Source organism: Erwinia sorbitola, from assembly GCF_009738185.1.
GTDB classification, from domain to species: Bacteria; Pseudomonadota; Gammaproteobacteria; order Enterobacterales; family Enterobacteriaceae; genus Erwinia; species Erwinia sorbitola.
Map to the genome: position 1 here is coordinate 2,971,992 of NZ_CP046509.1, position 57,671 is coordinate 3,029,662.

Annotated in this window: 46 protein-coding genes (2 of these 46 cut by a window edge); 17 read left to right on the top strand and 29 right to left on the bottom strand. The window is 52.4% G+C overall.

All coding sequences use genetic code 11. From position 1 onward, the window contains the following. Positions 1-230, top strand: partial view of an SOS-induced cell division inhibitor SulA gene (gene sulA, locus GN242_RS13390; protein ID WP_154752512.1) — the final stretch only. The gene continues 277 nt to the left of window position 1, outside the view; the window shows 230 of its 507 coding nt (coding positions 278-507); its start codon lies off the left edge, out of view; the stop codon is at positions 228-230. A gap of 346 nt (positions 231-576) precedes the next feature. After that, entirely contained in the window at positions 577-1,647 is a 1,071-nt protein-coding gene (gene ompA, locus GN242_RS13395) for a porin OmpA (protein WP_154751903.1), read from the top strand. A gap of 90 nt (positions 1,648-1,737) precedes the next feature. Here ompA and matP read toward each other — a convergent pair whose 3' ends face one another. Continuing rightward, on the bottom strand, positions 1,738-2,193 hold the full coding sequence (gene matP, locus GN242_RS13400) for a macrodomain Ter protein MatP (protein ID WP_154751904.1): 456 nt from the start codon (positions 2,191-2,193) through the stop codon (positions 1,738-1,740). 112 nt (positions 2,194-2,305) lie between these two features. On the opposite strand from matP, the gene GN242_RS13405 reads away from it, so the two are divergent. Further along, positions 2,306-4,132 (top strand): AAA family ATPase, encoded by a 1,827-nt coding sequence (locus GN242_RS13405; RefSeq protein WP_154752513.1) that lies wholly within the window; start codon positions 2,306-2,308, stop codon positions 4,130-4,132. A gap of 68 nt (positions 4,133-4,200) precedes the next feature. Further along, a complete protein-coding gene (gene fabA, locus GN242_RS13410; protein ID WP_154751905.1) occupies positions 4,201-4,719 on the top strand; it encodes a bifunctional 3-hydroxydecanoyl-ACP dehydratase/trans-2-decenoyl-ACP isomerase in 519 nt (172 codons plus the stop codon). Positions 4,720-4,999: 280 nt separating this feature from the next. On the opposite strand, the gene rmf is transcribed toward fabA, so the two are convergent. The 6 genes from rmf to rlmKL all read right to left on the bottom strand — a co-directional run bounded on the left by rmf (position 5,000) and on the right by rlmKL (position 12,980). After that, positions 5,000-5,167 carry a ribosome modulation factor gene (gene rmf, locus GN242_RS13415; RefSeq protein WP_154751906.1) on the bottom strand — a complete coding sequence of 56 codons (168 nt, stop codon included), beginning with the start codon at positions 5,165-5,167 and terminating at the stop codon, positions 5,000-5,002. A 278-nt stretch (positions 5,168-5,445) separates the two neighbouring features. Next, positions 5,446-6,006 carry a membrane integrity-associated transporter subunit PqiC gene (pqiC, locus tag GN242_RS13420; protein WP_154751907.1) on the bottom strand — a complete coding sequence of 187 codons (561 nt, stop codon included), beginning with the start codon at positions 6,004-6,006 and terminating at the stop codon, positions 5,446-5,448. Beyond that, positions 6,006-7,646 (bottom strand): intermembrane transport protein PqiB, encoded by a 1,641-nt coding sequence (pqiB, locus tag GN242_RS13425; protein WP_156287653.1) that lies wholly within the window; start codon positions 7,644-7,646, stop codon positions 6,006-6,008. Before pqiB ends, pqiC begins: the two co-directional genes overlap by 1 nt. Beyond that, positions 7,633-8,907, bottom strand: coding sequence for a membrane integrity-associated transporter subunit PqiA (gene pqiA, locus GN242_RS13430; protein ID WP_154751908.1), 1,275 nt, complete (start codon positions 8,905-8,907; stop codon positions 7,633-7,635). The genes pqiB and pqiA overlap by 14 nt, the downstream gene beginning before the upstream one ends. A 32-nt stretch (positions 8,908-8,939) precedes the next feature. Beyond that, entirely contained in the window at positions 8,940-10,856 is a 1,917-nt protein-coding gene (locus tag GN242_RS13435) for an ABC transporter ATP-binding protein (protein ID WP_154751909.1), read from the bottom strand. A gap of 6 nt (positions 10,857-10,862) precedes the next feature. Next, positions 10,863-12,980 carry a bifunctional 23S rRNA (guanine(2069)-N(7))-methyltransferase RlmK/23S rRNA (guanine(2445)-N(2))-methyltransferase RlmL gene (gene rlmKL / locus GN242_RS13440; protein WP_156288278.1) on the bottom strand — a complete coding sequence of 706 codons (2,118 nt, stop codon included), beginning with the start codon at positions 12,978-12,980 and terminating at the stop codon, positions 10,863-10,865. Positions 12,981-13,236: 256 nt separating this feature from the next. Between rlmKL and GN242_RS13445 the strand changes: the two genes are divergently transcribed. Next, positions 13,237-14,346 (top strand): YcbX family protein, encoded by a 1,110-nt coding sequence (locus GN242_RS13445; RefSeq protein ID WP_154751910.1) that lies wholly within the window; start codon positions 13,237-13,239, stop codon positions 14,344-14,346. A 16-nt stretch (positions 14,347-14,362) separates the two neighbouring features. Here the strand turns inward: GN242_RS13445 and GN242_RS13450 are convergent, their stop codons facing one another. Both GN242_RS13450 and pyrD read right to left on the bottom strand, forming a co-directional pair. Continuing rightward, positions 14,363-14,908: a cell division protein ZapC gene (locus GN242_RS13450; RefSeq protein WP_154751911.1), complete on the bottom strand. Its 546-nt coding sequence runs from the start codon at positions 14,906-14,908 to the stop codon at positions 14,363-14,365. A gap of 183 nt (positions 14,909-15,091) precedes the next feature. After that, entirely contained in the window at positions 15,092-16,102 is a 1,011-nt protein-coding gene (pyrD, locus tag GN242_RS13455; protein WP_154751912.1) for a quinone-dependent dihydroorotate dehydrogenase, read from the bottom strand. A gap of 369 nt (positions 16,103-16,471) precedes the next feature. On the opposite strand from pyrD, the gene ssuE reads away from it, so the two are divergent. Genes ssuE through ssuB form a run of 5 tightly spaced genes read left to right on the top strand, consistent with a single transcriptional unit; the run spans position 16,472 to position 20,744 of the window. Then, positions 16,472-17,023, top strand: coding sequence for an NADPH-dependent FMN reductase (ssuE, locus tag GN242_RS13460; RefSeq protein ID WP_154751913.1), 552 nt, complete (start codon positions 16,472-16,474; stop codon positions 17,021-17,023). A 14-nt stretch (positions 17,024-17,037) separates the two neighbouring features. After that, positions 17,038-17,997 carry a sulfonate ABC transporter substrate-binding protein gene (locus tag GN242_RS13465; protein ID WP_156287654.1) on the top strand — a complete coding sequence of 320 codons (960 nt, stop codon included), beginning with the start codon at positions 17,038-17,040 and terminating at the stop codon, positions 17,995-17,997. Positions 17,998-18,012: 15 nt separating this feature from the next. Then, positions 18,013-19,158 carry an FMNH2-dependent alkanesulfonate monooxygenase gene (ssuD, locus tag GN242_RS13470; RefSeq protein ID WP_154751915.1) on the top strand — a complete coding sequence of 382 codons (1,146 nt, stop codon included), beginning with the start codon at positions 18,013-18,015 and terminating at the stop codon, positions 19,156-19,158. A gap of 9 nt (positions 19,159-19,167) precedes the next feature. Beyond that, on the top strand, positions 19,168-19,959 hold the full coding sequence (ssuC, locus tag GN242_RS13475) for an aliphatic sulfonate ABC transporter permease SsuC (protein WP_154751916.1): 792 nt from the start codon (positions 19,168-19,170) through the stop codon (positions 19,957-19,959). Continuing rightward, a complete protein-coding gene (ssuB, locus tag GN242_RS13480; RefSeq protein WP_154751917.1) occupies positions 19,956-20,744 on the top strand; it encodes an aliphatic sulfonates ABC transporter ATP-binding protein in 789 nt (262 codons plus the stop codon). The genes ssuC and ssuB overlap by 4 nt, the downstream gene beginning before the upstream one ends. A 57-nt stretch (positions 20,745-20,801) precedes the next feature. Here ssuB and pepN read toward each other — a convergent pair whose 3' ends face one another. Further along, positions 20,802-23,417, bottom strand: a complete 2,616-nt coding sequence (pepN, locus tag GN242_RS13485; RefSeq protein WP_154751918.1) for an aminopeptidase N — start codon at positions 23,415-23,417, stop codon at positions 20,802-20,804. A gap of 265 nt (positions 23,418-23,682) precedes the next feature. Between pepN and pncB the strand changes: the two genes are divergently transcribed. The 4 genes from pncB (at position 23,683) to GN242_RS13505 (ending at position 29,232) form a co-directional block, all read left to right on the top strand. Beyond that, the gene (pncB, locus tag GN242_RS13490; protein ID WP_154751919.1) at positions 23,683-24,888 is read left to right on the top strand and encodes a nicotinate phosphoribosyltransferase; all 1,206 of its coding nucleotides are present in this window, start codon (positions 23,683-23,685) and stop codon (positions 24,886-24,888) included. Positions 24,889-25,048: 160 nt separating this feature from the next. Then, the gene (asnS, locus tag GN242_RS13495; protein ID WP_154751920.1) at positions 25,049-26,449 is read left to right on the top strand and encodes an asparagine--tRNA ligase; all 1,401 of its coding nucleotides are present in this window, start codon (positions 25,049-25,051) and stop codon (positions 26,447-26,449) included. 300 nt (positions 26,450-26,749) lie between these two features. Continuing rightward, on the top strand, positions 26,750-27,853 hold the full coding sequence (gene ompC / locus GN242_RS13500; protein ID WP_305038619.1) for a porin OmpC: 1,104 nt from the start codon (positions 26,750-26,752) through the stop codon (positions 27,851-27,853). A 188-nt stretch (positions 27,854-28,041) separates the two neighbouring features. Next, positions 28,042-29,232, top strand: a complete 1,191-nt coding sequence (locus GN242_RS13505; protein ID WP_156287655.1) for an amino acid aminotransferase — start codon at positions 28,042-28,044, stop codon at positions 29,230-29,232. A gap of 89 nt (positions 29,233-29,321) precedes the next feature. Here the strand turns inward: GN242_RS13505 and GN242_RS13510 are convergent, their stop codons facing one another. From GN242_RS13510 to cmoM, 7 genes are all read right to left on the bottom strand, one after another. After that, positions 29,322-29,951, bottom strand: coding sequence for an MBL fold metallo-hydrolase (locus tag GN242_RS13510; protein ID WP_154751922.1), 630 nt, complete (start codon positions 29,949-29,951; stop codon positions 29,322-29,324). 42 nt (positions 29,952-29,993) lie between these two features. Continuing rightward, positions 29,994-30,542 carry a peptidoglycan L,D-endopeptidase MepK gene (gene mepK, locus GN242_RS13515; protein ID WP_154751923.1) on the bottom strand — a complete coding sequence of 183 codons (549 nt, stop codon included), beginning with the start codon at positions 30,540-30,542 and terminating at the stop codon, positions 29,994-29,996. A 187-nt stretch (positions 30,543-30,729) separates the two neighbouring features. Continuing rightward, positions 30,730-32,583, bottom strand: a complete 1,854-nt coding sequence (ldtD, locus tag GN242_RS13520) for a L,D-transpeptidase (RefSeq protein WP_156287656.1) — start codon at positions 32,581-32,583, stop codon at positions 30,730-30,732. Between the two features lie 175 nt (positions 32,584-32,758). Next, positions 32,759-37,207, bottom strand: coding sequence for a chromosome partition protein MukB (mukB, locus tag GN242_RS13525; protein ID WP_154751925.1), 4,449 nt, complete (start codon positions 37,205-37,207; stop codon positions 32,759-32,761). Continuing rightward, positions 37,208-37,933, bottom strand: a complete 726-nt coding sequence (mukE, locus tag GN242_RS13530) for a chromosome partition protein MukE (RefSeq protein WP_156287657.1) — start codon at positions 37,931-37,933, stop codon at positions 37,208-37,210. Beyond that, positions 37,914-39,236, bottom strand: a complete 1,323-nt coding sequence (gene mukF / locus GN242_RS13535) for a chromosome partition protein MukF (protein WP_154751927.1) — start codon at positions 39,234-39,236, stop codon at positions 37,914-37,916. The genes mukE and mukF overlap by 20 nt, the downstream gene beginning before the upstream one ends. Next, entirely contained in the window at positions 39,229-40,017 is a 789-nt protein-coding gene (gene cmoM, locus GN242_RS13540; RefSeq protein ID WP_154751928.1) for a tRNA uridine 5-oxyacetic acid(34) methyltransferase CmoM, read from the bottom strand. The genes mukF and cmoM overlap by 8 nt, the downstream gene beginning before the upstream one ends. A gap of 231 nt (positions 40,018-40,248) precedes the next feature. Here cmoM and elyC point away from each other — a divergent pair, with 231 nt between their 5' ends. Continuing rightward, on the top strand, positions 40,249-41,040 hold the full coding sequence (gene elyC / locus GN242_RS13545) for an envelope biogenesis factor ElyC (RefSeq protein ID WP_154752517.1): 792 nt from the start codon (positions 40,249-40,251) through the stop codon (positions 41,038-41,040). Here the strand turns inward: elyC and GN242_RS13550 are convergent. The 12 genes from GN242_RS13550 to serC form a co-directional block, all read right to left on the bottom strand. Continuing rightward, positions 41,017-41,910 (bottom strand): YcbJ family phosphotransferase, encoded by an 894-nt coding sequence (locus tag GN242_RS13550; protein ID WP_154751929.1) that lies wholly within the window; start codon positions 41,908-41,910, stop codon positions 41,017-41,019. The genes elyC and GN242_RS13550 overlap by 24 nt on opposite strands. A 117-nt stretch (positions 41,911-42,027) precedes the next feature. Continuing rightward, positions 42,028-42,774, bottom strand: a complete 747-nt coding sequence (kdsB, locus tag GN242_RS13555; protein WP_154751930.1) for a 3-deoxy-manno-octulosonate cytidylyltransferase — start codon at positions 42,772-42,774, stop codon at positions 42,028-42,030. After that, positions 42,771-42,953 (bottom strand): Trm112 family protein, encoded by a 183-nt coding sequence (locus tag GN242_RS13560; protein WP_154751931.1) that lies wholly within the window; start codon positions 42,951-42,953, stop codon positions 42,771-42,773. Before GN242_RS13560 ends, kdsB begins: the two co-directional genes overlap by 4 nt. Before the next feature lie 96 nt (positions 42,954-43,049). Further along, positions 43,050-44,258: a winged helix-turn-helix domain-containing protein gene (locus GN242_RS13565; RefSeq protein ID WP_154751932.1), complete on the bottom strand. Its 1,209-nt coding sequence runs from the start codon at positions 44,256-44,258 to the stop codon at positions 43,050-43,052. A gap of 62 nt (positions 44,259-44,320) precedes the next feature. Then, a complete protein-coding gene (gene lpxK, locus GN242_RS13570; RefSeq protein WP_156287658.1) occupies positions 44,321-45,301 on the bottom strand; it encodes a tetraacyldisaccharide 4'-kinase in 981 nt (326 codons plus the stop codon). Continuing rightward, positions 45,298-47,046 carry a lipid A ABC transporter ATP-binding protein/permease MsbA gene (gene msbA / locus GN242_RS13575; RefSeq protein WP_154751934.1) on the bottom strand — a complete coding sequence of 583 codons (1,749 nt, stop codon included), beginning with the start codon at positions 47,044-47,046 and terminating at the stop codon, positions 45,298-45,300. Before msbA ends, lpxK begins: the two co-directional genes overlap by 4 nt. 35 nt (positions 47,047-47,081) lie before the next feature. Beyond that, entirely contained in the window at positions 47,082-49,346 is a 2,265-nt protein-coding gene (locus GN242_RS13580) for a ComEC family protein (protein ID WP_156287659.1), read from the bottom strand. 217 nt (positions 49,347-49,563) lie between these two features. Then, a complete protein-coding gene (gene ihfB / locus GN242_RS13585; protein ID WP_154751936.1) occupies positions 49,564-49,851 on the bottom strand; it encodes an integration host factor subunit beta in 288 nt (95 codons plus the stop codon). Between the two features lie 80 nt (positions 49,852-49,931). Then, positions 49,932-51,605 (bottom strand): 30S ribosomal protein S1, encoded by a 1,674-nt coding sequence (rpsA, locus tag GN242_RS13590; RefSeq protein WP_154751937.1) that lies wholly within the window; start codon positions 51,603-51,605, stop codon positions 49,932-49,934. A gap of 153 nt (positions 51,606-51,758) precedes the next feature. Then, positions 51,759-52,442: a (d)CMP kinase gene (cmk, locus tag GN242_RS13595; protein ID WP_154751938.1), complete on the bottom strand. Its 684-nt coding sequence runs from the start codon at positions 52,440-52,442 to the stop codon at positions 51,759-51,761. A 147-nt stretch (positions 52,443-52,589) separates the two neighbouring features. Beyond that, positions 52,590-53,876 carry a 3-phosphoshikimate 1-carboxyvinyltransferase gene (gene aroA, locus GN242_RS13600; protein WP_154751939.1) on the bottom strand — a complete coding sequence of 429 codons (1,287 nt, stop codon included), beginning with the start codon at positions 53,874-53,876 and terminating at the stop codon, positions 52,590-52,592. A gap of 89 nt (positions 53,877-53,965) precedes the next feature. Next, the gene (gene serC / locus GN242_RS13605; protein ID WP_154751940.1) at positions 53,966-55,051 is read right to left on the bottom strand and encodes a 3-phosphoserine/phosphohydroxythreonine transaminase; all 1,086 of its coding nucleotides are present in this window, start codon (positions 55,049-55,051) and stop codon (positions 53,966-53,968) included. A 310-nt stretch (positions 55,052-55,361) separates the two neighbouring features. On the opposite strand from serC, the gene ycaO reads away from it, so the two are divergent. Both ycaO and focA read left to right on the top strand, forming a co-directional pair. After that, positions 55,362-57,119 carry a 30S ribosomal protein S12 methylthiotransferase accessory factor YcaO gene (gene ycaO, locus GN242_RS13610; protein WP_156287660.1) on the top strand — a complete coding sequence of 586 codons (1,758 nt, stop codon included), beginning with the start codon at positions 55,362-55,364 and terminating at the stop codon, positions 57,117-57,119. Positions 57,120-57,487: 368 nt separating this feature from the next. Beyond that, positions 57,488-57,671 carry the 5' end (the start) of a formate transporter FocA gene (gene focA, locus GN242_RS13615; protein WP_156287661.1) on the top strand. Its footprint extends 677 nt past the window's final position, so 184 of the gene's 861 nt are visible here — the first part of the coding sequence; it begins with the start codon at positions 57,488-57,490; its stop codon lies off the right edge, out of view.

The following is a 57,671-nucleotide window of genomic DNA, read 5'->3' on the forward strand; positions in this document are numbered from 1 at the left end:
CTGGTGCCATCAACACCGTCGAGGCAATGATCAAGGCATTACAGACAGGGAACTATAGTGTGGTTTTAGGCTGGCTTGCAGAAGATATATCGGAAGTGGATCGTCGCCGTTTGCAAGAAGCTGCAAGTTCTGGCCAGGCTTTAGGGTTAATAATGCGTTCAGAAAATAGCATTTTTCCCTCAGGGAGACCTCTGAACGGTCTAAGAATTCACTCATCTTTGTATCATTAAGTAAAAATGAGAATTTTCTCAAATTTTTTCCCTGCCTGCCCTGTCTTAACCGTATGATTATGTTATGACGGGGCGTAGCAATGGTTTAGCGGAGATCTCTGACCTGTTTTTAAGCAAAGAATTCACCCTTAAATGTTAATAAATGTGTATGAAACGCTGTTTTTTTGCGTGCCGTCCTCACATCATACTTGTAAGTTTGCTGGTACGTTGTAGACTTTAGCTCGCCAGGGTGCTCAATAACCTCCTTTTGGAAGAGTCATAATCGAGCTTTTTAACCCGGCGAAGGATTAAACCAAAGAGCTACTTTAAAGCTCATTGCCTATTTGGATGATAACGAGGCGCAAAAATGAAAAAGACAGCTATCGCAATTGCAGTGGCACTGGCTGGCTTCGCTACCGTAGCGCAGGCCGCACCTAAAGATGACACCTGGTATACCGGTGCTAAACTGGGCTGGTCTCAGTACCATGACAAAGGTTACTACGGTAACGGTTACCAAGATAACGATGGTCCAACTCATGAAAGCCAGCTCGGTGCTGGTGCATTTGGTGGCTATCAGGCAAACCAGTACCTGGGCTTCGAGCTGGGTTATGACTGGTTAGGCCGCATGCCTAACAAAGGCAACAACGTCAACGGCGCTTTCAAAGCACAGGGCGTTCAGCTGGCAGCTAAATTAAGCTACCCAGTAGCTGACGATCTGGACGTTTACACCCGTCTGGGTGGTATGGTATGGCGTGCAGACTCTACCCAGCAGAATGCTAACGGTAACCGTATCAGCGACCATGATACTGGCGTTTCTCCGTTGGCTGCTGTTGGTGTTGAATACGCAGTGACCAAAAACTGGGCAACCCGTCTGGACTACCAGTGGGTTAACAACATCGGTGACGCAGGTACCGTTGGTGCGCGTCCTGATAACTCAATGCTGAGTGTTGGCGTTTCCTACCGTTTCGGTCAGGATGATGCAGTAGCACCAGTTGTTGCTCCAGCTCCAGCTCCAGCTCCAGTTGTTGAAACCAAGCGTTTCACCCTGAAGTCTGACGTTCTGTTTACCTTCAACAAAGCCACTCTGAAACCAGAAGGTCAGCAGGCTCTGGATCAGCTGTACTCCCAGCTGAGTAATCTGGATCCTAAAGATGGCTCTGTTGTAGTGCTGGGTTACACCGACCGTATCGGTTCCGAGCAGTATAACCAGAAACTGTCTGAAAAACGCGCTCAGTCTGTTGTAGACTACCTCGTTTCTAAAGGCATCCCTTCTAACAAGATCTCTGCACGTGGCGAGGGTAAATCTAACCCTGTTACCGGCAGCACCTGTGACAGCGTGAAAGGCCGTAATGCCCTGATCGACTGCCTGGCGCCAGACCGTCGCGTAGAAATCGAAGTTAAAGGCATCAAAGACGTTGTAACTCAGCCACAGGCTTAAGTTATCTCGTTAAAAAAAACCCCGCTCCGGCGGGGTTTTTTATTGGCAGACAATCTTCAAGTCAGAATAAATGAAAAAGGTTTATCGGTTTTATTCAGGCTTGCCCAGAATTGCTTTAAGATCCTGCTTCAACGATGACATCTGACTTGCGTACTGCTCTTTACGCTCTGCATCTTCAATCAACTGCACTATCGTTTCAGACAATGTGCTATTTCGGCGCTGGGCAAGACCCGCCAGACGCTGCCAGACCAAATATTCCAGGTCAATAGACTTCTTACGCGTATGCTGATGTTCAGCATTAAAATGACGTTTGCGGCGCGCACGGATAGTCTGCTTCATGCGGTTTTCAAGCGCCGGGTTAATATGCTGGCTGATCCACTTCAATACCTCCACCGGTCGGTTCTCAATCACCAGTAGCTCATCGACGGCTGCCTGCGCTGCACTTGACTCGATATAACGCGTGATCAATTCACCTTCACGATGCTTCTTGACCAGGTATTTCCATTTCCATCCGCTTTCAAGATTTTCCAGTTGCTGATATTTCATCGGAATCTCATGCTGACCACATAACGAATTAAGAATAACAGCTTTTTTTCATCAGGCTGCAAAGAAAACAGGGACATCAGGGTCAATGTTAACGCAAGCAGCGCGAATACGCATGTCTGCTGTGCTTAACAGGCTGAAATATTGTATAATGCCACTTTTATTCATTCAGAAAAATACGATAACTTTGACCAACAACCGATTAGAGTGGCGCGCCTTACAGCCCGATACAGAACGCTTCCAGCATCTCCTCTCGCAGGCCTTTACTGCCGATACAGAGTGCTTTGCATCCGTGCAGGCACGCCTGTTTAATGGCCTGAGCCTGCTTATGCAAACCCCGGCCAAAATACCGCTAATGCTGGTCAAGAGCCCTGAGAGTGCTGAATATCTTGCTCTATTACAGGATATTCTCTCATCTCTTATCGATGATGATAATCCGACCTTATACGGCGGTCATTATGACATAAGCGATGACGCTATAAGCTGGCGTCCGGCGCAAGCCGCAGCTGATAACTTCGCCAGTGAAGGCGGTGTACATCAGGCTGAATGGATTGAAGCCGAACAGCTTTTCGGCTGTGTCCGCATTCACCAGTCGAAAATTACACTCTCTCCTGGTCTGGTACATCGTGCAAATGGCGGAGTATTGGTACTGTCCATGCGCGCACTGATGGCGCAGCCGCTGCTGTGGCTGCGACTGAAACAGATCATGGTGAACCAGCGTTTTGACTGGTATTCCCAGGACGAAAGCCGTCCTCTGCCGTTATCGATCCCGTCTATGCCAATGCAGTTCCGCCTGGTGCTTATTGGTGAGCGTGATGTGCTGGCTGATTTTCAGGAGATGGAGCCAGAACTGGCATCAATGTCACTGTACAGTGAGTTCGAAGATAATATCCAACTGGTGGATGACGAAGAGTTCAGCAATTGGTTGCAGTGGGTACAAAATGTGTCGCACAGTCTCGGCTACCCTTCCCCTGCGCCTGATTTCTGGCCGGTCTTAATCCGCGAAGCCGCACGCTACACCGGCGATCAGGATACGCTTCCGCTTGATCCACAATGGCTTGGTCGCCAGCTCCAGGAGGCTGCTCTTTATAGTGAGGATAATCAGCTTACTGCTGCGAACCTTCAGGACGCTCTCAGTACGCGTGAGTGGCGTGAAGGTTTCCTCCCTGAGCGTATTCGCGATGAGATTCTGCTTGATCAGATATTAATCGAAACTGAAGGCGAAATGATCGGTCAGATTAATGCCCTGTCAGTTATGGAGTTCCCGGGCCATCCGCGCGCATTTGGTGAACCTTCACGTATCAGCTGTGTGGTTCATGTAGGTGATGGTGAATTTACCGATGTTGAGCGCAAAGCTGAACTGGGCGGTAATATTCATGCGAAAGGCATGATGATCATGCAGGCATGGCTGATAGCAGAACTGGAACTGGAGCAACAGCTGCCATTTTCTGCCTCAGTCGTATTCGAACAGTCCTACTCCGAAGTGGATGGGGATAGTGCTTCGCTGGCTGAACTTTGTGCACTGATCAGTGCGCTCGCCTTACAGCCAATCAACCAGCAGCTGGCAGTAACTGGCTCCGTCGATCAGTTTGGTCGAGTGCAACCAGTGGGCGGACTGAACGAAAAAATCGAAGGCTTTTTCCATATATGTAATCAACGCACGTTAAGTGGTACTCAGGGCGTGATCATTCCTGCGGCCAATGTGCGGCACTTGTCGCTGCAACAGGAAGTTGTCGATGCTGTTCGTGAAGGTAAATTCCATTTATGGGCCATCTCTAATGTTGATGAGGCCCTGCCGCTGCTGACTGGCGTGGAGTGGGATAAAGAAACAGGCTCATGTCTGCTTCGTACAATTCAGGAACGCATCGCACAAATGATGCATCCGGATCCACGCCACCGTCCGTGGCCGCTGCGCTGGCTGAACTGGTTCACACCAGGCTGATCGGACTTGTCCGGCGTACACGTGTAAGCTAAACTCCCTGCTTCATTAAAACAAGGCTTATAGAAAATATGGTAGATAAACGCGAATCCTATACTAAAGAAGACCTGATTGCCTCTGGTCGCGGTGAATTGTTTGGCGCTGAAGGCCCGCCATTGCCAGCTGGCAATATGCTGATGATGGACCGCGTAGTTAAAATGACCGAAGATGGCGGTAACTACGGCAAGGGCTTCGTGGAAGCTGAACTGGATATCAATCCAGACCTGTGGTTCTTCGGCTGTCATTTTATTGGTGACCCGGTTATGCCTGGCTGCCTCGGCCTTGATGCGATGTGGCAGCTGGTTGGTTTCTACCTCGGCTGGTTAGGCGCTGAAGGTAAAGGTCGTGCGCTGGGCGTTGGCGAGGTGAAATTCACCGGCCAGGTTCTGCCAACGGCAAAAAAAGTGTCTTACCGTATTCATTTCAAACGCGTTATCAACCGTAAACTGGTGATGGGCGTGGCAGATGGCGAAGTGCTGGTCGATGGTCACGTGATCTATACTGCGACTGACCTGAAAGTGGGCCTGTTCAAAGACACCACTGCGTTCTAAATATCAGAGTTAAATTCGTATCTGATATCTGGAAATAATTCGGGCTGTACCTGGGTGGGTGACTAAGAGCAGCCAACGCAGGTACAGTGTGAATATGACGTTTGGTTAGCCTAAATAATTCGGACTGTAACAAGGCGGCAAATGAAGGAATCCCGATGAGCTTACTGGAGTAAGTGATTCGGGTGACTGAGAGCAGCCAACGCAGGTACAGCGTGAATTATGACGGCTAAAATGAAAACCTCCGCGTATGGCGGAGGCTCTTCCCTTTTCTTACAGGCTGTTACGCGGTAACCGACCTGTCCTCCATGGCTTGTCGCCAACCTCCCAACCAGTGTGATCGGGCATCCAGCATTTGATACGGACACATCTCTTTTGAGCGTCCTGTTATGCCTGCCTGATAACCTCGTGATTGTGCCCGATCAAGGCGATCTCGTTTCTGTCTCTTCATGCCGCGTTTCCCTCATTTTAGTCTGGTGGAATCTGGTGGAAAGATACAGTGGTTACGTTTCACGCAACCACTCATAAGTTCTACCGCGACTTACTGCAAAGATCAACGCGCAAATTTCACGCCAATGTCATATCTTTGCCTCAGAATTGCGATAAATAATCGCTAAAAACACATTGAAAACGCTTACTATCTTATTGATAAGCAATAAAAAAGCCTTCGACGATGCAAAAAATGAACTCTGCAACAATCAAAGGCTTAGAGGTTTAGTTAATTTTTACTTATTGTTCGCGGATTATCGCATTAGCGACCTGCCCTGCAACCTGCTGCCAACCTTTAGCCAAGGTTCTTACTAAACCATCGTATCCATCTTCACCCTGCGGCAACGCCAGAGTAAACGGCTGCTTCTGCAATTGCCCGTTATGCTCCAGTATCCACTCACCGCTGATGACGGCATGCCCGTCATAGCGGCCATGGAAACCCGTGACGGTAACATTCAGCGTGTCATGCTGCTGCCCCAAAGGAGTTGATGAGATTAGCGCACCTGGTAAAGCGTTACTGAGGTTGGTGACCAGCGTTTGCTGCAATTGCTGATCCAGCGGGCTGGCCCACTGATTATTTGCAGCAATCACAAACTGTACATCATTACTCTGATATACCACGCCATTACCGGCGAGGTAATCTGGCACCGAAACTCTCTCCACCCATACCGGAGTGGTAACTGTTTTGCCGATCACAGCGGATGTACTGCCCGCTGTGGGCAGCTGGTAATAGGCAGTTTTAGGGCTGCTGCTACAGGCACTCAGTGCCAACGCAAGGGCCACGGGAATCCATTTCATCATTATTTCGCCCTCTTCGGCTGTGGGTCCTGACCTGGTTTGGCTTCAAATACCAGCGCATTACTCTTGGTGTTGAGTGTTTTCAACACAGGCTGCAACTCACGCAATACCTGGTCAAGACGCTGCATATCACCAACCATCTTGTTGTACGCCGGTGAACCAGGCTGGAAGCCCTTCATGCTACGGTTAAGCTCACGCAGCGTATTCTGCATATCCGCTGGCAGCTCTTTCATCGACTGACTGGAGGTAATCTGGTTGAGATTATCCAGTGTTTTCTGCATTTCACGCAGCGTACGCTGGCTCTCTTTCAACGTTCCGGTCGCTTCATTCAGCAGTGGATTCAACGGCAGACTATTAATCTTATCCAGCGACTCCATCAGTTTCTGCTGAATTTGCGCCAGGCCACCGCTCACCGTTGGGATCAGCTCATAATCGGCAAAGGTTTTCGGTCCACTCACCGGTTTGGCGTTGTTATAGAAGTCGAGGTCGACATATAACGATCCGGTCAGCAGGTTGGCTGATTTCAGTGAGGCGCGTAGTCCATGAGTGATACCATCTTTCAGATGCTGCTCGAAGTTGAAATCACTACCCAACTGCTTCTGGAAGCGATCGGGTTCAATGCGGATAAGTACCGGAATGCGATAATCGTTATTCAGACGCTGGGCAATGCCCGGCATGGTAAATGGCACTTCTGCCACGGTACCCAGACGAATACCACGGAATTCCACCGGAGCTCCTTTCTGCAAACCGCGAATCGAGTCGTTGAAGAACAGCAGGAAGTCTTTATGCACGCTGTACAGCGAATCCTGAATGCTGCGCTGATCGTTAAACAGTCGATACTCAGCTTTATTTTCTGCGGGCTGACCTCTCTCCCATCCTTCTGGCACATCGAAACTGACACCGCCGCTGAACAGCGTCGTCAACGATCCCATCTCCACCCGCATACCCGAGGCAGACATATCTACGGCAATTCCGCTATCTTTCCAGAAACGGACATTATCGGTTACAAGGCGGTCATATGGGGCGGCAATAAATAACTGATAGGTCATCATGCGTTTATCAGCATCAAAGGCGCCGGTTTCCACAGATCCTACCCGATAACCGCGGAACAGCACCGGGTCGCCAGCATTAAGCTGACCGGATTTCTCGCTGTCGAGGGTAATACGTATGCCTTTTGCATCCAGCGGTGCCAGCGGCGGTGCATCAAGCAGCTCATACTGCGCTGCCTTTTCACCTTTACCGCCCGGCTGAAGCTCAATATAAGCCCCTGACAGCAGCGTTCCCAGACCAGTGATCCCTTCACGACCAATGGCTGGTTTCACCACCCAGAAGGCGCTGTCCTCACGCAGCAATTTCTCCATGCCGGAATTAAGCCGCGCTTTGATTTCCACATGATGCAGGTCGTCAGTCAGCACGGCGCTTTCCACCACGCCAACATTTACACTGCGGCTTTTAATCATCGTTTTACCGCCTTCAATTCCTTCGGCGTTGGTGGTGATCAGCGTCACCATCGGTCCCTGATGGCTGAAGTGGTAAAACAAAATCCATGCACCGATCAGGACGGTTACGATGGGAATGATCCACACCGGCGACCATCGCTTGATCTTATCTACTGTGGCTATGCCGTGGTTATTGTCCGTCACTTGCAGGCTCCTTAGTATTCTTTTCTTGTATCCGGTCCCATGTGAGACGGGGATCAAACGTCATGGCGGCAAACATCGTCAGAATTACCACCAACGCAAATAGCACCGCGCCGCTGGCAGGGTAAATACTCATTAGCTGCCCCATTCGCACCAGCGCCGATAGCACGGCGATAACGAAGACATCAATCATTGACCAGCGCCCGACAAATTCCACAACTTCATAGATCCTGTGCATTTTGTCACTGTCATCCCGGTTGCTGTCACGCTCGTTGGCATGCCAGCACAGCCAGCCGATGGCCAGCATTTTCAATGAGGGCACCATAATACTGGCGATAAAGATCACCAGTGCGACCGGATAGGATCCGTCGCTCCACAACAGGATCACCCCGGCCATAATGGTTGAGGTGATTTTGTTACCCAGTGCCTCAGTGACCATAATAGGCATCAGATTGGCCGGGATATAGATCAGTATTGATGTCACTAATAATGCCAGCGTCCATTGCAGGCTATGTTTACGCCGGGCATGCCCGTGAACTCCGCAACGCGGACATTCCAGAGTATCCACCGGGAGTACTGCGGTGCAACAACGGCATGAGCGCAGTCCCTGACTCAAACCGCTTATACCGGGCACAGGTGTATGCGGGATCGCTGGCAACGGGGAGATCCCCTGCCACAACGAGCGGCGATCGATGCACTGGAAAGCTCTGAGATGCAGCAGGCAAAACAGACACCAGGGAACAAAACTGGTGCCGAGTCCTATTTCTCCGTAGGCCATCAGTTTAACGAAGCTCACCAGTACGCCTGCGAGGAAGATCTCCGCCATGCCCCAGGTCTTCAACTGAAACAGGACGCGAGCCATCACAATTTTAAGCCGCTGCGGCAGTGGAATGTTGTTCACCAGCAGCAGGATCATCAGCATGCTAAGGGCCGGAACAGCCTGAACAAACAGCAAAAACAGCGTCGCCAGGCTGCTGTAGTCATCGGAAATCATCACCTGAGGAATTTTCGTCAGGGAGATCTCGCTGCTAAGACCAGCAACCCGCATATTGATGAATGGGAATAAATTAGCCAGCAGCAGCATAAAGAGCGCTGCCAGCGCATAAGCAGTTGGCCGCTTCTGCGGCTCAACCCAGTTCGACTGAAGTGTAGTATGACAACGTGGGCAGCTTGCCTTGCTGCCCGGCCGGATTTCTGGCAACTGTGTCATCAGATCACACTGTGGACAAAGCATCCATTGATGCGCGTGGTGCGACGAACACATACCTGATCCTCGGTGATTTCAGAACAGCTCTATCAGGCGCCGTTGCTTAACGACTCCAGATATTCCCAACGCTCGAAAGCGACTTCCAGTTCCTGTTCAGCCTGAGCTAATGAGTCCAGTACAGGCTGGGTGACATCGTGGGGCTGGTTGAAGAAGTTAGCATCAGCAACCTGTGCCTGTATTGCTTCCAGGCGGGCTTCCAGCTCTTCCATCTTCTTCGGCAACTGTTCCAGTTCACGCTGCAAATTGTAGCTTAACTTAGCAGCTGGCTTCCTTGCTGCTTCATTTTTTGTGTTTTCCTGACGCGCTGGCGTAGTGTTACCACCTTTAGCTGCTGCCCGGTTCTCTTTCCATGCACGACGCTGCGACTGCGCATCATGATAACCACCGACGAAAGCACCGATATCGCCGTTACCTTCAAAGATCCAACATTCCGTCACGGTATTATCAACGAATTGACGATCGTGGCTTACCAGCAGTACGGTACCCTGATAACCGTCAATCAACTCTTCCAGCAGCTCAAGCGTTTCCACATCAAGGTCGTTGGTTGGTTCATCAAGGATCAGCAGGTTGCTTGGCTTCAGGAACAGACGAGCCAACAGCAGGCGGTTACGCTCACCACCGGACAAAGCACGTACCGGCGTCATCGCCCGTTTCGGATGGAACAGGAACTCTTGCAGGTAGCCCAGCACGTGACGAGGCTTCCCGTTAACCATCACTTCCTGTTTGCCTTCGGCAAGGTTATCCATCACCGTACGGTCGGGATCCAGCTCGGCGCGATGCTGGTCAAAATAAGCCACTTCCAGCTTAGTACCGATATGTACGCTACCGCTATCGGGTTTGAGCTGATCGAGCATCAGTTTCAGCATCGTGGTTTTACCACAGCCGTTAGGGCCGATCAGCGCGATTTTGTCACCGCGCTGTACCTGACGCGAGAAGTCACGTACCAGCGGCCTGCCAGCAATGGCGTAGCTGACATTTTCCAGCTCGAAGACAATCTTGCCTGAACGGGTGGCTTCTTCCACCTGCATGTTGGCTTTGCCCATCACTTCACGGCGTTCTGAACGTTCACGACGCAGCGCTTTGAGCGCACGAACTCGCCCTTCATTACGCGTACGGCGCGCTTTAATGCCCTGACGGATCCAGACCTCTTCCTGCGCAAGTTTGCGGTCGAATTCAGCGTTCTGCATCTCTTCAACGCGCAGTGCTTCTTCTTTGCTTTCAAGGTAAAGGTCGTAATCGCCCGGCCATGAAACCAGCTTACCACGGTCGAGATCAACAATACGGGTGGCCATATTGCGAATGAAGGAACGGTCATGGGAAATAAAGATAATGCTGCCCTGGAACGTTTTCAGGAACGTTTCCAGCCAGTCAATAGTTTCAATATCCAGGTGGTTGGTTGGCTCATCAAGCATCAGCACTTTAGGATTGCTGACCAGCGCTCGTCCGAGCGCAGCTTTACGCAGCCAGCCGCCCGAGAGAGATGAAAGCTGTGCGTCACCGTCCAGACCAATCTGCTTCAGCACGTCGTGAATACGGCTTTCCAGCTGCCACAGGTTTTGGTGGTCAAGAATACCCTGCAAGCGCGCCATCTCGTTGAGATTTCTGTCGCTCGGATCTTCCATCACCTTGTGCGAAATGGCGTGATAGGCTTTCAGATGCTCGGCCTGCTCTTCCACACCTTCGGCTACGAAATCATACACCGAACCCTGCACATTACGCGGCGGATCCTGCTGGAGGCGAGCCACCACCAGATCCTGCTCATAAATAATGCGTCCGTCATCCAGCGGCTGTTCGCGGTTGATAATCTTCATCAGGGTGGATTTACCCGCCCCGTTACGGCCAACCAGACAGACACGCTCGTTTTCTTCGATGTGAAGTTCAGTGTTATCCAACAGCGGCGCATCGCTGAATGAGAGGTAAGCGCCATGAATACTGATTAGTGACATAAAAACTTATTCCTTACCGGCGTGAGTGATCAGCCAGCAGTTGTGAATTTGACGATTACGGGCGAAATCCTGCGACTGTGTTTTCGCGGTAATTTCAGTAGCAGCCAGGCCCAGAGTTTCCAGACCGGCGAAATCCATTTTGAAACCGCGTTTATTGTTCGAGAACATCACGGTGCCGCCTTTACGCAGCAGACGTTTCAGATCTTTCATCAGGTCAAGATGATCGCGCTGTACGTCAAAGCTCTCTTCCATACGTTTGGAGTTAGAGAACGTCGGTGGATCGATAAAGATCAGATCAAATTGCTCATCCGCATCCCGCAGCCAGCTCAGACAGTCGGCCTGCATTAAACGGTGCTGGCGGCCGGAAAGACCGTTGAGACGCATATTGCGCTCTGCCCACTCAAGATAGGTACGTGACATATCGATGGTGGTGGTGCTGCGTGCGCCGCCCAGACCCGCATGTACACTGGCGCTTCCGGTGTAGGCAAACAGATTCAGGAAGTCTTTACCCTTACTCATCTGCCCCAGCATTTTACGGGCGATGCGGTGGTCGAGGAACAGACCGGTATCGAGATAATCCGTCAGGTTAACCCACAATCTGGCATTAAACTCGCCAACTTCAAAGAAATCGCCCTTTTCGCCAAGTTTCTGATACTGATTTTTCCCTTTCTGTTTTTCGCGGGTTTTCAGCACCAGTCGGTTAGCGGGCAGATCCAGCACGCTCAGGGTGGCGGCGATCACATCAAACAGGCGCTGGCGCGCTTTGGCTGGCTCGATAGTCTTCGGTGCCGCATACTCCTGCACCACCACCCAGTCGCCGTAACGATCGACCGCCACATTGTAATCAGGCAGATCGGCATCATAAACGCGATAACATTCTATCCCTTCCTGACGCGCCCATTTATCCAGTTTCTTGATGTTTTTGCGCAGGCGGTTGGCATAGTCTTCTGCCAGCTGCCCCGCTACCGCGCCGGTTGGGTTTTCAGCCAGCTGGTAGTTTTTCTGTACACAGTCCAGCGGGCCGTTTTTCGCTTTAAACTGGCGATCGGCACGCAATTGCAGGCAGCTCAACAGCTCCGGAGAGGCGCTGAACAGCGATAGATTCCAACCGCCAAAATGCGTTTTCATAATACGGCCCAGCTGGCCGTGCAGCGCAATCAGCGCCGGTTCGCTATCGAGACGCTCACCGTATGGCGGGTTACTCAGCACCGTACCGGTTACGCCCTGTGCCAGCGGGTTAGTCAGCTTCAGCACATCCTGAGTGGTGAACTCGATAAGGTCGGTCAGACCGGCGTTACGGGCGTTGGCTCGTGCACGGTCAATAACACGGGAGTCATTATCGTAACCGTAAAAGCGCGAGGTGGTTTCCGTCAGACCCTGACGGGCACGTTCATGCGCTTCACGCGTCACATCGCTCCACAGCGACTGGTTAAACTGGCTCCAGCCGGTAAAGCCCCAGTGCTTACGTTGCAGTCCTGGCGCACGATCGCTGGCGATCATGGCTGCTTCAATCAGTAGCGTACCGGAACCACACATTGGATCGACCAGCGGCGTCCCCACCTGCCAGCCGGAACGCAGCACGATGGCCGCAGCCAGGTTCTCTTTTAACGGCGCCTGACCAGTCTGCTGGCGATAGCCGCGCTGATGCAGGCCGTCTCCGCTCAGATCCAGCGCAATACTGGCAGTATCTTTATTCAGCCAGACGTTTACGCGAATATCGGCCTGATCGCGATCCACGTTCGGACGCGGCAGATTTTTTCGCGTAAAGCTGTCAACGATGGCATCTTTCACTTTCAGTGCGCCGTACTGGCTGTTACGGATGACTTCATTCAGTCCGCTAAAATGCACGACAAAAGTTTTATCACTGCCAAACATCGCTGGCCAGTCAATCGCCTGCACCCCGAGATAGAGATCGAGGTCGCTATAGACGCCGCACTCGGTTAATGGCAGCAGAATACGTGAAGCCAGGCGGCTCCACATCAGACTCTGATACATCAGACGATCATCGCCCTGGAAATGTACGCCGCCCTGGACAACCTGGCAGCCTTCGGCCCCCAGCGCTTCCAGCTCACTTTTTAACAGCTCTTCGAGCCCACGCGCCGTACTGGCAAACAGAGAATTCATAACGTCACTTATCTTCATCAGAAATTGCTGCGCATTATACCTGAATTCACTGGAGTTGCAGCAAGCCAGCAATCCGGCACTTATCAGGCGATCGGTTTACGGCTGAATTTCGGCGTGAAAAATTGACTAAAGCGAAGATGATTTCACTGGATAAAGCGTATGGCTAATCAACGCGGCATGTCATAAAGTTAGCGTTTATTGCTACAACCCCCTGTAAACAACAGGGACGTGTAGTGCGGCGCAATGGAGCATCGCCATGATCACTCTGTCTCGTTTATTTGTTCATCCGGTTAAATCAATGCGTGGTATGCAGGTTTCTCATGCGCAGGCGCTGACCAGCGGCCTGGCATTTGACCGTATTTTTATGCTGACCGAACCCGATGGTACTTTTATTACCGCGCGGCAGTATCCAGAAATGGTGCTGTTTACTCCGGCACTGATTGTTGATGGTCTGCATCTCAGCGCGCCGGATGGCAGCAGCGCCACTGTGCGTTTTGCAGATTTTCTGACGTCCCCTGCACCAACCGAAGTCTGGGGCAGCCAGTTTACGGCGTTAATCGCCCCGGAGGCTATTAATCAGTGGTTGAGCAGCTTTTTCCCGCGTCAGGTTCAGCTGCGCTGGGTCGGGCCGGAGATGACCCGCCGGGTAAAACGCCTGGATCAGGTGCCGCTGGGTTTTGCCGATGGCTATCCATTTCTGCTGGTTAACGAGGCCTCGCTGCGCGATCTGCAACAGCGCTGCCCCGCCGGTGTGAAGATGGAGCAGTTTCGCCCTAATCTGGTGGTGAGCGGTGCCAGCGCATGGGCAGAAGATAGCTGGGCATCACTGCGTATTGGAGAGATTATCTTCGATGTACCCAAGCCCTGTAGCCGCTGCGTATTAACTACCATCAGTACTCAGCATGGGCGTAAACATCCGCGCGGGGAGCCGCTGAATACTCTGCAAGGATTCCGCAGTGCGCTGGATGGCAGCGGCGATATCGACTTTGGTCTTAATCTGGTGGCGCGCAGCAGCGGCGTCATACGCGCAGGGGATCGGCTGGAAGTACTAACCACTGGTACTCCACGCGCTTATGGTGCCGGACAGGTGACAGAAACGCTGGATATTGCCAAGGATGCAACCCGTGAGGTGGTAATTAACTGGCAAGGCCAGCAGTTTAACGGTAACAATCAGCAGGTATTGCTGGAACAGCTGGAACTCCAGGGGATTAAAGTGCCCTATTCATGCCGTTCAGGTATTTGCGGAAGCTGTAAAGTCACGCTGGTCAGTGGCGACGTGAAGGGGATGAAGAAAGGCGCGGTACGTCAGGATGGCACTGTATTAAGTTGCAGCTGTATTCCGGCAGGCGATCTGGTTCTGCGCTAGCAGCCTGCGCGGTGGCTTACACCGCGCGTGCGAAACGAATACCATCGGCACTGGCCATTGGCAGCAGGCGGTCATGCATAATTTTCACCGCATCGCCTAGCACCATTCCACGGCCTGCTACGGTTAACTGCGGCTGCGCCAGCAGGCATAACGCGGCGCTGTCGCCAGACTCAACCACCAGCAGGCTGGCAGTTTCACCACTGTCAGAAACCCTGACATTAACCAGCTCACCTTCTGCCGGGCGCCAGTTTCCCTGAATATAGCTGTCAAAGTGCCAGCTTTTTGGCATCAGTGGTTTTAGAAAACGGGTAGCGACCAGTGCATTCAGCACCAGTTCAGCGCGCTGATCGGCATTCAGCCGGGCATCGCGGCAGCGCTCGTCAAAAGTGAAGAACAGAGCGGCATCATCAACGCAGAATCCGGAAACATCAAAAGCATCAGGCGTTAACATTTTGCGAGGGAAACGGGAACGAAACAGCATACCGTCCGCCAGGTCGAGCATCATTCGGTCGTGTTCTTCGTCAAAAAACCAACGCCAGTTATCGTCTGGTTTAATCCTCATGATGGTTCCTGTATTAATACTGAGTGATAAGAAGCCGGAAAATTAATAGCTCGTTCCGGAAATCAGAGGGGCATTCACACTCTCAGCCTGCTCTGTAAAATTTGAGTATTGTCTGAACAGCACAAAATATAAACGAGACAGGGGCGAAAATAAAGCCCCTGATCTCCTTAAGCCAGAATTTACCTAGAGATAGGTCACGATTTCTTTTATCAACGGCGGACCTTTGTAAATAAATCCGGAATATATTTGTACCAGTGAGGCCCCCGCAGCGACTTTTTCACGCGCAGCAACCAGAGAATCAATACCACCAACGCCAATAATCGGAATACGACCCTGTAATTCCTGCGCAAGGCGACGGACAATCTCAGTACTGCGCAATTGAACCGGGCGACCGCTTAACCCACCCGCTTCTTCCGCATGCCTGAACCCTTTAACCAGTTCACGATCGAGGGTGGTATTGGTCGCTATCACGCCATCAATATTATGGCGCACTAAACTGTCTGCCACCTGGATCAATTCCTCTTCAGAAAGATCCGGCGCGATCTTCACAGCGACGGGAACATATTTATGGTGGATCTGTTGAAGATCGTTTTGACGCGTTTTAATCGCCGCCAGTAGATCATCCAGCGCTTCGCCATATTGTAAAGATCGTAATCCTGGGGTGTTTGGCGATGAGATATTGATGGCGATATAACCAGCATATGCATAGATTTTATCCATGCAGATTAAATAATCTTCTTTACCCTGTTCAACCGGCGTGTCTTTATTTTTGCCAATATTAATCCCAAGGATGCCGTCGTAATGGGATTTTTTGACATTCTCCACCAGGGTATCAACGCCCAGGTTGTTAAACCCCATACGATTGATAATCCCTTCCGCTTCAACAATACGGAACATTCGCGGCTTGTCATTACCCGGCTGCGGGCGGGGTGTCACAGTACCAATTTCAATGGAACCAAATCCCATCGCGCCAAAGGCATCAATACATTCACCGTTTTTATCCAGACCGGCGGCCAGGCCCAGTGGGTTTTTAAACGTCAGCCCCATACAGGTTACCGGCTTAAAAGGAAGCGACTGACGGATAAGGCCAATCAGCGGGGTTCCGGAGATGCGCTTCAGCTGCTGCAAAGTCAGGTCATGCGCGCGCTCAGGATCGAGCTGAAACAGCGCCTTACGAACGAAAGGGTAATACATGGTCACTCCTGAGGTCCCGATGGAAAATCGGGGTCGTATTATCCGGGTTTCGACGGTTAAAGGGAATTGACCTTGCGCAAAACCGGGCCGGAATCGACGTTTTTTTACTTCATTAATGCTTCTTCGCCCGCCTATATGTGCAAAACGGCTTAAATATGCCGGATAAATCATTTAAGCGTCTTTGTACCCTCTGTCAGGATGACTCCATCGTTTCTTGAATTTTGGTTATCAATAAGCCCAAAAAAATTCGAGGTACAGCCGGATGGCCACACAGCGAATCCTCATGTGCTTACTCAGGTAAGTGTGTGGGTGAGCGAGGAAAGCCGCCCCCCTGTAACCTGGTTTCTGGCGGGTATATAAGGAGAGATTATGCGCGTTATTACTCTGGCGGGAAGCCCCCGTTTTCCTTCACGCTCCACCGCCCTGCTGACCATTTGCCAGCACGCGCTGGAAAAACGTGGCGTCGAGGTTATCCCATGGAACCTGCATAACTTCAATCCTGAGGATTTGCTCTATGCACGCTTCGATTCCCCCGCCCTGCTGGCGTTAAAGGAAGACCTTGAATCCGCCGATGGCCTGATTGTCGCCACACCGGTTTATAAAGCCTCATTTGCCGGGGCGCTGAAAACCCTCCTTGATCTGCTGCCTGAGCGCGCCCTGGAACATAAGGTGGTGCTGCCACTGGCAACGGGTGGCACCGTGGCCCATTTGCTGGCGGTAGATTACGCGCTGAAACCGGTACTCAATGCGCTGAAAGCCCAGGAAGTGCTGCACGGTGTATTTGCTGACGATTCGCAGATCACGCATTACGATCGAACACCTGAACTCTCACCGCTGCTGGCAGAGCGGCTGGCTGAGTCCATCGATACATTCTGGTATGCGCTGGCCCGCCGCCATCAACCGCTGGCTGCTGCCGTCTGAACAGGTGACTCTTTATGACTCTATTCTCTCGCTTTTTAACTCCACTACTGCTCACTGGACTGCTCACCGCTCAGGCGATGGCGGCAGACAGCACCGGCGCTCCTGAGCAGATACGTATCGGTTATCAAAAAGGTTCAGTCAGTATGGTTCTGGCAAAGTCCCACCAGCTGCTGGAGAAGCGCTTCCCCCATACCAGCATTAAGTGGGTAGAGTTCCCCGCCGGACCGCAGATGCTGGAAGCGTTAAACGTTAACAGCATTGACCTGGGCAGTACCGGTGATATACCGCCTATCTTTGCTCAGGCAGCCGGTGCCGATCTGCTGTATGTCGGTTCGGAACCACCAAAACCAAAATCCGAAGTGATTCTGGTGCGTGAAGACAGCCCGTTGAAAACCGTGGCGGATCTGAAGGGCCATAAAGTGGCATTCCAGAAAGGTTCAAGCTCACATAATCTGCTATTACGCGCGTTAAAAGAGGCAGGACTGAGTTTCACCGATATTCAACCTGCTTTTCTGACGCCTGCCGATGCCCGCGCTGCGTTCCAGCAGGGAGATGTTGATGCCTGGGCTATCTGGGATCCCTATTACTCCGCAGCTATTCAGCAGGGTGGTGTGCGCGTGCTGAAAAATGGCGACACGTTAAATCTTACCGGCTCTTTCTACCTCGCCACCCGCCCTTTCACTGAGAAAAATGGCGCATTCCTGCAACAGGTGCTGGACACCTTCAGCCAGGCCGATGCTTTGACGCGCAGCCATCGTGAAGAGAGCGTGCAACTGCTTTCAACGGCGATGGGACTGCCTAAAGCGGTGATTTCCACCTATTTCGATCATCGTCCGCCAACGGCTATCAGCCTGGTGAGTGAAAAAACGGCACATGCGCAACAGCAGACTGCCGACCTGTTCTACAGCAGCCATCTGATGCCGGTTAAAGTCGATATCTCCAGCCGTATCTGGCATGGCCCGTCAACCCATTGATTGAGGAATTACACAATGAGTCTTTCCGTATTCTGGTTTCTTCCCACTCACGGTGATGGAAAATATTTAGGCACGAATGAAGGTGCGCGTCCGGTCGATCATGCTTATCTGCAACAGATTGCTCAGGCCGCTGACCGCATGGGATTTGGCGGCGTGCTGATCCCGACCGGCCGCTCCTGCGAAGATGCCTGGCTGGTGGCAGCATCGCTGATCCCCGTCACCCAGCGTCTGCGTTTTCTTGTCGCCCTGCGCCCCGGCGTAATCTCTCCCACGCAGGCAGCTCGCCAGGCCGCCACGCTCGACCGTCTCTCGAATGGCCGCGCGCTGTTTAACCTGGTGACCGGCGGTGATGCGGAAGAGCTGGCAGGGGATGGCGTATTCCTCGACCACCGAGAACGCTACGAAGAGTCTGCCGAGTTCACCCGCGTCTGGCGTCGGGTGCTGGAGGGCGAAACTGTGGATTATGAAGGGAAGCATGTACACGTCCGTGGTGCACGTCTGATGTTTAAGCCGGTGCAACAGCCGCGCCCGCCGCTGTGGTTTGGTGGTTCATCGGAGGTGGCGCAGGATCTGGCGGCCGAGCAGGTTGACGTTTATCTGACCTGGGGCGAACCCCCTGCACAGGTAAAAGAAAAAATTGCTCAGGTTCAGGCGAAAGCGGCCGCGCATGGGCGTAAAGTACGTTTTGGTATTCGTCTGCATGTGATTGTGCGCGAAACTAATGAAGAGGCCTGGCAGGCCGCTGACCGCCTGATTTCACATCTTGATGATGCCACCATTGCGAAAGCGCAGGCGGCGCTGGCGAAAACAGACTCCGTGGGCCAGCAGCGTATGGCTGCACTGCACGGCGGCAAGCGCGACCGGCTTGAGATCAGCCCGAACCTGTGGGCAGGGGTTGGTCTGGTGCGCGGTGGTGCCGGCACAGCGTTAGTGGGTGATGGCCCGACGGTCGCCGCCCGTATGCAGGAATATGCCGATCTCGGCATCGAAACGTTTATTCTTTCCGGCTATCCGCATCTGGAAGAGGCGTACCGTGTGGGCGAACTGCTGTTCCCGCATCTGGATCTGAATATACCGGAGATACCGCAACCGCAGACAGTCCAGGCGCACGGTGAACATGTCGCCCATGATTTTGCTCCACAGAAAGTTTCGCAGAGTTAGAGGTGAACCATGAGTAAGACCCTGAATCGTATCGGTAATGGCCTGCTGCCGTGGGCGCTACCGATTCTGCTGGTGGCAGTATGGCAGCTAGCCTCGCAAATGGGCTGGCTCTCAACGCGAATTTTGCCTTCGCCGGAATCGATTGTCGTCACCTTCTGGAAGCTGTCGGCCAGCGGTGAGCTGTGGCAGCACCTGGCAATCAGCAGCTGGCGCGCAGCGATTGGCTTCAGTATCGGCGGCTCGATTGGTCTGCTACTTGGTTTAATCACCGGTATGTCGAAGCTGGGCGAGCGTCTGCTCGATACCTCCGTGCAGATGCTGCGTAACGTGCCGCACCTGGCGCTAATTCCGCTGGTTATCCTGTGGTTTGGTATTGATGAGTCCGCCAAAATATTCCTTGTGGCGCTGGGTACGCTGTTCCCGATTTACCTCAATACCTACCACGGCATCCGTAATATCGATCGCGGACTGGTTGAGATGGCGCGCAGCTATGGCCTCTCCGGCTGGAGTCTGTTTCTCCAGGTCGTACTGCCCGGTGCCCTGCCCTCGATTATGGTCGGCGTGCGTTTTGCCCTTGGCTTGATGTGGCTGACGCTGATTGTTGCTGAAACCATTTCGGCGAACTCAGGCATTGGCTATCTGGCGATGAATGCCCGGGAATTCCTGCAAACCGATGTGGTGGTGGTGGCGATAATTCTCTACGCCCTGCTGGGAAAACTGGCTGACGTCAGCGCACTGCTGCTGGAACGAGTCTGGCTGCGCTGGCATCCGGCGTATCAATTAAAAGAGGAAAATGCATGAGCGAGTTAAACACCTCTCCGGCGCGTCTGAATGCCGGTACGCCGCTGGTGATCAACGGCGTCAGTAAACAGTACAACCAGCGTACGGTGCTGAATAATATTGACCTGCATATTCCTTCCGGTCAGTTTGTTGCCGTCGTCGGACGCAGCGGCTGCGGTAAAAGTACTCTGCTGCGGCTGCTTGCCGGGCTGGAGAAAGCCAGCAGCGGCGAACTGCTGGCCGGAAGCGCTTCGCTGAATGAAGCGCGGGAAGATATTCGCCTGATGTTTCAGGATGCACGCCTGCTGCCGTGGAAAAGCGTGATTGATAACGTTGGCCTCGGCCTGAAAGGCAAAGGCTGGAAAGAGCAGGCACTGGCAGCGCTGGATGCCGTCGGCCTGGCAGATCGAGCGAAAGAGTGGCCTGCGGCGCTCTCGGGCGGGCAAAAACAGCGCGTGGCGCTGGCGCGGGCGTTAATCCATCGTCCGGGTTTGCTGCTGCTGGATGAACCTCTGGGGGCGCTGGATGCCCTGACGCGTATTGAGATGCAGGATCTGATTGAGTCGCTGTGGCAGCAGCATCATTTTACCGTGCTGCTGGTGACCCACGATGTCAGCGAAGCGGTCGCCATGGCCGACCGGGTGCTGCTGATTGAGGAGGGCAATATCGGGCTGGATCTGCTGGTTGATCTGCCTCGTCCGCGCCGCAAAGGTTCGGTTAAGCTGGCGGAGCTGGAAGCGGAAGTATTGGATCGGGTGTTGAAACGCCACCCTGCGCAACACCAGCAACGGTATGCACATGGCTAAATACAAAAAAAATGGGCGATGAATTCGCCCATTTTATTTCACTGCCCGCAGCCTTTATCAGGCGTTTAGCGCCTTAGTAATCTTCTCGAACAGATCGCCTGAGAGATTATCCAGCCCTTTCAGCTGTTCCAGCGCCTTACGCATCAGAGCCTGACGACCGGCATCATAGCGCTTCAGGCGAATCAACGGCTCAATCATCCTTGCCGCTACCTGTGGATTACGGGTGTTCAGATCGCTGAGAATTTCCACCAGGAACTGATAACCACTGCCGTCTGCCGCATGGAACGCCGATGGGTTTGCCGAGGCAAATGCACCGATCAGCGAGCGTATGCGGTTCGGGTTGCTCAGGGTGAAAGAGCGGTGATTTAGCAGCGCACGTACCTGGGTCAGCACATCTGCTGCCGGGCTGGTGGCCTGCAGGGCAAACCATTTATCCATAACCAGACCATCCTGGTGCCAGCGTTCATCAAAATCAGCAAACAGCGCTGCACGGCATGGCAGCTGTGCCGCCGTTGCTGCTGACAGCGCCGCCACGGTATCCGTCATGTTATTCGCATGATGATACTGTGCGCTCACCAGCTTATCGGCCTGTTCTGCATCAGCAAATGCCAGATAGCTCAGGCAGACATTTTTCAACGAACGCTTGCCAATATCCGCATGTTCAATACGATATTCCGGCGTCTGATTGGCGTAATAAACAGCCAGCAGCTCATCTTCCAGTTCCGTCGCCAGCGTACGCACCAGCGCCTCACGCACTACCGCATTGGCCTGCGGATCGATGATATCGAACAGCTCGGCAATCTCATTTTCACCCGGCAGCGACAGAATCAGCGCCATCAATGCCGGATCGCTGTTTTCTTCTAGCAGAACGGCACGGAACGCATCCGCCACATGCAGCGGCAGCGACAGTGGCTGCCCCTGCTGCTGACGCGCCACGTTAATTTTGATGTAGTTCGCCATCAGACTTTGTGCTGCATCCCAGCGCGAAAAGTCATTACGTGCATGACGCATCAGGAAGGTTAACTGTGCATCACTCCAGTTGTAGTCCAGTTTTACCGGCGCGGAGAATTCACGCAGCAGCGAAGGTACCGGCTGGAAATAGACATTATCAAAAACAAAGGTCTGGAACGCTTCAGTCACATTCAGCACGTTATGCACCGGATGGCCGTTGTGCTGCAATGGAATAACCTTGCCTTCGCCATCGTACAGCTCAATATCCAGCGGGATATGCAGCGGAAGCTTCTCTTTCTGATCGGCGGTTGGTGGCGTCATCTGCGTGACATGCAGGGTGTACTGCTCCAGTTCCGGGTTATAGTCGTCACGAACGGACAGCACTGGCGTTCCTGATTGGCTGTACCAGCGACGGAACTGCGACAGATCAACGTTAGAGGCATCTTCCATAGCCTGTACAAAGTCATCGCAGGTGGCTGCACTGCCGTCATGGCGCTCGAAATAGAGCTGCATCCCTTTCTGGAAGTTTTCCTCACCCAGCAGGGTGTGGAGCATACGAATAACTTCAGAACCCTTTTCATACACCGTCAGGGTGTAGAAGTTGTTCATCTCGATTACCTGCTCCGGGCGGATCGGGTGCGCCATCGGGCTGGCATCTTCAGCAAACTGTGAACCACGCATGACGCGAACGTTATCAATGCGATTGACCGCGCGTGAGCCGAGATCGGAGCTGAACTCCTGATCGCGGAACACCGTCAGCCCCTCTTTAAGACTGAGCTGGAACCAGTCACGGCAGGTAACGCGATTCCCCGTCCAGTTGTGGAAATATTCGTGACCAATCACCGCCTCAATGCCGAGATAATCTTTATCGGTGGCGGTTTCGGCTTTAGCCAGCACGTATTTGGAGTTAAAGACGTTCAGTCCTTTGTTCTCCATGGCTCCCATATTGAAGAAATCGACGGCGACAATCATAAAGATATCGAGGTCGTACTCCAGACCAAAGCGCTCTTCATCCCACTTCATGCTGTTTTTCAGCGATGTCATGGCCCAGTCTGCGCGGTCAAGGTTGCCGCGATCGACAAATATTTCCAGCGCTACATCGCGACCTGAACGGGTTCTGAAGCTGTCACGCAGTACATCAAAATCACCGGCGACCACGGCAAACAGGTAGCAAGGTTTCGGGAACGGATCCTGCCACTTAACCCAGTGACGACCATCTTCCATCTGCCCGGCATCAATGCGATTACCGTTGGACAGCAGGAACGGATAGAGCGTCTGTTCAGCAATAATGGTGGTGGTGAATCGTGCCAGAACATCAGGGCGGTCGAGATACCAGGTGATATGGCGGAAACCTTCAGCCTCACACTGGGTGCACAGAGCCTCGCCGGATTTATACAGACCTTCCAGCGCGGTGTTCTTATCCGGATGAATGTTATTAACAATCTTTAAGGTGAAGCTGTCCGGCAACTGTTGCAGTACCAGCGCGCCCTCTTCCTGGTGATAATGTGGCCAGGGCTGGTCGTTAACATAGAGCGAAATCAGCGTAAGGTCTTCGCCATCCAGGCGCAGTTCAGCATCGCTGGCCCCTAACCGTTTGATCTGGCTGACAGCGGTAACCTGGGTGGTCGCCGCATCAAGGTTAAATGTCAGATCTATATCAGTAATAGTGTAATCAGGCGCACGATAATCATGGCGATTTTTGGCTTGTGGCAGTTGCGTCATAAGTCCTTCTCACGTCGATAATTTAGTTAACCTTTTCAAGTCTATTCCTGTTATCCCCAGGTTGCCACGTTGAATCGCCCTCAATCGCTTCCTTTTCGATAAAATGGTACATTCCATTAACAAACGCACAGATTGTTCTCGACCACCTGGTCTGAATTGTGCTGTGATCGGGTTCAATAAATGTGTATCCGGGTTATACTCCTGCGACTTTTTCTTTTTTTTAACCAGGGATAACGCTCTTCGCCAGAGGATGCTGAAACGCACCATGACACGACACGCTTCCCCTATTTTGACCACGCTTCTCGATACCGACGCCTACAAACTCCATATGCAGCAGGCGGTGTTCCATCGTTATTACGATGTCACTGTCACCGCCGAGTTTCGCTGCCGGGGTGATGATATGCTGGGAATTTATGTCGATGAAATAAAACAACAAATCGATATGATGGCTGCACTGACTCTGACGGAAGATGAGTTCACTTATCTCTCAGGGTTGCCATTTTTCACCGCTGATTACCTTAACTGGTTACGTGGCTTCCGCTACGATCCTGCTCAGGTACAGGTGCACAATGTCCAGGGCAGACTGGATATCCGCATCAGCGGTGCGTGGCGTGAGGTGATCATGTGGGAGGTGCCACTGCTGGCTCTGATCAGTGAAGTGGTACACCGCCATCGCTCACCGCTGGTTACGCCGCAAATGGCCGTCGCGCGCTTAAAAGAGAAACTTGCACAGTTCGCTGATCTGACCGCCGATCTTGATATGTCGCGCTTCCGCCTGATGGATTTTGGTACGCGTCGTCGTTTTTCACACGATGTGCAGCTGGCGATCGTCAGCACCCTGAAACAGGATTTCCCGTGGCTGGTCGGCTCCAGTAACTACGAGATGGCACGCAAACTGGATATTATGCCGGTGGGTACTCAGGCCCATGAGTGGTTCCAGGCGCATCAGCAGATTAGCCCGGTGCTGGCCAACAGCCAGCGTGCGGCACTGCAATCCTGGCTGGAGGAGTATCCGGATCAGCTGGGTATAGCCCTGACTGACTGCATCACGATGGATGCTTTCCTGCGCGATTTCGGCCTTGAATTCGCCAGTGCCTATCAGGGACTGCGCCATGATTCCGGCGATCCGCTGGAGTGGGGTGAAAAAGCGATTGCTCATTATCAGCAGCTGGGTATCGACCCGATGAGTAAAACGCTGGTGTTTTCCGACAATCTTGATCTGGATAAAGCCGTGGAGCTATACCGCCACTTTGGTCAGCGGATTAATGTTATTTTCGGTATTGGCACCCGCCTGACCTGCGATATTCCCCAGGTTAAACCGCTAAATATTGTTATTAAGCTGGTGGAGTGTAACGGAAAACCGGTGGCCAAACTCTCAGACAGCCCTGGTAAAACCATTTGCCACGATCAAGCCTTTGTACGCGCCCTGCGCAAGGCGTTTGACCTGCCTCTGGTAAAAAAAGCCAGCTAGAACATCTCCAGGGGTCAGCCTTACTGGCCCCTTATTCCCTTCCCCGCCAAGAAATGTGCCTTTATTGCCGGAATTTCGCTTGTTTATCATCGCCCGGCAAGTAACATAGCAATACCCTAAATTCGGGGTAATAAATTCAGATTAATAGTGAGAGACTTATATGAGCGTTGTGCCTGTAGCGGATGTACTGCACGGCCGGGTCGCGGTTGACAGTGAGGTCACCGTACGCGGTTGGGTGCGTACACGAAGAGATTCAAAAGCTGGTATTTCATTTATCGCCGTTTATGACGGCTCCTGCTTTAATCCCGTTCAGGCTGTCGTCAATAATTCTCTGAATAATTATCAGGAAGACGTATTGCGCCTGACCACCGGCTGTTCGGTGGTAATTACCGGTAAAGTAGTTGAGTCTCCGGGTGAAGGTCAGAGTTTTGAAATTCAGGCCACCAGCGTGGAAGTGGTTGGCTGGGTGGATGATCCGGATACTTACCCAATGGCGGCCAAACGCCATAGTATTGAATACCTGCGTGAAGTGGCCCACCTGCGCCCGCGTACCAATCTGATTGGTGCCGTTGCCCGTGTGCGTCATACGCTGGCCCAGGCGCTGCATCGTTTCTTTGACGAGCAGGGTTTCTTCTGGGTTTCTACGCCGCTGATCACCGCTTCAGATACTGAAGGTGCTGGCGAGATGTTCCGCGTATCCACGCTGGATCTTGAAAACCTGCCGCGCACGCCGGAAGGAAAAGTGAACTTTGACGAAGATTTCTTCGGTAAAGAAGCGTTCCTTACCGTATCAGGTCAGCTGAACGGCGAGACCTATGCCAGTGCAATCTCCAAAATCTACACATTCGGCCCGACTTTCCGTGCTGAAAACTCCCACACCAGCCGCCACCTGGCGGAGTTCTGGATGCTGGAGCCGGAAATAGCCTTTGCCAACCTTGACGATAATGCAGCGCTGGCAGAAGCAATGCTCAAGTACGTATTTAAAGCCGTACTGGCAGAGCGCGCTGATGACATGGCCTTCTTCGCTGAACGCGTAGACAAAGATGCGATTTCACGCCTTGAGCGTTTTGTGACTACTGATTTCGCCCAGGTAGATTACACCGAGGCTGTAGAGATCCTGATAGCCTCCGGCCAGAAGTTCGAAAACGCTGTTTCATGGGGTATCGACCTCTCTTCTGAGCATGAGCGTTACCTGGCAGAGAAGCACTTTAAAGCACCTGTGGTCGTGAAGAACTACCCGAAAGATATTAAAGCTTTCTATATGCGTCTGAACGACGACGGCAAAACCGTGGCGGCAATGGATGTTCTGGCACCAGGAATTGGCGAGATTATCGGTGGTTCGCAGCGTGAAGAGCGTCTGGATGTACTGGATGCGCGACTGGCTGAGATGGGTCTGAATAAAGAAGATTACTGGTGGTATCGTGACCTGCGTCGTTACGGCACTGTTCCACATTCAGGTTTCGGCTTAGGTTTCGAACGATTAATAGCCTATGTCACCGGAGTACAAAATGTAAGGGATGTTATCGCCTTCCCACGCACTCCACGTAACGCTACCTTCTGATTTCTGCATTAAATATAAGAAATTCATATATATACCAAGGCCAGCCTCGCTGGCCTTTTTTTATTTTTGTAAATTTAGAGATGTCTCACAAAGTTCCGTGATTTTTACATTTTGACATACATATTTTCCTCTTGTTACCAGAATAAGAGATTAGTAGCATTTTCGGGCTAGATTAACCAGGCTGTGAATGGAAAGATGCGTGCAGACACAGGAAGACACCAAACTCTCATCTTGGTTCTGTAAAGAATTTTTGACGGCAGTGGCAGGTGTCCAAATAACTCCAATGAGGGTAATAACAAAATGATGAAGCGCAACATTCTTGCAGTAGTGATCCCAGCACTGTTGGCTGCTGGTGCCGCTAACGCAGCAGAAATCTATAACAAAGATGGCAACAAACTGGACCTGTACGGTAAAGTTGATGCGCGTCACACTTTCACTAACAGCAACGGTGCTGATGGCGACGCTTCTTATGTTCGCTTCGGCTTCAAAGGTGAAACCCAGATTAACGACCAGCTGACCGGTTACGGCCAGTGGGAATACAACATTCAGGCAAACGTTGCTGAAAACCAGGGTACCGAAGGTTCTAAAACTCGTGTTGGTTTCGCTGGTCTGAAATTCGCTGAGTTTGGTTCATTCGACTATGGCCGTAACTACGGTGTAGGTTACGACCCACTGGCATGGACTGACGTGCTGCCAGTATTCGGTGGTGACACTGGTATCTCTGATAACTTCATGGTTGGCCGTTCTAACGGTCTGGCTACTTACCGTAACACCAACTTCTTCGGTCTGGTTGATGGTCTGGACTTCGCTCTGCAATATCAGGGTAAAAACGAAGAGAGCGCAAATGGTCGTGACGCAGCTGACGCGAACGGCGACGGCTGGGGTTCATCTGTAACCTACACCTCCCCAATCGGCGTAGCGGTAACTGGTGCTTACACCAAGTCTGACCGTACCGATGGTCAGCAGGCTGCTCGTTTTGCGAACGGCAGCAAATCAGCAGAAGCATGGTCTACTGCGGTTAAATATGATGCGAACAATGTTTACCTGGCAGCAATGTATGGTGAAACTCGCAACTCTACCTGGATCTCTGGCACCCTGAACGGTACAGCAGCATCTGGCGCAGTAAACAAAGAGCAGAAATTCGAAACTGTGGCTCAGTACCAGTTCGATTTCGGTCTGCGTCCTTCCCTGGCATACGTGCAGGACAAAGCTAAAGATGTTGAAGGTATCGGTGACGTTGACCTGTACAAATACATCTCTGTTGGTAGCTACTACTACTTCAACAAAAACATGTCTACCTATGTTGATTACAAAATCAACCTGGTTGACGAAGATGACGCGACCCGTAACCTGGGCGTGAACACTGACAACACCGTTGGTGTTGGCCTGGTGTATCAGTTCTAATTGCCATACTCAGCGGGGTAACCCGCTGTATAATGTGCATCAAAAAGGGGCTTCGGCCCCTTTTTTGTTTTTCTGCCTTCCCCCCTCTCTTTCTGCACTTTATTTGATGCAAACGGTTGGTAATTTACTCTTACTGGCGGTAACCTGAGTCCTCACTTCGCTTTAGACTGAGCTAACGGACTTCGACTATGTTTGAACGTATTGCAGCTGCACCCGCCGACCCTATTCTTGGTTTAGCCGATCTGTTCCGCGCTGATGACCGCCCAAATAAGATCAATCTCGGTATTGGCGTGTATAAAGATGAAACCGGCAAAACGCCGGTGCTGACCAGTGTGAAAAAAGCTGAACAGTATCTGCTGGAAAACGAAACCACCAAAAACTATCTCAGCATTGATGGTATTGCCGACTTCGGCCGCTGCACCCAGGAACTGTTGTTCGGTGCCGATAGCGACCTTATCAGCAGCCATCGCGCCCGCACCGCACAGACCCCTGGCGGGACTGGCGCATTGCGCATCGCCGCAGATTTTATCGCAACTCAGACCAGCGCAAAACGCATCTGGGTAAGTAATCCAAGCTGGCCTAACCATAAGAATGTGTTTGCTGCTGCCGGCCTGGAAGTATGTGAGTATGATTATTATGATGCTGCCCGGCATGCGCTGGACTTCGATGGCCTGTTAAATAGCCTGAGCGCCGCACAGGCGGGTGATATTGTGCTGTTCCATGGCTGCTGCCACAACCCGACCGGCATTGACCCAACGGCTGCCCAGTGGGCACAGCTGGCTGAAATGTCACTCGCTAAAGGCTGGTTACCGCTGTTTGACTTTGCCTACCAGGGCTTTGCCCGTGGCCTGGAAGAAGATGCTGAAGGCCTGCGTGCATTCGCCGCCAGCCACCAGGAACTGATTGTTTGCAGCTCTTATTCTAAAAACTTCGGCCTGTATAACGAACGCGTTGGTGCATTTACTCTGGTAGCGGCTGATGCTGCGGTGGTTGATACCGCTTTCAGCCAGGTAAAAGCCACTATTCGTGCTAACTACTCTAACCCACCGGCACATGGTGCGGCCGTTGTCGCTACTATCCTCGGTAATAGCGCTCTGCGTGCACTATGGGAGCAAGAGTTAACCAGCATGCGTGAACGTATTCAGCGTATGCGCCAGCTGTTTGTAAACACCCTTCAGGAGAAAGGCGCACAGGGTGATTTCAGCTTTATTATCAACCAGAATGGGATGTTCTCATTCAGCGGTCTGACAAAAGATCAGGTAATTCGTCTGCGCGATGAGTTTGGCGTATATGCGGTGAATTCCGGGCGTGTCAACGTTGCGGGTATGACACCAGACAATATGTCTCCACTGTGTGAAGCCATCGTCGCTGTACTGTAATTGAGTGTGCGGGCCAGTAGCCCGCTCCGCTACAGCTACGATCAAAAAAGCCTGCTGACGCAGGCTTTTTTTATGCAGAAACAGCGAATCTATTGCAGAAAGGGGTTACTGATGCGTTCACGTCCCAGAGTCGACATCGGGCCGTGTCCTGGAATAAAGGTGACATCATCGCCCAGCGGCAACAGCTTATTTAGAATAGAGGCTATCAGATCGCTATGGCTGCCCTGCGGGAAGTCAGAGCGCCCGACCCCACCGCTAAAAATTACATCGCCTGAGATCAGTAAACGTCCGGCGCGATCAAAGAACACAATATGCCCCGGCGTATGGCCCGGACACAGCAGCACTTCCAGAACGGTCTGCCCTACCTGAACAGTCTCGCCCTCTTCCAGCCAGCGATCTGGCTCCAGTGGCAAACACTCACCAAGACCAAACATCTGACTTTGTTTCGGCAGGTTCTCAAGCCAGAATTTATCCGCTTTATGCGGCCCGACAACCGGCACAGCATAGTGCGCCGCCAGTTCAGCAGCAGCGCCAACATGATCAAGATGACCATGTGTCAGCAGAATTTGCTTCAGGGAAACGCCAAGCGCAGCGACTTCCTGCTTAATTTTCTCTGCATCGCCACCCGGATCCACCAGCGCGGCTTCATTGGTTTCCGTACACCAGATTACCGAGCAGTTCTGTGAGAATGCCGTAACCGGGATTATATGATAGTCCATAACACTCCGTTACCGGCTACCAGAAGGCGCCGGAATTTCGTTTTACCAGTTCCGAACCGGACCAGTATCAATATGCACAAAGTTACTACTTGGATAGTATCCTACACCACCGGCCCGCAGTGAAAGTGCAGCTTTGCGAATATTACTCAACGAAATTCCTTCAATATGAAAATCCATCGCCTGGCCCAGCGTATGGTAGCTATGTTTCGCTACGCCTCTGCTGTGCGATCGCAATGAATTGTTGGTACCCAGCGAACGGTAGCCAGATATCAGCTGCACCGGTTTCCGGCTGTCGAGCAGGGTTTGCAGACGGTAGAGCTGATCGAAGAGATGAGGGTCAATACTTTTACTTTTATTCGCCCGGTAATCACGGAAAAAATGATTCAGTCGTGCAAGCTCATTCTTGTCATAGCTTTTGCCGTTAAAAAACTCCGTTTTAAGGCTTTCGCCGGTATTGAGATTGTTAAGCGTCAGTAAACGAGGACGAGACGTTGAAAGCGAAGCGAAAGCCTGCCCGGGAAGCAGCGCCACACCCAGTGCAGCCCCGCCCAACGCCAGTAACTTACGGCGGTTAGAGTCGAATTTATCCATCAATCAGTATTACCCAGCTAAAGAATTCGGAACAGTGCATTTGACACACTGTTCCGAACCTTACCGGGGGAGAAAACTTACGTCAACCTAACAAAAGTAAAACCGGCGCAAAGATTGATATATCGCCCCTTGCGCCGGTTTTTTTGCATGATATGGCCCTGCCGGGTAACTGCTGATTAATCAATAATTAGAGCAATAATTGACCAGCCCGGGTTAACGCCTGAGCGCCGGAACGCGCAGTATTGTCATAATTGTAAATATCTGTACGAAACTGCGGCTGGCCGTCATCCGCAACCCAGGCCGTAAGATAATAGAGGTTAACCGGGATACGATGCCGAATTGAAACATAGCGGGTATCGCCCTCTTTAAGAGTGCTGGAGATTCGCGTGTCGTTCCAGCCCACATCCTGTAACAGCAGATTAGCGAGGTCGGATGCCCGATTCACACGCACACAGCCGGAACTGAGCGCACGGATATCTTTCTGGAACAGGCCGTGATTAGGCGTGTCGTGCAGGTAGATGGCATCAGAGCTTGGCATATTAAACTTATAGCGCCCAAGCGAGTTGGTCGGCCCCGGAGCCTGACGAATACGATATGGGAATGAGGCAGCTGAAACCATACTCCAGTCAATCATTGAAGGATCTATCACCTCTGCGTCACTACTCCAGCCGGACAGAAGCTGGTAGTTATGCTTATAGAGGTACATTGGATCCTGTTTAATTTTCGGCACGATATCTTTGCGCACCAGCGTTGTCGGTACGTTCCACGGCGGATTGAGCACAACGTTGTTGAGCGCACTACGCATTAATGGCGTTTTACGATCGGGACGCCCGACAATCACTCTTGATGAGAGGATTTCATTGCCGTTGACGTAGTAGGCCAGTGAATAGTTAGGAATATTCACCATGATGCCGTTATGCATATCATCCGGCAACAGTCGCAGACGCTGAATATTTAACGCCAGCAGCGCAGCGCGCCGCTGCGGTGAAACATTCAACCATTCGCGCGTACGCACACCGATCGCACCGTCAGGCTCCAGACCCTGCCAGAGCTGGAAGCGTTTTAGCGCCTCTACCAGCTCTGGGGTATAGATATTATCAGCGTTGACCGGTACCTCAGCGCCCTGAACATTGCCAACATCCTGCGGTACAGAAGATTGAGGCATGTTTTCTGATGGAGCCGCCGACGGACTGACCACCACATTATTCGCTGTTTTCGCAGGCGTAGCGGCATCAGGCTGGGCGTTATCATCATCATGCACCAGCGGCGCATCATCGGACGGGATCACTTCATCTGTTGGTTTCGGAGCCTCACTGGCAGCCGACATCATACCGGTACGTTGCAAAATATCACGCAGCGCAGGCACATCATTGCTGATCTGACCAGGGCGCAGCGTCTGCTTATCCATCAGCTGCGGCCAGGGGCGGTTTTCTGCCAGAAGGGTTTTTAAAGCCTGATGCATACGCGCATATTGTGGATGCTGCGGAGCGAGAGACAGCACAAAGCCATTAAGGTTGTTGTGCTCCAGCGCTCTCTGCCACTGGTTTACCACCGCTACAGGGGGAGCTTCCATCTTATAAGGCACATTGCTGTAGAGCCAGGTTTCACCTTTGGAAGGCACCCCTGAAGTGAACTGCAAATAACCCAGCATCGCGTCCGACAGCACTACATCGCGCGCAAGGCCGGTAATTGCCGGATCGGTCAGCTGCTTAACCCATTGGGTAAACTGCGGCTGAACACCTGAAATCGCCACTTCCGCCAGCTGCTGCTGGAACTGTTTTACTGCCTGATTATCCTGCCATATCGGTTGCATCCCACGGCTGGCATAGAGTGGAGCAAGGTTTTTCAGATAGAACGGTACCGTTCCCTGATGGAACAATGCGCTAATGTGCGATGTACTCTGCGAGACGCTGATGCTATGAACCATCGGAGCTGATACAGGTGGAATGCCAGCCACAGTCGAAGAAACAGGCGCCAGCCAGCATAAAAGACTACAACCCAATGCGACGGCCTGGGCGGAAAAAGATTTCTGTAGCAACATCCCCTGCTCCCTGGTAAGTCTGCCGGACGGGACACCAGCAGCAATTAGTCATTGTTATAAGTATAGAAACAGAAAACGGCATTTGCCTCATACCTCGCAAATGCCGTTATCAGAGTAATCTGGACACAGCCATAATACCACTGCGTACCATTATTTTTTTACATCATTGAGGCTGTCAGGCGTCAGCCTCCGCATCTTTAACTTCGATTGCTGGTTCCGCAGCAAAACCACGCAGGCCAACTACATGCACATGTTCAGTATTATTGAACACCTTACGCACCAGTTTATAAGTGGTCCCTTTTTCAGGACTGATATTTTCCGGTGCAGCAATTATCAGCTGCATTTCCAGTCGGTCACAAAGTTCGAACAAGGTAGCGATGGATTTGGCATCCAGACGCGCAGCCTCATCAAGGAACAGCAGACGGCATGGGGAAATATCTTTCCCGCGCAGACGGCGTGACTCTTCTTCCCAGCTCTGCACTACCATTACCAGAATCGACATCCCGGTACCAATCGCTTCCCCGGTGGACAGTGCGCCACTTTCCGCACGCAGCCAGCCGTCAGAACCACGGTTAACTTCCACTTCCATTTCAAGATAGTTACGGTAATCAAGCAGCTCTTCACCGATGGTCTGCGGAGTACGCTGGCCCATATCAATCTGCGGGTTCAGGCGCTGATAGAGTTTTGCCAGTGCTTCAGAGAAGGTCAGGCGATTGCTCTTAAACAGATCCTGATGCTGTTCATGTTGCTCAGACAATACGTCCAGTAGCGTAGAGTGCGCTTCACGTACGTTGACGTTAAGACGGACGCTTTTCACCTGACCGAAACTGACGGCCTGTAACCCCTGATTCAGCTGGCGAATACGGTTCTGTTCACGCTGAATGGTTTTACGAATGATATTCGACACGCTACGTGAACTGATAGCCAGCATCTGCTCACGGGCGGTCAGCTCTTCGGTCAGACGATTCAGCTCAATTTCCATTTGCTCGATGGCTTCGACCGGATCATCGGTGCGAATAATATCCTGACGGATACGTTCGCGCAGATGCTGGTAAACCGCAATAAAGAACTGGATCTTACGTTCAGGGCGCTTTGGATCTTCCGACAGGCGCAGCACATCGCGCAGATGTTCGTTATCTGCCACCGCCAGACGCAGCGCACCTAACGCCTTATCCGACATGGAGCGCAGTTCATCACCGCCAAGATAAGCCAGTTCACGACGGTGCAGACGGCGCTCAACGCCGTTGTCTTTCACCAGGCGCAGCACGGCAACCCAGCCCGCTTTAGCACTAACCACCTGCTCGCGGCTCTGGTGATACTCACGCTCAAGGCGACGCAGTTTTTTCTGTAGCGCGTCCATTTCGGCTTCGCAGAAGGTCAGCTGTTTCTCCAGCTGATTACGGCGCATACGGTTGTTGCTCAGGGCGCTGTAAAGCTCGTCACGGCGCATCCGCGCACGCTCTTCCGCTGAGGCATCAGCCTGCACGCCGATATCCTGCATCTCTTGCTGAAGCTCTTTAAGCATGTCGCGTTTCGCGTCATAAGAACTTTTAAGCGAGGCCAGAACCTGGGAGTACTGCGTTAACTGGGCCTGATGCTGGCGCAGCTGTTCACGGGCACGAGTACGCTCCCCCTCGGCCTGCTCCAGGCGCTGGCGCAGCTTCTCGTTGAGATCGCTGGTGCCGTTGAGCATACCTGCGGAGTCGATATAGCCAAAGTGCGCGCGGCGCTGTACCACTTCGGTCAGGGCAAATGCCTGCTGACGGGCATCGCGCTGCTGCTGCTGTGCCTGCTGGTAATCGAGCTTCAGCTGATCGTGCTGCTCCGGGTCGCTTTGCAGAACAGAGAGAATAGGTTCCAGTTTTACCAACTGTGCGCCGTGCTGCTGCACAAAGCGGGCAGCTTCCTGCGCTTCATCCAGTTTTTCCTGAATCTCTTCGTGACGATCCTGTAGCGTGTCGTCCAGTAACAGGCTGACGCGTGGCAACAGACGGTTAAGCTGAGAGACGCCATCTTTCGCCTGTTCGAACTGCTGACGCTGCTGCTGATTCTCACTCTCGTGGTTGGTCAGCGCGCGCTCAACTTCATTACGGCGGGTGTTAAGCAGGCGCATTTCCGCTTCCGGATCGGACTCGAACGCCACGCCCAGATGGCTGCCGATAAAGCGGCTGAAGGACTGGTGCAGACGCTGAGTTTTCTGCACATCAAACGACAGCGTTGCGTAACGTTCAGCCAGCGCCTCGCGTTCAGCGTGCAGCACTTCCAGCTGATTCTCACGCGCAGCACGCCCAAATAGCGGGACTTTCGGGAAGCGGGAATAGCGCCACTGGCGATCCCCCGCTTTGACTACTACCGCTTTTTCCAGCTCTTCAACGTTAAACACGCTGTCATCGAACGACTGCGGATCCCCTTCAATCAGATAGAGATCTTCCGGGCAGTCGTCGAGACCATCCAGCTGATCGCGGATCAGTGACAGGTCTGGCACCACAATCGCATGACGAGCAGGGCCATATAAAGCGGAGAAATACGGCGCATCGTCGATGGTGACGTCATCATAAATTTCGGACAACAGCACGCCGCCAAAGCGCTCGGCAAGGTTATTCAGGCGGGCATCTTCCGCCCCACCAGGCTGGCTGAGACGCTCAATCTGCTTCTCAATATCACGTTTGCGGGCAGCGATCTCATCACGCTCAACCGTGGTTTCACGCTCCAGCTCCAGCAGCTGCTGCATATACTCCGTGACCTGCTGGCTGTTTTCCAGCGGCTGCCCGGTCTGCTCACTTAACTGCGCGAGGATCTCCTGCGCGGCCAGCCACTGCGGGGCCTGTTTGGTCAGGCGCGCAATACGTTCACGCAGCTGTTCCAGCTCCTGACGAAGCGTCATGCGGCGTTCGCCAGCATCCGACACGCTTTCATTCAGCAGCTCAATCTGTGCTTCCAGCTCCGCCTGCAACGCTTCCAGTTCACCGGCATCCACCTGCTGTCCGTAACGCTTACAGAACTCGTTCAGCAGGCGCTCGGCATCCTGTTGCTCACGCACACGCTGTGCCAGTTCGCTGAGGCGACTACGCAGTGGCTGGAGCTGCTCGGCGTGATAGCGCTGGTTGCTGGCATCGCGTAACAGATCGCGCCCTACCTGCCAGGCTTCGCTGCGGCTGACCGGGCCGGCAATTTTATTCACCAGCTCAAATGCCTGCTCAAACTGGCTGTGCGCGGCCTGAGCCACGCTCATTTTCTGCTCCAGCATCAGCAGCCGCTCGGTGGCTTCCTGCTCTTTTGCCTGGAACGTCTCCTGCCATTCATCGGCGTTATCGATGCTGAGGTCGCGCAGCTGACAGATTTCCTGGGCACGCTGCAACGCCTGCAATGCCTGCTGATACTGAATAGCACGCGTTTGCTGCACGTCCAGCGCCTGCTGATAATCCGCCAGCTGACTTTTCAGTTCATCAACTTCCAGTTCAGCATTTTCGCTGCGGGCTTCGTTCTCTTCATGCAGTTCACGCGCTTCTGCAACAACCTCATTCTGTTCTTCCAGACGGAAGGTCAGCTCTTCGAGATCGGCATCATAGCGGTCAATTTTTTCCTGCTGGCGAAGCGCAGTCTGAACCAGATTAAGATGGTCGCTGGCTCCCTGATAATCCGTTTCCAGATCGCTCTCAGCGGCATTGTGTTCACCCAGCTCACGCGCCATCTCAATGTGGCGATACTGCTCCGCAGAGAGCTGCTTACGGCTGGTCAACAGTTCATTACGCAGCTGTAACGCACCATCAAGGTGGATTCGGCGTTCGTTGGCGTGACGCATATAGTCTGCTGACACGTAGCTGGTGGCTTCTGAGATCAGATGCTTAAACAGATCGCGATCGGACTGGGTGACGCGGATAGCCTCCAGCGTCATGCGGTTCTCACGCAGCGCCGCTTCCATATCCTGGAATGCTTTACGCACCCCGCTGTTTTCCGGCAGCAGGTAATCTCGCAGTGAGCGCGTAATCGCGCTGGAGATACCGCCGTACAGCGAGGCTTCAATCAGACGGTAATACTTGCTTCGGTCAGCGGCAGAACGCAGACGGCGCGCCACAATACCAAGGTCAAACATCACCGAATGGTAATCCGTTATGGAGTTGTACTGTTTAAACTGTACGCTCTCCATCGCTTCAAAATGGTCTTTCAGTTCGCTGAGAGGTACGACACGCGCCTGGCGGGCGTTCAGTGTCTCAGTGAGAATTTCGGTAGGGTTAATCGAGGTCGGCAGGCCGTGAATACTGAACGGTTTGATATCGACTTTACGATCGCGACCGGCAACCTGTTGCAGACGAACGCCAACCAGCACGCGCTGATGCAGTGAGTTGACCACATCAAGCACCGCGTAGCAGACACCCGGGCGCAGTTTACCGTGCAGGCCTTTATCGCGCGATCCTGAGGTGGCACCCGCTTCGGTGGTGTTACGGAAATGCAGCAGCGTAAGATCGGGGATCAGCGCCGTAACAAAGGCGGCCATGGTGGTGGATTTACCGGCACCGTTACCACCTGACAGCGTGGTGACCAGCTCGTCGAGGTCAAAAGTACGGGCAAAAAAACCGTTCCAGTTAATCAGCGTCAGTGAGCGAAACTTTCCACGTTCAATCATTTATTCTTCCTCCCCACTGTCCGGAGCGCGGCTTTCAGCGTTGCTCTCATCCTCTTCGCTTTCGTCATTCAGCGCCAGTCCACCGTCAAGCTGCATCGCCTCACCGTCGCGGATCATGCGCAGCTGTGCTTCACGGGCATCGTCGCCGCTGCGCACATCAGCCCCAAAGCGGAAAACAGATTCAGTGATACGGAATTTGCTGCTGTCATTGCCCATAAACCACACCATACCCAGGCGACGCAGACGGTTTAATGACGCGCGCATCTTCTCCTGAAGTTTCTGGCGATCGAGGTCTGATCCGGTAGAACGCTGGTTAACCAGCTTCAGCAGCTTGCTCTCATCGGCCAGCGACATCAGTTCGTCGTGCAGCTCCTGCTGAGTAAAAATGCCTTCATTGGCCAGACGCTCCGGGCTGAGGTAGAGATAACAGAGAATTTTACCCACCATCATGTCCAGTTCTGACAGCACTGAACGCGGGATCAGCGTCGTGGAGCGCGGCCGCAGATAGAAAAACCCTTCCGGCGCGCGAATCAGCTCCACGTTATAACGGGCGTAGAACTCTTCCAGAAACTCCTGGTAATCCATCAGAAAAGCATGCTGGTCTAACTCGTCGATACCAATATGACGCCCTGCACGTAACTGGCTGTCCAGCGCCGGGAAAATCGGGTTAGCCAGTGCCTGCGCCAGCTTAACCGGCATCACTTGTTCAATATTTGTCGATGACATGTGCCTGCACCTTGGCTCCGTAATCATTAATAGCCTGCCATTTTGCAGCCAGGCCTGAGAAATCTGCTTCGGCCACGCCTAAGCGCACGGCCTGATCGACGACAATACGCGCCACGTCAAAGTGACGCACACGCGGATATTGTGTCAGGTAATCACGTATCACCTCACCGAGATCCAGCGGCTTCTGCTCTGTTTTGTAGCTGGCCAGCGCTTCTTCAATCATGGCCGCCAGCTGTTCACGAATGGCGTTAAACTCTTCGTACTCCAGCTCAGAAGGCAGTTCACCCGTCACTTCGTCACTGCGCAGCGTCAGCTCTTCATCGCGCATATCATACAAACGATCGGCATTCGCGTAGGTCAGCGCCCACGGCTGATCGAAATAGTTTTGTACTGACTGGCGCAGACGTTGGGCAAAGACACGGTTTTTATCCATATCAATCGCGGTACGAATGAATTTATGCACATGCCGGTCGTAGCCGATCCACAGATCTATCGCCTGCTGGCCCCAGCTGATAATGCGGTCGAGTTTATTTTGCAGGTCATATACCAGCTTATCGACAAAGCCCAGATCGGGGCTGTTCATCGTCGCATCCTGGATACGCAGCAGATTGGCCTGAAGCTTATCACCTGCGGCTTCCAGCGTATCCTGAAGCTCACGCAGCGTGCCGGAGGTTTCGTTTAGCAGCAGTTCACAGCTGGAGATCGCCGCACGCCAGTCTTTATTGAGCAGCTGGGCGATGTCATCTTTTACCGCCTGCTGCTGCTCATCCATGATGCGCTGGGTGATATCAATACTGTCGAAGATCTCGGCCACCGAATATTTCAACGGTGCAAACACGTTGCGGTGCCAGTGGAACTCATCGCCATCTTCATCGGCAGCATCGGCGGCGCGTTTCAACTCGCCGGCCACGATTGACAGCTGCAATGAGAGGCGCAGCGTGGAGAACTCACGCTGGCGAATATAGTAGTCAGTAATCCCGATGCCGAGGGGAGTCAGACGATAGATGGCATTGCCTTCGGTATGTTCGCTGGTAAAACGGTTGAGCAGTCGCTGGCGCACCATATCGTTAATGGCATTATTCGCGCGCACCACAACAGTTTCGCTGGTCTGCTCGAAGCCTTCACTGACGTGGCGGAAAGCATCGAGCAGTTCGCCCTCGCTCATTTCACCATCCATGCGCTCCCCGTTAAGGGTGGCAATTGCCAGCAAAAAAGCCAGACGTTCGGTTGGCAACGAGACGGAAAAATCATTTTTTCGCGCCCAGGCCACCAGCTCCGGTACAGTCTGGGAAAATTCACTCATAGTTCGTCTGCCTTATGGGTTTCCGCGCTGTGACGTGGATGTAACGCCCTAAACTTAAAAACGGCTCCTGGCGGCAGTATTGCTTTTCCAGGGCCAGAACCTCATCGAACCGATCGCTCTGCTTGGTTTTATCACGCAAATAGTCGTGAAAAACCCGGATGCCGGTTTTGCTCTCGATAGTAAATCCACACTCTTGCAGCCAGCCATACACCTGTTCGGGATCTCGCGGGTAGTCCGGAGACAGCGTTTTCTTTTTGCGCTTGGCCAGCCCCGCCTGCAAATAACCAAAATTACCCAACACCATCGTCTGCATCAGAAGACCATTCAGGTTGTAGAACATCAGCGACAGAACCCCACCCGGCTTGAGCGCATCGTACAGCGCGGCCAGCGCCTGTTGCGGTTCCGCTACCCATTCCAGCACAGCGTGAAACAATACCAGATCAACCGGTTTATCCAAATGTTGGCCCACCTGCTGCGCGCTAATTTGTGCGAATTGCATGTTGCCGCTCACACCTTTTTCATCTGCCAGGCGACGGGCGCGGGTCAGCATCTCTTCTGAGACGTCGCAAAGCAGCACCTGATGCCCGCGCTCTGCAATGCCACAACCGGTCTGGCCTTCTCCACCGCCGGCATCCAGCACCGACAGCGGCCCTTCAGGGAACGTCGTTAGCAGCGCGTCAAGATCCTGCCAGAGGATAGCCTGGCGAATGCGGCCTTTGGTGGTACCGTAAATGTTCTGCGAGAATTTTTCTGCGATATCATCAAAGTTGCGATCCTGCATACTACGGCTCCGGCGATCGGGGATGTTTTAGCGGGGTTACTCCCCGCTTGCCAACAACAGTCAGGCTCCTGACGCCTCTTCATGTCACGCATTAATGGTGAATAAAGCTGGCGGATGTGGCTGCGGCTTGAAAGTTGCGGGGTATTTTGGCATACACTGGGAAATAATGAACCTTTCCATCACCGCTTCGCGGTTGGGTGGCGTTTTTTCGGACAAAAGGAACCTTTTTTGATGTTTTTTGCACTGAAAAAAATCATCGGCGGCCTGCTGCTTCCCCTGCCACTGCTGCTGTTGATGATGGCAGCAGGAATTATCCTGCTCTGGTTCAGCCGCTGGCAGAAAAGCGGTAAAACGCTCATCTCTGTTGCCTGGCTCATTCTGCTGCTGTTCAGCCTGCAACCCGTAGCTGACCGCATGCTTGCTCCGATTGAAAATCATTATCCTACCTGGAAAAACCAGCAACCGGTGGAGTATGTGGTGGTGCTTGGCGGTGGTTACACCTGGAATCCTCAATGGGCACCCAGCTCAAATATGCTGAACAATAGCCTGCCTCGTCTCACCGAGGGCATTCGGATTTTACGGGAAAACCCTGGTGCGAAGCTAATCGTCACCGGAGGGCATGCACAGGGCAATCCCATGAGCTCTGCCGCAGTAGCCTCACACGTGGCACAATCGCTGGGGGTGGCACAGAGCGACATTATTACCCTGGATAAACCCGCCGATACCGAACATGAGGCACAGGAGGTGTCGTACATCGTCGGACAGCGCCCCTTCGCCCTGGTGACATCTGCCAACCACCTGCCGCGCGCGATGATCTTCTTCCAGCATCAGGGGCTGAAGCCGTTGCCTGCTCCTGCCAATCAGCTGGCTATCGATTCCCCGCTCAATTTCTGGGAGCGCGCGCTGCCGTCATCACTGTGGCTGGGCCACAGTGAACGAGCGATTTACGAGAGCCTGGGTCGTTTATGGCAATGGCTGCAACCACCGGCTGCCGCAGCCTCAGTTGAGCCAGGGAAAGAGTGACTGACCAGCAGCAGTAAACCGTTTACGGTCAAATTGCGCGGTATGAATAAGCCGCGCAACTTCCTCCCAAAGAATATAGAACCAGCGGCGTGCCACAAACCCTTCTGCCACGGGTGCGCGCCGCAGGTACTGTGTAACGATATCATCGCCAATTCCTGAGGCGCATAGCGGGTGCAGATCGAACTCACGCGGTGCCCAAAGAACCGTACCAGGATTGACCATCGCCAGAAGCTGGTCGGCCCATGCCTCTTTTATGATACTACTGAGCGCCAGGTTTCCGTGTACCAGAACACAGGGATCGTCAAAATCCCTGAATAGTGCTGGCATGCTTTGCCGGCTTCGGTAAAGCAGCTGCCGGTCATCCATCGTAAGTAGCGAGGGGCGCAGATAATTTAGCGTGGCCCATAAGACTTCCACACGCTGTGCATACCAGGCTGGCCAGCGATTTTGTTGGGTACTGTCGACCGTTCCCACCAGGCCGTGACTGTCAATACGGTGCCAGCTGAGTATACCCTCGACAATCTGCTCGCATAGCTGGTTCCAGCGCTCCGGCGTTCGCGTTGGCGCTTCAATGGAAACACCACCGATACGTTCAATTAATAAAACTTCGTGGAGCGGGGGCTGCTGGCTGATTACCAAACCATATACGGCGGGAATGCGCACTTTTCCTTCACGCATCAGCATCGACAGCTTTTGCGCTTCCTGGGCGGCGACACCCTTCATGCTGAAATATTTCGCCACTAACGGCAGTGAATAACCACTGTTATCGTAGAGCGTATAGAGGCTGGCATAGGGCTGCTGGCTGATACATTCCACCCGACTAACGGGTTCACCCAGCACCAGTGCCAGTTCAGATCGCAGTTGTTCCATCTGCCCTCCTTATCAGGCAAGAGGTCTTATGATGGTACCGTTTGTAGAGGTTTGCGCCGTACTGGATCAAACTCGCAGTATAAATTACGGGGCCAGCGATGCGGCCCCGAAGCGGTTTTACTGCATCGCAGCGCGAACGCGCAGTAAATCTTCTGGCGTATCAACACCCACGCTGGGAATGGCTTTAGCCACATCTACGTGAATCTTTTCGCCGTACCAAAGTACACGCAGCTGTTCCAGCAGTTCAATCTGTTCCAGCGGACTGGCTTCCCAGCGAACATAGCGGCGGATAAATCCAGCCCGATAAGCGTAAATGCCAATATGACGCAGGAAGTGATCGCCGATTGCATCACGGGAAATCGCAAAGCGCTCACGATCCCATGGAATGGTTGCGCGTGAGAAATAGAGCGCATAGCCATTGGCATCACGTACCACTTTAACCGCATTCGGATTGAAGGCTTCCTCAGCGGATTCAACCGGTACTGCCAGCGTCGCCATACCGGCACTGCTGTTGGCAAGATTTTCAGCAACCTGGCGAATGATCACCGGAGGAATCATCGGCTCATCGCCCTGAACATTAACAATCACCGTATCATCCGGAAATTGATAATGGTCGATCACTTCAGCCAGGCGCTCAGTGCCAGACTGATGATCAGGACGGGTCATACAGACCTCGCCACCAGCCGCTTCAACCGCACGCGCCACTTCCTGATTATCCGTGGCAACAATCACGCGATCGGCACCAGATTCCAGCGCACGTTCCATTACGTGCACCACCATCGGTTTACCGTGAATATCGACCAGTGGTTTGCCCGGCAGGCGAGTGGATGCAAAGCGGGCAGGAATAATGGCAACAAAACTCATGGGTGGCTCTCTTCAAGCGTCAGCGCACGTGCTTCAACTTCCAGCAACACGGGAATACCTTCACGCACCGGATAGGCCAGCCCATCAGGTTTGCAGATCAGTTCCTGCTGGTCTTTGTTGTAATACAGCTTGCCATGACATACCGGACAAGCCACGATTTCGAGTAGACGGTGATCCATAAATCCTCCGTAATGGACCCAATTGCAGTAGGGAAAGAATATCACAACTGCTGCCAAGGTCGTTACCCTGCACAAGGGTAAAACATCAGCTGATAGCTATATTTCCCAGCGTAAGGGCCAGGTTCCCTCCATTGCTGGCGGTAGCCTGTTGACCTCGACAGTTTCAGCTCCCTGCCAGCGGGCAAATCGCGTCAAAGCCCGTTGGACATCGTCCAGAAACTGCTGGCTGACACGCGTTTTTGGTTCCAGCCAGAGCTGCCGGATTTCCAGCACTTTGGCCTTACGCAACATACGTGCATCCAGTCGCCCTTTTAACGCACCGCGATGCAAAATCGGTAACACAAAGTAGCCATAGCGTCGTTTGGCTTCCGGGGTGTAGCACTCCAGCCGATAGTCAAAATCAAACAGTTCCAGCGCCCGTTTACGATCCCACACCAGCGGGTCAAATGGCGACAAAATTGCCGTATGCGTGGCAGCCTGCGGTGCTGCAAGCTGCGCAAATAAAGTATGGTGGAGATACAGGGTTCCAAGGCTTTCTACCTGCACTTCGCGAATCAGCCCCTGTTCCAGCCAGCCTGCAATAGCCTGAGTGACGGGTGCACGCTTCAGACGGTAATAATCCGCCAGCCAGCCAGAGCGAAAAATCCCCAGACTCCTTGCGCTGTTATCCAGCATACGCTGTACCGCATCCGTTTCGTTCAATGCGTGCTGTGCATCATCCCAGTCGGGCATTATTCGCTGACGCAGGTCATAAACACGCTGAAAGTTACGGCGTTCGCTGACCATCAACTCACCGGCGGTAAACAGATTTTCCAGATGACGCTTATGGGGCTTCCATGCCCACCAGCCGGGTTTCTGCCCCTCCGGCGCTGCAAAGTCTGCCGAACGAACCGCACCATTTTCACGAATGTGTTGCAGCAGGTTGGCGATATCCAGCTGGTGCTGATCCATCCATGCCTGGTTGTATTTCCAACCAGATGCTGACGGATTTAGCATCCGGTGGCGCAGCAGCGGGTAATCTTCTGTCGGAATAAAACAGGCTTCATGTGCCCAGTATTCAAATACTTTTTTCTGGGCCAAAGCCTGCTCAAGCCAGCTGACTGGATAATCGCCAAGGCGGCTGAAGAGCACCAGATAAGGACTGCGCGCTACCACGTGGATAGTGTCGATTTGCAAAAGCGACATCCGGCGTATCGTCGCCAGCAGATCGTCAAATCGCGCTGTATGTGAAGGGGGGCGCAGCAAGCCCTGAGCTGCCAGATGCAGCTGGCGCGCCTGAACCAGAGAGAGTGTTACCGCAGTCATGATGCCATCCGTCAAGATCAGATGGCTTCAGTGTAGCGCTTAGTGGAGTATTAAGAGCGAAATTAGCGAGGAATTAATGCACTGATTTTATTCAGCAATGACTCGGATTTATCCTGCGGCAATACCGCATCAACCGGTAAATACCACCAGTTATCAGCAGCAAATGCTCGCGCTTTGACCGCATCTTTCTCCGTCATCAGCAGCGTCTGACCTGGCGAGGTCAGGGCATTGAGAGCCTCAGCGCTGTAGTTCTGATGGTCTGCAAAAGCCACTTCTTTTTGCATCAGCACACCCTGTTGACGCAGCGTGTTGAAAAAACGCGGTGGGTGACCGATACCGGCCATCGCCACCACATTTTGCAATTCTCCGGCAGAACGACGCTCACCTGAAAGCAGATTAACCGCCTGGCCCGGTACTAACTGCATTGGCAGTTCATTTGCCTGCGCACGACCGCCGTTAGTGATCACAGCGGTAACGCTTTTAAGGCGCGCAGCGCGTTCACGCATTGGCCCCGCCGGTAACCACCAGCCGTTACCGAAACGGCGCTCACCATCAACCACTACAATTTCAATATCACGCGCTAACGCATAATGCTGTAAACCATCGTCAGTAATGATGATATCAACACTGCCGCCGTTCACTAAAGCTTCAACCGCCAGGCGGCGCTCTGGAGCCACTGCTACGGCCGCCCCGGTACGCTGAAAAATCAACACCGGTTCGTCGCCTGCTTCACGGGTGGTGGTATCAGTTCCCAGCACCAGCGGATAGTGCTCTGCTTTACCACCATACCCGCGCGAGACTACACCAACACGCAGCCCACGCTGTTGCAGCGCCTGTACCAGCCAAATCACCACCGGCGTCTTGCCGTTACCGCCTGCGGTGAGATTACCCACTATCACTACCGGAACGGGGGCGCGCCACGCTTTACGCCAGCCCCAGCGATAGCTGAGACGCAGCAAGTTGCTAATCAGCCCATATAGCAGGCTGAAAGGCAATAACAGCAGATAAAGCGCAGAGCGGCCGCTCCAGATGCGTTCAATCATTTGCCAAATTGCATCTTATGCAGCTGCGCATAGACGCCACGCTCTGCCAGTAGCATTTCATGGCTGCCGCGCTCAACGATCTGACCATCTTCCACGACAACAATTTCATCAGCCTTCTCAATAGTGGAAAGACGGTGTGCAATCACCAGCGAAGTACGGTTCTTTTGCAACTCGTCCAGTGCTGACTGAATGGCGCGTTCAGACTCGGTATCAAGTGCGGAAGTTGCTTCATCAAGGATCAGGATTGGACTGTCGCGCAGCAAGGCACGTGCGATGGCTATACGCTGGCGCTGGCCCCCTGAGAGCAGCACGCCATTCTCACCGATCATCGTATCCAGGCCATTTTCCATCTTGCTGATAAAGTCCATGGCATGAGCCATTTTAGCCGCCTTCTCAATGTCTTCACGGCTATATTGATCCTGGCGAGCGTAAGCAATATTGTTGGCGATGGTGTCGTTAAACAAATGCACATTCTGTGATACCAACGCTACCTGATTACGCAGCGATGCCAGCGTGTATTCACGCAGGTCATGCCCATCCATCAGGATAGATCCCTGCTGAACGTCGTAAAAACGCGTCAGCAAACTTGCCAGCGTTGACTTACCTGAGCCTGAACGCCCGACCAGCGCCACAGTTTTACCCGCAGGAATAGCGAGGTTGATATTGCGCAGTGCTGGTATATCACGGCCAGGATAAGTAAATGTGACATCACGAAACTCGATATCTCCCTTCGCGCGCTCAACGGTGCGCTTACCGTTATCCACTTCCTGTTCGCTATCGAGAATGGAGAACAGCGTCTGACAGGCCGCCATACCGCGCTGGAACTGAGCATTGACGTTAGTCAGGGATTTGAGCGGGCGCATCAGGGCAATCATTGAAGAGAACACTACGGTGATTGTACCCGCCGTCAGGGTTTCCATCACACTCGGGAAGCTGGCCGCATACAGTACAAAGGCCAGTGCCAGAGAGGCGATAAGCTGAATAATCGGGTCAGAAATTGACGAAGCGGAAACCAGCTTCATTCCCTGCTGGCGCATACGGTTACTGACACGGTTAAAACGCTCGCTTTCGATCTCCTGACCACCAAAGATCAGCACTTCTTTATGACCTTTCAGCATTTGCTCGGCGCTGGTTGTCACCTGCCCCATGGTGTTCTGCATATTTTTGCTGATATTACGGAAACGTTTGGAAACCGTGCGAATAGCGAATGAGACGATAGGCGCCAGAACAATCAGAATCACCGACAGCTGCCAGCTGTAGTAAAACATCATGATAAACAGGCCAATAATAGAGGCCCCTTCGCGCACCACGGTTACCAGCGCGCTGGAAGAGGACGAAGCCACCTGTTCAGAATCATAGGTAATGCGCGACAGCAGCGTACCGGTAGACTGCTGGTCGAAGAAGGCGACGGGCATCCCCATCATATGGGTGAACAAGCGGCGACGCATTCCCATCACCACATTGCCCGAAACCCAGGAAATACAGTAGCTGGAGGCGTAGCTGGTAACACCACGGACTAACATCAGGCCGATTACGGCAAGCGGCATCCACAGCAATACGGAACTGTCCGCCTTACCAAACCCATCATCAAGTAAAGGCTTCAGCAGTGACAGCATCAGTGTATCGCCAGCCGCATTGATAATGAGTGCGACTGCGGCCACAATCAATCCCGTCTTGTATGGCACTATCATTGGCCAGAGTCGACGGAATGTCTGCCAGGTGGAGAGATCTTTATCCAGATGCATTATTTAACCAGCTTTGAATGAAATAGCCGCTTATTCTACCTGGAATCCCTGACTACGCCAAACCACTGATGGTACCAACGGTTCATTATTTGTTCTCTTAACCCCATAAGTTGCCAGTTATCAATAAAAAATCGTGCGCTGATCTGCCCGGAGAGCGCCGTATCACGCCATTCAATATGATTTTTCGCGTAACGCTGAATAATCTGCGCGGCAGGTAAACGCCAGGGGCTGTAGCGAGCGGCAGAGGCCATCGCTGTTTTCGCGGCCACCGCTCGCAGGAAAGGCGGGGACGATGAGGTCTTACTGCCGTGATGTGGCACCTGAAGCAGATCTGCCGCGAGACTGGTGCGCTGTTCAGTCACCAGCTGTAATTCTCCCGCAGTTTCCAAATCCCCCGTCAGCAGCACACGCCATTTCCCATCCGTGACCAGCACAACGCATGACTGATTATTCCCTTCCCTTTTCTCATCTTCGGGGGGCCACAGCGCATGAAATTGTAAACCCTGCCAGCGCCATTGAACGCCTTTACGACAGGGCAAATGCTCCTTGCGATCCAGCGCACTGTGTACCACTGCCGACGGAAATGCCGCCTGCACACTCTCCAGACCACCAATATGGTCAAGGTGAGCATGGCTGATAATAATATTGCTTACCTGTAACCCTTGCCATGCCAGCCAGGGAAGAATATGCGTACGCGCAGCATCGCCACCCGGCCAGCGATGCCCGGTGTCATAGAGCGTGGCCTCACCCTGGCGTGAAATGACCACCGCCAGTCCGTGCCCGACATCCAGCATATCGACGCGCCATTCAGGCTGTTGTCCCGCATTGCGCCAGCTGCATAACAGTAAAGTAACGCTTAGTAAGCTCACCGGTGAGGTACGCCACCAGCCAAAACGCAGGCTGAGTAAAAACAGCCAGCACAGCAGGCTGGCAGCGGCCAGCGTTTGATTTAGCGGTACCCAGCCGCGTGGTAAATGTTGCAGCGGAATAAAGACCAGCGCTAGGGAATGATCAACCCATTCCCATAATATCTGATTGACCCAGGGAATCATGTTGCAAGCCGTGGCGAGCAAAATAAGTGGGACTGTCAGGAGTGATATTAGCGGTACTGCCCATAAATTTGCGGCCAGTGAGCTCAGGCCAAAACCATGAAACAGCAGCGCCTGCACAGGCATCAGTAACACCATCATGCCAAGCTGGAGGTGAAGCAGCCGGAGTAAAAACCAGCGTTTCTGACGTGTAAAACGCAGCGGAAGAGGAAAGAAGTGATACCACATCAGCAAACCCGCTACTGCCAGCGCTGACAGCCACAGGCTATCCGAAAGCACACTGAGCGGATCAAAAAACAGGATAAGTGCAATGCACATGCTCCATACCTGCCAGCCATGACAGTTGATACCTTGCAGGCGGAACAAATTCCAGAGCATTAAAGCCAGCACTGCCCGTATTGCAGGAGGATTGCCGCCAGACAGCCAGCCGTAAACCAGCGCAATCAGCAGGCCGCAAAACAGAGGGAAACGATAGCCGATGGCCCATGCCGGGAAAAAAAACTGAATACCACGGGCCAGTACCCAGCCAAAGCTGGCAGCAAGGGCGATATGCATCCCTGAAATGGCCATCAGATGTGCGGTGCCTGTTTCCCGTAACAGCTGATTAGTTTCATGGCTCACTTCAGCTCTTTCACCAAAAGCAAGTGCGGAAATTAACGCCTGCCAGGGCAGATGCGCGTAGTTTTTTTGCGCTGAACTAATCACCCTGCTGCGCCAGTTACATTGCTCATCAATGGCCTCAGCTGACAGCACCTTACCCATTAGCGGAGTATGGTTAGCAAGGGCGTAACGCTGACGATCAAATCCTCCCTCATTAAGCTGGGCATGCACCGGGCGCAGCGCAAGCCGCATATTCCAGCGCTGGCCGGGACAATAAGCGATATTCTGTTGCCGGATTCTCAGGGTGGCATATACGGGAGGGAATATTATCTGCCCCTGGTAGCGCACTAGTCGGGCTTTGATCCGTTCTCCGTCTGGCAGCACGCTTTTTACAAGGACTTCGCTCTGTACAGGGCCCTGGGTCAGCTGTTCCGTCTGTTTCAGTATGGATTGCGCTGCACTCACCGCTCCGATAAAAATGAGCACTGTTAGTGCCAGTTCTTTAGACAGCGGGACGCGGAAGTATGCCATACCTGACGCCAACAGAAGTACAGGCAGGAGGACAAGTGTCTCTGGCAGCTGGGGCAAAAAATTTAATGGTAAGGTAGCGGCGATTACGCTCCATGCCACTCGGTTGACGGTTAACGACATTTCTCCTCCCTCGGTCAAGTCATGCCAGTCTGTAGCAAGCAGGTTCAGGGATCACGCCAGTCAGGGAGGTTTCAGCAGACGGCTCGCAAACTATCGACGCCATTGCAGTGGCATAAAATAAATTTGCGCAACATCTCGCATGGCAGCAGTTTTCTACAGCCAAAAAAAAACGACACCGGAGTGTCGTTTTATCGATTCATCGCAATACCCTGAGGTATTAGCCGCCGTATATATTAGCGCGATCGCGCAGCTCTTTACCTGGCTTGAAGTGTGGAACGTATTTACCTTCCAACTCCACTTTATCGCCCGTTTTCGGGTTACGGCCAGTACGAGGTGCACGATAGTGTAAAGAGAAGCTGCCAAATCCCCGGATTTCAATGCGTTCTCCATCTGACAACGTTGTTGCCATATGTTCAAGCATCTCTTTTACCGCATCCTCAACGACTTTCGCCGGAATATGAGAGTGCTGGCTGGCAAGTCTTTCAATAAGTTCTGACTTGGTCATATAACCTCCGGTTAATCCTTACTAGGGAAAGTTCTGACACTAACGACGGCACAGGGCAGCTCACGCTGCCCTGAAAGCGATTACTCGCCTTTAGCTGCTTTGAAAGCTTCAGCCATTGCGTTAGAGAAGTTGCCTTCTTCCTGTTTGGTGTTAACAGTGTTGATAGCTTCTTTCTCGTCAGCCTGGTCTTTTGCACGAACAGACAGGCTAACAACGCGGTTCTTACGGTCTACACCGGTGAACTTAGCTTCTACATCGTCGCCAACGTTCAGAACCAGAGTTGCGTCTTCTACGCGATCCAGCGATGCTTCAGAAGCACGCAGGTAGCCTTCAACGCCGTCTGCTAATTCAACTGTAGCACCTTTAGCGTCAACTGCAGTCACTTTACCGTTAACAATTGCACCTTTCTTGTTCAGAGAGATGTAGTTGTTGAACGGATCTTCTGCCAGCTGCTTAACGCCCAGGGAGATACGCTCGCGCTCTGCGTCAACTTGCAGAACCACAGCAGCGATTTCGTCGCCTTTCTTGTATTCACGTACTGCTTCTTCTCCGGTAGCGTTCCAGGAGATGTCAGACAGGTGAACCAGGCCATCGATGCCGCCGTCCAGGCCGATGAAGATACCGAAGTCAGTGATTGACTTGATTTTACCTTCAACACGGTCGCCCTTGTTGTGGGTTTCTGCAAACTGCTGCCATGGGTTAGATTTGCACTGCTTCAGACCCAGGGAGATACGACGACGTTCTTCGTCGATGTCCAGAACCATAACTTCAACAACATCACCAACGTTAACAACTTTAGATGGGTGAATGTTTTTGTTGGTCCAGTCCATTTCAGAAACGTGTACCAGGCCTTCAACGCCTTCTTCGATTTCAACGAAGCAGCCGTAGTCGGTCAGGTTGGTTACACGACCAGTCAGCTTGGTGCCTTCTGGGTAACGTTTCGCGATAGCAACCCATGGATCTTCGCCCAGCTGCTTCAGACCCAGAGAAACACGGGTACGCTCGCGGTCGAATTTCAGTACTTTTACAGTAATTTCGTCGCCAACATTGACGATTTCGCTTGGGTGCTTAACGCGTTTCCAAGCCATGTCAGTGATGTGCAGCAGGCCGTCAACGCCGCCCAGATCAACGAATGCACCGTAGTCAGTGAGGTTCTTAACGATACCTTTAACTTCCATGCCTTCCTGCAGGTTTTCCAGCAGCTGATCGCGCTCTGCGCTGTTTTCGGATTCGATTACCGCACGACGTGAAACAACAACGTTGTTACGTTTCTGATCCAGCTTGATGACTTTGAACTCAAGCTCTTTGCCTTCCAGGTGCAGCGTATCGCGCACCGGACGAACATCTACCAGTGAACCTGGCAGGAACGCACGAATGCCATTCAGCTCAACTGTGAAGCCACCTTTAACTTTGCCGTTGATAACACCGGTAACAGTTTCAGCATCTTCGTAAGCTTTTTCCAGTGTGATCCACGCTTCGTGACGTTTAGCTTTTTCACGAGACAGCAGAGTTTCACCGAAGCCGTCTTCCACTGCATCCAGCGCAACGTCAACTTCGTCGCCTACCTGGATTTCCAGTTCGCCGGCTGCGTTCTTGAACTGCTCTGCAGGGATCGCAGATTCAGATTTCAGACCCGCATCAACCAGGACTACGTCTTTGTCGATAGAGACAACAACGCCACGAACGATGGAACCCGGACGGGTTTCGATTGTTTTTAGGGATTCTTCAAATAGTTCAGCAAAAGATTCAGTCATATTGATAATCTTCAGGATTCTTCAATTTAACGTCCACCTGACATCCTGACGGGTGGGGTTGTTTCACATGCTCCATGACATCCTTATCACAGAGTTAGATAAATCTTTCTGCGAGCCGTAGCTTATGCAGAGGTGATAAAGCGTAGCTGAAATTTACGCCAATGCGAGTTTTTCACGCGCATATTTTAACGCAATTTCAATTACCTGCTCAATCGACATCGTAGTTGAATCAAGCACTAAGGCATCATCAGCTGGCACCAGAGGTGCGATAGAACGATTGCGGTCACGCTCATCACGCTCTTTTATCTCAGATAAAAGGCGCTCAAAGTTAACATTAAAGCCCTTTTCCTGCAACTGTAGCATACGGCGGTTTGCTCGCTCTTCCGAGCTGGCATCAAGGAAAATTTTTACGGGTGCATCAGGGAAAACTACCGTACCCATATCGCGGCCATCGGCAATCAGCCCTGGAAAATCCCTGAAGCCGCGCTGACGACGCAATAAAGCTTCACGAACGCGAGGAAATGCAGCCACTTTAGAGGCGGTGTTACTGACATCCTGAGTGCGAATGGCACCAGAAACATCTTCCCCTTCCAGAATCACTTCCATTTCGCCGTTGTTAGAAACAAAACGCACATCAAGGTGAGCAGCAATCGGCACTAAAGCCTCTTCAGACGCAATATCCACCTGATGGTGAAGAGCCGCAAGAGCCAGAACGCGATAAATTGCACCAGAATCCAACAGGTGCCACTGCAACGCCTCGGCCATCGCTTTACACAATGTACCTTTCCCTGCACCACTTGGGCCATCAATGGTGATCACTGGGGCTATTGCCATCATGTCGTTCTCCTGTCGGTGGAATGCCGGGGCATCAGGTGCCAGGGCAAATATCGACGCGCATTATACTCTTCATGCCTGAAGCTGCAACTGCGTTGGTTGCGCACCGTATTCTGCTGTAAACGGTACGCAACTGTACGAAGTTATCCGTCAGGCCAGCTTACTGATGCGGGCAAGCTGCTCGAAGTAGTCAGGGAAAGTTTTCGCCGTACATTTCGGATCAAGGATAGTCACTGGGGTTGAGGAGAGAGCCACCAGCGAGAAACACATCGCCATACGATGGTCGTTGTATGTACCAATTTCAGCAAACTGAATATTCGCTGGCGGAGTGATACGAATGAAGTCATGGCCCTCTTCCACTTCGGCACCCACTTTACGCAGTTCAATAGCCATAGCTGCAAGGCGGTCAGTTTCTTTTACACGCCAGTTATAGATATTGCGCAGCACGGTTGTGCCTTTAGCGAACAGAGCAGCGGTCGCAATTGTCATCGCGGCATCGGGAATATGATTCATATCCAGGTCGATGGCATTAAGCTCACCACGCGTACAGGCAATAAAATCATCGCCCCATTCTATACTGGCTCCCATTTTTTCCAGCACATCAGCAAAACGGATATCACCCTGCATGCTGTTGCGACCGATACCGGTCACTTTCACGGTTCCACCTTTGATGGCAGCCGCAGCCAGGAAATAAGATGCTGAAGAGGCATCTCCCTCAACCAGGTATTCCCCCGGTGTCTGATACTGTTGTTGACCACGGATACGGAATGCACGGTACTCTTCGTTCTCAACCTTAATGCCAAAAGTCGCCATCAGATTCAGCGTAATATCAATATAGGGTTTTGAAACCAGATCGCCTTTAATCACGATGCGTGTGTCATCGTCAGCCAGAGGAGCGGTCATCAACAGTGCAGTCAGAAACTGACTGGAAACACTGCCGTCTACGGCAACCTCACCACCACGGAAACCGCCTTTCAGGCGCAGGGGGGGATAATCTTCCTGCTCCAGATATTCAACGTCTGCTCCGCCCTGACGCAAAGCGTCAACCAGATGTCCGATTGGGCGCTCTTTCATACGCGGTTCACCGGTAAGCACAATGTCATTGCTACCCAGACACAACGCAGCAGCCAGCGGACGCATTGCTGTTCCGGCGTTGCCAAGGAACAGCTCAAGCGAACCTTCAGCCTGAAGCGCACCGCCCTGTCCTAAAACTTCACATACCGTGCGATCCGCAGACAGTGTGAAATGAACACCCAGAGCCTGCAATGCATTGAGCATATGGCGGACATCATCGCTATCGAGCAGATTAGTCAGGCGGGTGGTGCCTTTTGCCAGTGCGGCCAGCAGCAAAGCACGATTAGATACGCTCTTGGAACCAGGAAGGTTAACGGTGCCGTCGACCAGGGCGATAGGTTGTAACGTCAGGGAATCCTGCATGTGAAACGTATTCTCCAAAATAATTGCAATGAAACCCCGCTGGGCTGCGGGGTTTCAGGTTCAAAACTTATTGCAAATGCTGCCGTACCTTAGCCGTGACGACGTTCGAAGTCGACCATAAAGTCGGTTAGCGTCTTCACTCCCTGCAACGGCATCGCATTGTAAATCGAGGCGCGCATACCGCCGACAACACGATGGCCCTTAAGAGCATGTAAACCGGCAGCAAAGGACTCTTCAAGGAACAGCTTATCCAGTGCTGCATCAGCCAGCTGGAATGGTACGTTCATACGTGAACGGTTAGCCACTGCTACGTCATTGCGGTAGAAGCTGCTGTTATCAATGGTGCTATACAGTAGATCCGCTTTTTCCTGGTTACGTTTATCCAGTTCAGCCACACCACCCTGCTCTTTCAGCCACTTAAATACCAGCCCGGAGAGATACCAGGCAAAGGTTGGCGGCGTATTGAACATGGAATCATTTTCAGCAAGAACTTTATAATCAAGGATAGAAGGCAGTTCTTTACGCGCCTGGCCTAGCAGATCTTCACGAACTACCACCAGCGTTAAACCCGCAGGCCCGATGTTTTTCTGTGCACCGGCATAAATCACACCGTAACGATTTACATCAATAGGAGATGACAGGATCGTTGACGAGAAATCTGCCACTACCACTTTATCGCCAAAGTCCGGGGCTTCCGGAATAGCAATACCGTCAATCGTCTCATTCGGACAGTAATGAACATACGCAGCGTCATCAGAGAGCTTCCACTCACTCATCGGCTTAATGCCGCGCAAGCCATCTACCGTCGTTTTGGCATCGATAACGTTTGGAGTACAGTATTTTTGCGCTTCTTTAACCGCGCTGGCTGCCCAGTATCCACCATCGATATAGTCCGCTGTTGCATGGTTACCCAGCAGGTTCATCGGCACCGCCGCAAACTGAGCACGAGCACCGCCGTGGCAGAACAAAACTTTGTAGTTGGAGGGGATTTTCAGCAGATCACGAAAATCTTTTTCAGCCTCTTCAGCAACCTGGATAAATTCCTTACTACGGTGGCTGATCTCCATGACTGAAGTTCCTAAACCCTGCCAGTTGCAAAGTTCCTGTTCAGCGCGACGAAGCACTTCTACCGGCAACATAGCCGGGCCTGAGCTAAAATTGAAAACCTGACTCATTTCCCCTCACCACTTTTATATCAATCGGTTTTGATTACTTTATCGGTTTTATCATTGCCACCCCGTTGCTGCAATGATTTATCCGGTCACCCTGCAAGTTCATCGAGCTGTGTCGCAACAGCTTGTAGGGATAATGTAATGGCAGACGATATTTTGTGAGGCGTTTTCCCGTTTCAAAAACAGACCGGTTCAATTTTCACTGAAAAATGGGATTCTTGCCATCAATGAAATTACTGATGCCAGATAGCGAATCCGCCGGAAACCCCGTATCATTGCGCGCTTTCCGCACAATCAATAACAAGTGGGCTAAATGACTCAAACTTATATCCCAGGCAAAGATGCCGCGCTGGAAGTATCCATCGCACGCTTTCAGCAAAAGCTACAGGATCTTGGCTTCAATATTGAAGAAGCATCCTGGCTGAACCCGGTTCCAAATGTCTGGTCAGTTCATATTCGCGACCGCGACTGTCCGCTGTGCTTTACTAACGGTAAAGGCGCGAGCAAAAAAGCGGCCCTGGCCTCTGCGCTGGGTGAGTACTTTGAACGCCTGTCCACCAACTATTTCTTTGCCGACTTCTGGCTGGGCGAGAAGATCGCGAACGGCGATTTCGTTCACTATCCTAACGAAAAATGGTTCCCGCTGCCGGATGACGATCAGCTGCCAGAAGGTATCCTTGATGCCCGTCTGCGCAAGTTTTACGATCCCGAAGACGAAGTAAGCGCCAGCGATTTGGTTGATTTGCAATCGGGTAATGCTGCGCGCGGTATCTGCGGCCTGCCATTTACCCGCCAGTCAGATCAGCAAACGGTCTATATCCCGATGAACATCATCGGCAACCTGTATGTCTCAAACGGTATGTCCGCCGGTAACACTGCTAACGAAGCTCGCGTTCAGGGCCTGTCCGAGGTGTTTGAGCGTTATATCAAGAACCGAATCATCGCAGAATCTATCAGCCTGCCGACTATTCCGCAGGAAGTATTAAACCGCTACCCTGGCGTCGTTGAGGCCATTGCCTCGCTGGAAGCAGAAGGTTTCCCTATCTTCTCCTATGATGCCTCTCTGGGCGGCAAGTATCCGGTTATTTGTGTCGTGCTGTTTAATCCAGCCAACGGTACCTGCTTCGCTTCATTTGGTGCCCATCCTGACTTTGGTGTGGCTCTGGAGCGTACCGTCACTGAGTTGTTGCAGGGGCGCGGCCTGAAAGATCTTGATGTCTTCACACCGCCAACCTTCGATGATGAAGAAGTGGCCGAGCACGCTAACCTGGAAACTCACTTTATCGATTCCAGCGGCCTGATCTCATGGGATATGTTCAAGGATGATGCGGATTACCCGTTCGCAGACTGGAGCTTCAAAGGCACCACTGAAGAAGAGTTCGCCACTTTGATGGCTATCTTCAAGTCAGAAGATCAGGAAGTCTACATTGCTGACTATGAGCATCTTGATGTTTATGCCTGCCGTATTATCGTACCAGGCATGTCTGATATCTATCCGGCAGAAGATCTCCTGCTGGCGAATAACAGCATGGGTGCTTATCTGCGAGATACGCTTCTCAGCCTGCCAGAAAGCAGCTGGGAAAAATCAGACTATCTCTCCCTGCTGGAACAGCTGGATGAAGATGGACATGATGACTTTACCCGTGTGCGTGAACTGCTGGGGCTGGCAACAGGAAAAGATAATGGCTGGTACACACTGCGTATTGGCGAGCTGAAAGCGATGCTGGCACTTGCTGCTGGCGATCTGGAGCAGGCGCTAATCTGGACAGAGTGGACAATGGAATTCAACCAGTCCATCTTCAGTGCTGAACGCGCCAACTATTATCGTTGCCTGCAAACACTGCTGCTGTTGAGCCAGGAAGAAGGACGCGATCCGTTGCAGTACCACACGGCGTTTGTACGTATGTATGGTCAGGAAGCGATGGATAAAGCTTCTGCTGCAATCAGTGGTGAAGCACCGTTTTATGGTTTGCAGAGCGTCGACAGCGACCTGAAAGCATTCCCTGCACATCAGGCTTTACTGGCTGCTTACGAAAAACTTCAGGATGCAAAACGCTCAAACTGGAAATAATAAGTTTTTTAAGGCTGATTCAACCTTAAACGTTAAACGAATAAGCCTTTATTATTTTCTCATCCACTAGTAGAACGGTTAGTTAATAAAAGGTAACAGCACAGGCTGTTACCTTTTTTATTGTCACAATTACTCTATATTTGCTGTTGTTTCTTCACTCTCGTATCCCTGCAAAGCCTGTGAGATTCAAATATTTTTTTAATTATTAAAAAAGTTTTATAGCATATAAAACAACAAGATAACTAGTTAAACCATACATAAAACAGGGCCTTAGCGCTCTGATTGCTGACGCTATATGATCCACATCAAATTCTCACCTATACTCCTTTGTTAAACTTCCTTCGCTGACTACTTTTGGGAGAACGTTAGTGAAAGCTGGCAACCCCTTTGATCTACTGTTACCGTCCGAAATGGCAAAAGTTGCCGAAGACGCTGGCGTCTATAAAGCAACGAAACAACCCTTCACTACTTTTTTTCTGGCAATCACCGCTGGGGTTTTTATCTCCATCGCCTTTGCTTTTTATATCACCGCAACGACTGGTACGGCAGCTG

Bases quoted from the DNA above. Each gene is read 5' to 3' on its own strand.
- GN242_RS13560 (WP_154751931.1), bottom strand. From the start codon at position 42,953: ATGGATCACCGTCTACTCGAAATCGTGGCTTGTCCGGTATGTCATGGC.
- ssuE (WP_154751913.1), top strand. From the start codon at position 16,472: ATGCGCGTTATTACTCTGGCGGGAAGCCCCCGTTTTCCTTCACGCTCC.
- ompC (WP_305038619.1), top strand. From the start codon at position 26,750: ATGATGAAGCGCAACATTCTTGCAGTAGTGATCCCAGCACTGTTGGCT.
- GN242_RS13435 (WP_154751909.1), bottom strand. From the start codon at position 10,856: ATGTCACTAATCAGTATTCATGGCGCTTACCTCTCATTCAGCGATGCG.
- GN242_RS13580 (WP_156287659.1), bottom strand. From the start codon at position 49,346: ATGTCGTTAACCGTCAACCGAGTGGCATGGAGCGTAATCGCCGCTACC.
- ssuC (WP_154751916.1), top strand. From the start codon at position 19,168: ATGAGTAAGACCCTGAATCGTATCGGTAATGGCCTGCTGCCGTGGGCG.
- asnS (WP_154751920.1), top strand. From the start codon at position 25,049: ATGAGCGTTGTGCCTGTAGCGGATGTACTGCACGGCCGGGTCGCGGTT.
- ycaO (WP_156287660.1), top strand. From the start codon at position 55,362: ATGACTCAAACTTATATCCCAGGCAAAGATGCCGCGCTGGAAGTATCC.
- cmk (WP_154751938.1), bottom strand. From the start codon at position 52,442: ATGATGGCAATAGCCCCAGTGATCACCATTGATGGCCCAAGTGGTGCA.
- mukE (WP_156287657.1), bottom strand. From the start codon at position 37,933: ATGTCATCGACAAATATTGAACAAGTGATGCCGGTTAAGCTGGCGCAG.
- msbA (WP_154751934.1), bottom strand. From the start codon at position 47,046: ATGCATCTGGATAAAGATCTCTCCACCTGGCAGACATTCCGTCGACTC.
- GN242_RS13550 (WP_154751929.1), bottom strand. From the start codon at position 41,910: ATGGAACAACTGCGATCTGAACTGGCACTGGTGCTGGGTGAACCCGTT.
- ssuB (WP_154751917.1), top strand. From the start codon at position 19,956: ATGAGCGAGTTAAACACCTCTCCGGCGCGTCTGAATGCCGGTACGCCG.
- ssuD (WP_154751915.1), top strand. From the start codon at position 18,013: ATGAGTCTTTCCGTATTCTGGTTTCTTCCCACTCACGGTGATGGAAAA.
- GN242_RS13445 (WP_154751910.1), top strand. From the start codon at position 13,237: ATGATCACTCTGTCTCGTTTATTTGTTCATCCGGTTAAATCAATGCGT.
- rmf (WP_154751906.1), bottom strand. From the start codon at position 5,167: ATGAAGAGACAGAAACGAGATCGCCTTGATCGGGCACAATCACGAGGT.
- lpxK (WP_156287658.1), bottom strand. From the start codon at position 45,301: ATGATTGAACGCATCTGGAGCGGCCGCTCTGCGCTTTATCTGCTGTTA.
- fabA (WP_154751905.1), top strand. From the start codon at position 4,201: ATGGTAGATAAACGCGAATCCTATACTAAAGAAGACCTGATTGCCTCT.
- GN242_RS13405 (WP_154752513.1), top strand. From the start codon at position 2,306: ATGTCTGCTGTGCTTAACAGGCTGAAATATTGTATAATGCCACTTTTA.
- ihfB (WP_154751936.1), bottom strand. From the start codon at position 49,851: ATGACCAAGTCAGAACTTATTGAAAGACTTGCCAGCCAGCACTCTCAT.
- cmoM (WP_154751928.1), bottom strand. From the start codon at position 40,017: ATGCAGGATCGCAACTTTGATGATATCGCAGAAAAATTCTCGCAGAAC.
- ldtD (WP_156287656.1), bottom strand. From the start codon at position 32,583: ATGTTGCTACAGAAATCTTTTTCCGCCCAGGCCGTCGCATTGGGTTGT.
- mepK (WP_154751923.1), bottom strand. From the start codon at position 30,542: ATGGATAAATTCGACTCTAACCGCCGTAAGTTACTGGCGTTGGGCGGG.
- pncB (WP_154751919.1), top strand. From the start codon at position 23,683: ATGACACGACACGCTTCCCCTATTTTGACCACGCTTCTCGATACCGAC.
- pqiA (WP_154751908.1), bottom strand. From the start codon at position 8,907: ATGTGTTCGTCGCACCACGCGCATCAATGGATGCTTTGTCCACAGTGT.
- rlmKL (WP_156288278.1), bottom strand. From the start codon at position 12,980: ATGAATTCTCTGTTTGCCAGTACGGCGCGTGGGCTCGAAGAGCTGTTA.
- mukB (WP_154751925.1), bottom strand. From the start codon at position 37,207: ATGATTGAACGTGGAAAGTTTCGCTCACTGACGCTGATTAACTGGAAC.
- GN242_RS13510 (WP_154751922.1), bottom strand. From the start codon at position 29,951: ATGGACTATCATATAATCCCGGTTACGGCATTCTCACAGAACTGCTCG.
- elyC (WP_154752517.1), top strand. From the start codon at position 40,249: ATGTTTTTTGCACTGAAAAAAATCATCGGCGGCCTGCTGCTTCCCCTG.
- kdsB (WP_154751930.1), bottom strand. From the start codon at position 42,774: ATGAGTTTTGTTGCCATTATTCCTGCCCGCTTTGCATCCACTCGCCTG.
- GN242_RS13565 (WP_154751932.1), bottom strand. From the start codon at position 44,258: ATGACTGCGGTAACACTCTCTCTGGTTCAGGCGCGCCAGCTGCATCTG.
- matP (WP_154751904.1), bottom strand. From the start codon at position 2,193: ATGAAATATCAGCAACTGGAAAATCTTGAAAGCGGATGGAAATGGAAA.
- rpsA (WP_154751937.1), bottom strand. From the start codon at position 51,605: ATGACTGAATCTTTTGCTGAACTATTTGAAGAATCCCTAAAAACAATC.
- aroA (WP_154751939.1), bottom strand. From the start codon at position 53,876: ATGCAGGATTCCCTGACGTTACAACCTATCGCCCTGGTCGACGGCACC.
- pepN (WP_154751918.1), bottom strand. From the start codon at position 23,417: ATGACGCAACTGCCACAAGCCAAAAATCGCCATGATTATCGTGCGCCT.
- ompA (WP_154751903.1), top strand. From the start codon at position 577: ATGAAAAAGACAGCTATCGCAATTGCAGTGGCACTGGCTGGCTTCGCT.
- mukF (WP_154751927.1), bottom strand. From the start codon at position 39,236: ATGAGTGAATTTTCCCAGACTGTACCGGAGCTGGTGGCCTGGGCGCGA.
- GN242_RS13465 (WP_156287654.1), top strand. From the start codon at position 17,038: ATGACTCTATTCTCTCGCTTTTTAACTCCACTACTGCTCACTGGACTG.
- GN242_RS13505 (WP_156287655.1), top strand. From the start codon at position 28,042: ATGTTTGAACGTATTGCAGCTGCACCCGCCGACCCTATTCTTGGTTTA.
- serC (WP_154751940.1), bottom strand. From the start codon at position 55,051: ATGAGTCAGGTTTTCAATTTTAGCTCAGGCCCGGCTATGTTGCCGGTA.
- pqiC (WP_154751907.1), bottom strand. From the start codon at position 6,006: ATGATGAAATGGATTCCCGTGGCCCTTGCGTTGGCACTGAGTGCCTGT.
- pyrD (WP_154751912.1), bottom strand. From the start codon at position 16,102: ATGTATTACCCTTTCGTTCGTAAGGCGCTGTTTCAGCTCGATCCTGAG.
- GN242_RS13450 (WP_154751911.1), bottom strand. From the start codon at position 14,908: ATGAGGATTAAACCAGACGATAACTGGCGTTGGTTTTTTGACGAAGAA.